Origin of the sequence: Paraburkholderia sp. GAS42, assembly GCF_050436565.1 — a bacterium.
Lineage (GTDB): Bacteria > Pseudomonadota > Gammaproteobacteria > Burkholderiales > Burkholderiaceae > Paraburkholderia.
This window is the reverse complement of sequence record NZ_JBNDML010000006.1, coordinates 173,015-230,685: the sequence shown is the minus strand read 5'-3', so window position 1 is coordinate 230,685 and position 57,671 is coordinate 173,015. Positions and strand designations below refer to the sequence as shown.

The window sequence follows — 57,671 nt, the reverse complement described above, 5'->3', positions numbered from 1 at the left end:
ATGGGGCGCGCGTATCTCGCCGTTCAGCCGCTCGACGTGCGCGCCGCGCTGCTGGTGGAGCTGAAGAAGGCTGCAGGGAAGGCAGGCGCCGCGCTGGTCGCGGACGCAGAGCGCGAGATCGAAACCTTCATGCAGGAGCGCTGCTGTTATTCGTTCCGCGACTGGCACGACGACGTGAACGCGGTGGCCGTGCCGTTTCGCGAACCGCGCGAAGGCCGCTGGCTGGTGCTGAGTTGCAGCGGGCCAGCTTCATCGATGGGAGAAGAGGTGTTTCGCGAAACGGTGGCGCCGCGTCTGAAGGCACTCGCACGCAGGCTCGGCGATACGGTCTGAGACTGCGCGTCACTCACCACCGCGCCATCGCAGAATCAGAAAATCACACCGCCCGATCGTGCGCCGCGAAGAGCGGACCCTGCACGAACCGCACGTCATATTGCTGCAGAAGGTCGAACTGGTTTTCGCCGGTGACGTGATCGAAGATCAGCGGAATCTTCAACCTTCCCGCATAACCGACGAGCGGCTTCACGGTCGCTTCCCGGAGCGCCGTGCCGGCATCCATCTTGATGAAGTCGAGCCGCGCCATGTCTGAAACCGTCAGTATCTGGCCGGCATTCTGCAGATTCCCCGCCACCTTGAAGCCGTAGCGCTGATAACTCTTCGTGAGGTAACCGAGGAAAGTCCGGTGCGCGACCGCAGCCGAAGGCAGTTCGATCACCACGCGCGCCGGGTTCAGACCAAACGAGATGAGCACGCTCGAAAAGTGCCTTCCGTGGTCGTACTTCACGCTCTTCAGGAGCCGTTCGTGCACACGCAGAAACAGCAGCCCGTGACGCTGCGCGCCAAAAAAATTGATCGCATGCAGCGCGCGCGACATGCGGTCAATCGCGACGAGTTCCTGGTCGTCGATGATGTCGTCGAACGGATCGAACGGCGCGCCATCGAGGCGCTGCGTGACCGCCTGAAAACCCAGCTCATCGCCGAAACGATCGACGCTTCCCGGCACCGTCGACAGCGACTGCGCGAGCGCATGCACGCTGATATCGAAGATCGGCTCGTAGCAGCTGCCGAGCGCAAGGCTATCGAGCCGGGCGATCGCGTGGTCGTGCTGATCGCCGGTTCCCATCGCGAGATGCTCACCGAGGAAGGGATGTTCGGCGGCGCGGGCGACAAGCTGCGTAATGGTCGGCGGAATCATGAGTTCGCGTGGGGGCCATGACGGCGGGGCCGCAACGGCTGGTCGATAGCGCGGCGCACGGCCGCATGCCCTGATGGTAGCAGCGTGCGCGGGCGCGGCATGAACAAAATGCGTATATCGATATTGCCCCGGCGATCTCTCGGCAAGGGTTTACGTCAATTTCACTATTCGTAATTAGTTTTACCATTCGTAAATTGCGAGATGAAACGCAGCGGCGGAGCGATGCACAGCGAGCCCGTCAGACCTGACGAAATCCGACAAACGGGTCAAACGGTTCGCTCTTTCACGCGGCAACGCGGCATGGCTGCGCCAGGCGTGGCCTGAGCATCAGGCCACTTCTCACGCATCAGGCATCAACGGAGAATCTGCATGAGCACATCCACGCGACACGAAATCGAGCCGGGCTATCAATCCGGCTTCGGCAATGAATTCGCCACCGAAGCGCTGCCCGGCGCGCTGCCGCAAGGCCGCAACTCGCCGCAGCGCGCGCCCTACGGCCTGTACACCGAGCAACTGTCGGGCACGGCGTTCACCGCGCCGCGCGGTCACAACCGGCGTTCGTGGCTGTACCGCATCCGCCCGGCCGCGGTGCATCAACCGTTCACGCCGGTGCCGTCGCACAGGCTGGTCGCGAACTTCGCCGAAGTGCCGCCGACGCCGCCCAACCAGCTTCGCTGGGACGCGCTGCCGATGTCGTCCGAGCCGACCGATTTCATCGACGGCTGGGTGACGATGGCCGGCAACGGTTCGGCAGAAAGCATGAACGGCTGCGCGATCCATCTGTACGCGGCGAACCGCTCGATGGAAGACCGCTACTTCTATACCGCCGATGGTGAACTGCTGATCGTGCCGCAGGAAGGACGTCTGCATCTTGCGACCGAACTGGGGCGCATCGATCTCGAACCGTTCGAGATCGCGGTGATCCCGCGCGGCGTGCGCTTTTCGGTGACGTTGCCCGACGGAAGGGCGCGCGGCTACATCTGCGAAAACTTCGGTGCGCAGATGCGTCTGCCGGATCTCGGCCCGATCGGCTCGAACGGCCTCGCGAATCCGCGTGACTTCCTGACGCCGCATGCCGCCTACGAGGACCGCGAAGGCGCGTTCGAACTCGTCGCCAAAATGAACGGTCATCTGTGGCGTGCGGACATCGGTCATTCGCCACTCGACGTGGTCGCGTGGCACGGCAACTACGCGCCGTACAAGTACGACCTGCGACGCTTCAACACGATCGGCTCGATCAGCTTCGACCATCCGGACCCGTCGATCTTTCTCGTGCTGCAGGCGCAAAGCGACACGCCGGGCGTCGATACGCTCGACTTCGTGATCTTCCCGCCGCGCTGGCTGGCTGCTGAAGACACGTTCCGGCCGCCCTGGTTTCACCGCAACGTCGCGAGCGAATTCATGGGTCTCGTGCACGGCGTCTACGACGCGAAGGCCGAAGGCTTCGTGCCGGGCGGCGCGAGCCTGCATAACTGCATGTCGGGGCACGGTCCCGATGCGGATACGTTCGAAAAGGCATCACACAGCGATACGTCCACACCGAAGAAAGTCGGCGACACGATGGCGTTCATGTTCGAAACCCGCACCCTGATCAAGCCGACACGTTTTGCGCTCGAAACCGCGCAACTGCAGGCGCACTACTTCGAGTGCTGGCAAGGTCTCAAGAAACACTTCAATCCGGAGCAACGATGAACGCATCGAGCGATCTCCAGGCGACACTCGATCCGTCGCGTAAAAGCTGGGTCGAACCGGCAAACCGCGCTGACTGCGACTTTTCGATCCAGAACCTCCCGTTTGGCATTTTCAGCGATGCGCGCAACGCAACGAGGCGCGTCGGGGTGGCGATTGGCGATTGTGTCGTCGATCTTTCCGCGCTTGAAAAGGCCGGCTTGCTGAAGCTGGCCGGAACGGGTGACGGCAACGGTGTGTTCGAACGCGGCTCGCTCAACGATTTCATCGCGCTCGGCCACGACGCATGGCGCAGCGTGCGTATCCAGTTGAGCACGCTGCTTGCACGCGATACGGCTACGCTCCGCGACAATGCCGCGCTGCGCGAGCGCGCGCTGATACCGCGCGCTAACGCCACGCTGCATCTGCCTGTCGAGATTCCTGGCTACACGGACTTTTACTCCTCGAAAGAGCACGCGACGAACGTCGGTTCGATGTTCCGCGACCCGAAGAACGCGCTGCTGCCGAACTGGTCGGAGATGCCGATCGGCTACAACGGACGGGCGTCGTCCGTGGTGGTGAGCGGCACGCCAGTACGGCGTCCGAACGGGCAACTGAAACTACCTGATGCGGAACGCCCGGTGTTCGGTGCGTGCCGCAAGCTGGATATCGAGCTGGAGACGGGCTTTGTCATTGGACGCGGCAATGCGCTGGGTGAGCCGGTCGCGTGTGAGGATGCCGAGGCGCACATCTTCGGCATGGTGCTGCTGAACGACTGGAGCGCGCGGGACATCCAGCAATGGGAATACGTGCCGCTCGGTCCGTTCAACGCGAAAACCTTCGCGACGACGATCTCACCGTGGATCGTCACCCTCGATGCGCTCGAACCGTTCCGCGTCGCTCACCCCAGGCAGGAACCGGAGCCGCTGGAGTATCTGCGGCACGCAGGCGAGCACGCGTTCGATATCGCGCTGGAGGTGAAGCTGCGTCCGCACAAGGCGCAGCAGGCGACCACGATTTCGCAGACCAACTTCAGACACATGTACTGGACGATGGCGCAGCAGCTCGCGCACCACACGGTGTCGGGATGCAACACGCGCGTCGGCGATCTGATGGGTTCGGGCACCATCAGCGGACCGACCGAAGATTCATTCGGCAGTTTGCTGGAACTGACCTGGAACGGGAAGAAGCCGCTGGAACTGAAAGAAGGCGGCGCGCGCGCGTTTATCGAAGACGGCGATGAGTTGACGCTAACAGGGTGGTGTCAGGGCGATGGATATCGGGTCGGGTTTGGATCGTGCGTCGGAGAGATCTTGCCGGCGCGATAAGGGGAGTCGTGATCCTGTGATCGCGTAATCGGGCATTGGCGGCGGGGTGGCGTCGGCGCTGTCGGAGACACGGGCACCTCAGGGCGCTTGATCCGGCTGCAGCGGTGCACGCTACGACGTCGCCTGCACGGCCACCCGCCGCTTTTCCCACAGCACCGCGCCCAGAAACGCGAGCGCGCTCGCCAGCAGCACGCCGACCATCGCGTCATTCCCGACGCCCTTCATGAGCGCGCCGGCAACCAGCGGCCCGCCGAAGCTCGCCGCGCTCCACGATGCGCCGACGAGCGAACTCGCCGACACCAGCGCCGCGCCGCGAAACCGCTCGCCGCATGCAACCAGCGAGAGGGTATATATCGCGCCGGCCGCCGCGCCGAGCACATACAGCAACGGCCAGCACAGCCACGGCGACGACACCGCCCACGGCAGCAACGGCAACAGCAGCACGACGACCACCGCACAGCCGATATGCACGCGCTCGCGACCCAGCCGGTCGGCGAGCCAGCCGATCGGAAACTGCATCGTCGTATCGCCGAGCAGCAGCGCTGATGCGAACAGCACGGCGACCTCGCTCGTCACGCCATGCGCCATGGCGAAGAGCGGCATCAGCGAAAGCGCGATCGTGTCGAACAGCGCGAAAAACCCGGTACCGATGACGAGCGCGGGCATCTGCGGCAGCACGTGTTTCCAGCTGTCGTGAGGTTCTTCATGACCACCGGTGTGCGGCGTGACACGAATCGTCGCGAGCATCGGCAATGCGGTCAGAAAGATCGCGCCACACAGCAGGAAGCGCCAGGCGCTCAGATGCGAAATCTGGCTCACCAGCACCGGCCCGGCCATCTGGAACAGTGTGAAGTTGGTCGCGTAGATGGCGATGACGCGGCCACGCGACGCATCGTCGGCGAGCTGGTTGACCCACGCTTCGCCGATCGTGAAGAGCAGCATCAGTGCCGCGCCGCACAGCACACGCAACACGGCCCAGGCGTAGAGGTTCGACGTGACCTGCATCAGCGCAGTCGCGACGGCGACGATCACCACCGTGCCGACAATCACCTGCCGAGCGCCGAAGCGCGCGGCGATCCAGCCAGCAAACGGGACGACGACGAGGCCGCCGCCGGCTTGCGTAGCCGTCAGCAGGCCGACGACATCGGTGCCGTAGCCAGCCTGCGTGAGTGCGAGAGCGGTAAGCGGGAGCGTGGCGCCGGTGCCGAGTCCGACCACGGCGACGCTCAGAATGAGCGCGAGAAAATCGCGCGTAAAGATAGCCTTCATCGGGCCGAATGCTACTACAGCTAAAACAGCGGTAACGCCGAAACGGCGCTCAGGCGGTGTGCGCGGGTGGCGCTCAGGTGTCACTCAAGCAGCGCTCAAGGCGCTCAAGCGACACTCAAGCGACACTCAAGCGGTGTTCAGGTGGCGCCTGGGTGAAGTTCAGGTGGCCTTTCAGGCGGCGCCGGCCGATCCCGGCAGCGAAACCCGTTGCCCCCGCCGTTCAAGCGACACGGACCACAACGTCAGCGCAAGGGCGCCGCTCGCCATCGCGACGCCGACCCACGGCAGCGACGTCATTGGCACACCCGCGCCGATCGCCATGCCGCCGAGCCACGCGCCCGTCGCGTTGCCGAGGTTGAACGCACCCTGGTTGAGCGTCGAAGCGAGATTCGGCGCGGCGCTCGCGCGATCGACGATCAGGATCTGCAGCGGCGGCACGATCGCAAACGCGAGCACGCCCCACACGAAAATCGTGATCATCGCGGGAATGGCCGCGTGCATCGTGCCGGCGAACACGGTCAGCACGACGCCGAGCGCGAGCAGAAACGCAATCAGCGAAGGCATCAGACGCCAGTCCGCGAGCTTGCCCCCCAGCGTGCTGCCGACGGTGAGCCCGAGCCCGAACAGCAGCAGCACGAGCGTGACGTTGTGTGGCGTGAAACCGGTGACGTCTTCGAGAATCGGCGTGATGTACGTGAACACCGAGAACAGGCTCGCCGAAGCCAGCACGCTGATGCCCATCACCATCAGAACCTGCGGATTCTTCAGCACGCTGAATTCGTGGACGAGGCTCGCCTTCTGCATCTCGATCTTCGCCGGCAGACAGACGGCGAGCGCAGCAGCCGCCAGGATGCCGATGCCCGTGACGGCCCAGAACGTGGCGCGCCAGCCGACGGCCTGGCCGAGCGCGGTGCCGAGCGGCACGCCGAGCACATTCGCCAGCGTCAAACCCGTGAACATCAGCGCGATCGCCTGCGCACGACGGTTCGGTGCAACCAGACCCGCCGCCACCACAGAGCCGATGCCGAAGAACGCGCCGTGACAGAACGCGGTGACAATGCGCGCAGCCATCAGGATGCCGTAGCCCGGCGCCACCGCGCACAGCAGGTTGCCGACGATAAACACGCCGATCAGGCTCATCAGCGCCTTTTTGCGCGGCATGTTCGCCACTGCGATGGCGACGATCGGCGCGCCGATCGTCACACCGAGCGCGTACGCCGACACGAGCATCCCCGCCGCCGGAATCGACACAGACAGATCGCGCGCGACGTCCGGCAGCAGACCCATGATGACGAACTCGGTGGTACCGATTCCAAAGGCGGCGATGGCAAGGGCGAGCAGAGGTAAAGGCATGATGGGGCGCTTCGGCGCGACAGGCACGGCGGGCGCGCGTTTTCGGGACGAAAGCGCGGGCGTCAGCCAGGGGAAAATCAGTAGGGGATTGTACCTAAGCTATTAATCGGCCGCTGTAGACCGGCTGGCCTGTTGTTTTTGCCGCAAAGGCGACGGCTGCGGCGCGCCGGCCGTGGCCGCGCGGATTTTCGGCGTGTGATATTCCGGCGGCTAGACGGTGTCGCCGTGTCGTCCGGCGCCGCCTGTGAAGCGTGCCGCGCCGGCGATGCCCTGTTCGAAGACGGCTGCGTAGCCGCCCGCGCCTTCGCGACGTAACGCTTCGGCGAGATCGTCGAGCGGGCTGTTGTCAAGCGCCGAGCGACGGTCGGCGAGCAGGGCGGCCTGCGGAAGCGCGGCCAGTTGCACGGCGAGCGACTCCGCCGTGGCGCGGGCCGTGCCGGTCGGCACGACGCGGTTCGCGAGGCCGAAGGCGAGCGCTTCGTGGGCGTCGACCGCGCGGCCGGTCAGGATCAGATCCAGCGCGCGCGACAGGCCGATCAGACGCGGCAGCCGGATCGTGCCGCCGTCGATCAGTGGAATGCCGACGCGCCGGCAGAACACGCCGAGCACCGCGTCTTCCTCGACGACGCGCAGATCGCACATCGCGGCCAGTTCCAGTCCGCCCGCGACGGCGTATCCTGAAATGGCGGCGATCACCGGTTTCGTGAACGCCATGCGCGTCGGGCCCATCGGGCCGGGACCGCTGCCGTCGGCGTGCAGTTCGTTGCGGCAGGCGTCGTCGGCGAGCGCGCTCAGGTCGGCGCCGGCGCAGAATGTGCCGCCGGCACCGAACAGGACGGCCACGCGCCATGCGGGATTCGTCTCGAAGCGCTGGAACGCGGCGCTGAGCGCGTCGGCGATCGGACGGTCGACGGCATTGCGGCGCGCCGGCCGGTCGAGCACGACCGTGGCGACCGCGCCGGCCGCCTCGATTCGCACATGTTCGCCGAAGGTTTCCGTAGTCATGTCGGTCTCCGGGGTCGGTTGGTCTGTCTGCCGGCAGAAAGAGGAAAGGCGGGGAAACGATGCGGTGTGACTATTCTCGTCGCGGCGGGCAGGGCAGCCGTGTGAGTGTCACGCCGTTTTCATATTCGCGTCGTAGCGTAAGCAGCTTTTTTAACGTGCCGGTTGCATGAGCGCCGGCGTATCGAGCCCGTACTGTCAGTGTCCATCTCATTGTCCGCATCGAATGCTGTTCCGTCGCCGTCCGAACCGTTCTGGATCGTCAAGCTGAATAACCATTCGCATTACCACCACGTGCGGCTGAAGCGCGTCTTCGCCGCCGACGGCGCGCGCCATCGGGTCGTGCTGGTCGACGCGCGACGGCTCATCACGTGTGCCGATCGCGACAATACCGACTACGTGCTGCGGCCCGTCAACGAATGGCACTCGGGCAAGGTGCGCGGTATCCGCGAATTCCTCGATCCGTCGAATGCGCGCGTTCCCGAGATGCCTTACGTGACGGTGAGCGCACGCCGAACACGCGGACTCGCGGGTTTGCTCGGCCTCGAAAAAGAAGGCGTGGTTGCGTTCCGTAACGGCCAGCATCGCGCGCGCTATCTGTTCGCGGCAGGCGCGCAGTGTTTTCCGGTCGAAGTGCACGAGCGCGAAGCGGCGTTGCTGCACCAGATGTGCGGCGCCTCCGACGAAGCCCGTGCCGCCCTCGAAGCCGCCACGCTCGAAGTCGCGACAGCCGCGGCTGCCGTCGCTGCTGCGGCGCAAACACGTTCCTAGGCAGGTTGCGCGCCCTGCACGACGTTGCGCGGCGCACCTTCGGCCCACGCCTTCGCATTGCCGAGCGTGGTGTGCGCGATTTCGTTCATCGCCTCCCGCGTGAAAAACGCCTGGTGCGCCGTGACGATCACATTCGGGAACATCAGAAGACGCGCGAGTACGTCGTCGAGCAGCGGCAGGTTCGAGTGATCCTCGAAGAAGAGGCCGCCTTCTTCCTCGTACACGTCCAGCCCGAGATGACCCAGCTGGCCGCTCTTCAGCGCGCCCACCAGCGCATTGCTTTCGACGAGACCACCGCGCCCCGTATTGATCAGCATCGAGCCGAACTTCATCTTCGCGAGCGCGCGTTCGTCGATCAGGTGATACGTCGACGGCAGGAGCGGGCAGTGCAGGCTGACGACATCCGATTCGCCGAGCAGCGTATCGATTGGCACATATTGCGCGCCGAGCGCGAGCAGGTCGTCGGCGGGCGTGCCGGGATCGTGCGCGAGCAGGCGCGTGCCGAAGCCCGCCATGATGCGTCCGAACACGCGGCCGATCATGCCGGTGCCGATCACGCCGACCGTCTTGTCATGCAGATCGAAACCGAGCAGCCCGTGCAGCGAGAAATCGCCTTCACGCGTACGCGCGACGGCGCGCGGCAGACGCCGGTTCAGCGCAAGAATCAGCCCGACCGCGTGTTCCGCGACCGCATACGGCGAGTAGGCGGGCACACGCACGACCGGAATGCCGAGCTTCGTGGCCGCGCCAAGATCGACGTGATTGAAACCCGCCGAGCGCAGCGCGATGAGCCTCGTGCCGCCTTCATGCAGCTTCTCGAGCACGGCGGCGTCCACCGTATCGTTGACGAACGGGCAGACGATCTCGTACCCCTTCGCGAGAATCGCCGTCTCGACGTCGAGGTGCGACGCCTGGAAATGCACGTCGAAGTCGAACGAGGGCTTCGCCTCGATGAATGTGTCGACGTCGTACTGACGGCTGCTGAAGAGGATCATGCGCATGGAATTCTCCCGATGCGGCGCGTGAGGCTCGCCGGAAACGGGGGCGCGCGGTTCGCCCCGTGGTCGACCCTGGCGGTCCATCCGCGGTCCACCTCCGCAGTCAGCCCGCGATCCACCTCCGCGGTCAGCCCGCGGTCCACTATACGCCCGGAATTTCGTGCAGATTCGCGAGCATCGAACCGGTGGGCGCGAGCATGGATTCGAGGTCGCGTGTCGCGACAGCGCTCCCGTTGCCGTCGGTACCTGCGTCAGCGGACTGGCCACGGCCGAAGTGTTCGAGCGTGTAGTCGATGAAGGCGCGTGTCTTCGCCGGCAGATGCTGGCGGCTCGGGTACACGATCGACACCTTCACCTCCGGATCGTCCACCGTGTAATCCGGCACGACACGACGCAGTGTGCCGGCCGCAAAGTCGTCGGCGACCAGTTGCGAAGGCAGGATCGCGAACCCCATGCCCGCGAGCGCCGCGAGGCGCACCATCAGCGCGCTGTTCACCGTGTAGGCCGGCTGCAACGTGACCTGCGCGGTGTGCCCGTTCGCGTCCGCGAAATGCCACGTCGGACTGCGCTGCTCGGACGGCAGCGAGACGAACGCGTGCTTTGCCAGTTCACCGGGCGTACGCGGTTCGCCGTGTTCGAGAAGCCAGGAGGGTGATGCGCACGTCACCAGCGTATGGGTGCCGATCGGCCGCTCGACGAGCTCCGTGCTCGTCACCATGAACGCGGTGACGATGCCGACGTCGTAGCCATCTTCCACCAGGTCGACGTGGCGCTCCGCGAGCGTCAAACGGATGCGCACGTTCGGATACAGCCTGCGATAACCGTTCAGCAGCGGCGTAAGCGAGAGCAGCGACAGCGCGCCCGAAGCGACGATCCGTAACGTGCCACCCGGTTCGCGCTCGGTATAGGCGACGGTGTTCTCGAGATGATCGAGGTCTTCCAGCAACCCGCGGCAGCCTTCCAGGTATCGGGTGCCCGCTTCGGTCAGGGAAAGGTTTCGCGTCGTGCGGTTGATGAGCCGGGTTTGCAGATGCGCTTCGAGCATCGCGACCGAACGCGTCACGAGCGCATTCGACACGTCGAGTTGCTGGGCGGCGCGGCGAAAACTCTGGGTGTCGGCAACTCTCACGAAAACACGCATGGCATGAATCTGGTTCATGGCATATAGCCTCGTATTGGCACGACAAAGCCGTGCGAAGTTAGCCGTATGGCGGGCCGAACGACGGGACGGTACGGTGTCCGCTGGTTTTCTGATTTACCGGTGCGGCAGAAATTTCATCGCTAAAAAATCATATTGACAGTTTCGGAGAATTACAATATTTAGTTAAAAACGCAACAACGTTTCGCATTGTTAAAGAGTCTATATGTTGCTATGCGGAAACAGAAAATGTTGCCCGTTTTCTGTAATCCGGAATGCATTAAAAACCGGCTTAATGCCGGACGGATAACGGTTTTCCCCGGTTGCCGGACAACTTTGCGAGGAAACGATGTCTGCCATTTCGCATAAGCAGCTTCCGCCTGGATCCAGAACGCGCGCCACGCCGTCATCATGGGCTGTACGCGTCATCAAAGTGCAATAAACGCCGAATCGAATGACGTTCGTCAAATTCCCGAACGGGAAATGTGACGGTCGTGCACAAGTCCGTTGAAAATCGTCTTTAAGCCCGTTTTGTTGCGGGATTGTTTCAGGTTTTTTGTTAAATAAACCCGTAAACCGGCGAACGACAACATGATCGGTGAATTGCTCAAGGCTCAACCTGAGATCGCGTTGTTCGCGAGTCTCGCGCTTGGATACTTCATCGGCTCGTTCAAGATCGGGCCGATTCAGCTGGGGGGCGTGTGCGGCACATTGATTGTGTCGTTGCTGCTTGGCCAGACGGGCGCACGCATCGCCCCGGATCTGAAAAATATTGCGTTTGCGTTATTCATTTTCGCGCTCGGTTTTACCGGCGGTCCACAGTTCTTCGCCAACATTGGGCGAGGCTGGCGGTACGGCATGTTGTCGATTATCGAAATCGTCTCGGTGGTGCTGCTCATCATGATCGCGGTGGCGCTGCTCGGGCTCGATCCGGGCACTGCGTCGGGATTGCTCGCCGGCGCGGCGACCGAATCCGCTGTGATCGGCACCGCTTCGGAAGCCATTGCAAAACTGGGTCTCGGCGACGCGGAAACGACTCGCCTTCAGGCCAACATCGTGACGGCGTACAGCGTCAGCTACCTTTTCGGCCTGGTCACCATCGTGCTCTTCACCAGCCAGTTCGCGCCGCTGTTGCTGCGCGTCAATCTGCGCGAAGAGGCCGAGCGCGTGTGGCGCAAGCTCGGCGGCGACGGCGCGCTCGACGAAGGCCAGCGGCTGGCTGCGCCCCCGCTCGTCGGGCGGGCGTTCAGCGTCGGCGCTGCGGCGGGCGTCACGGTCGGTGCGCTGGAGCGGCAGTATGGCGGCAACCTGACGGTCGAGCAGGTGGAGCGCGGCGGCGTCACGCTGCCCGTCGAACCGCAGTCGACGCTCGCGGCGGGCGATCTCGTGCTGGTGGTCGGCCGGCGCGAGGCGCTGGTCGAAGCGTCCGCCCACATCGGCGAGGAAGTCGCGGGCAAACAGATCGGCCCGGTGACGGGCGAGCGCGTGGACGTCGTGTTGACACTGCGTGAGGCGCATGGTCTGACAGTGGCGCAGGTGCGCGAGCGCGCCGGGCCGGAAGAAGGGCGCGGCGTTTATATCGCAGCGGTCACCCGGCTGGAGACGACAGTCCCGGCCTTGCCGAACACCGAACTGAATCGCGGCGACGTGCTGACGCTGGTCGGCACGAAGACGGACGTCGCCCGCGGTGCGAAGAAGCTCGGCTATGTCCTCGTTGCGACGCAGAAAACCGATTTCGTTTATCTGGGGCTTGGCGTGCTGGTCGGGATGGCGATCGGACATCTGGGCGGCCGGATCGGCGGCGTGTCGATCGCACTTGGCACCGGCGGTGGATGCCTGCTGTCCGGTCTGCTGTTTGGGTGGATCCGTTCGCACTATCCGCTGGTGGGCTCGCTGCCGTCGGCGGCCGCGCAGATTCTCAAGGACTTCGGCCTCGCGACGTTCATCGCCGCCGTCGGGTTGTCTGCCGGGCCGGACGCAATCCGCCTCGTGCATCAGTACGGACTCGCGCTGCCGGTCGCCGGCATTCTGATGGTGCTGATTCCCGGATTGCTGTCGTTATGGATCGGCCGCGCCTTCCTCAAACTCGAAACGCCGATGCTGCTTGGCGCCATCGCGGGCCAGCAGTGCAGCACGCCCGCGATCAGCGCGCTCGTCGGCGTGACCGGCAATTCGACGCCGGTCATCGGCTACACGATCACCTATGCGTTGTCGAACATCCTGCTGCCGCTGCTCGGCCCGCTTGTCGTGGGGCTGTCGGGCAAGTTCGGCTGACCACGCACGGTGCAGCGCAGCACGATACGACGCGAGAGCGGCAGCGTCACGCATCACGCATCACGGATAGCGCTTCACTTAAATCACAGGCGTCCGCAGGCGCCGGCAGCAGGGCAGACGCGGTGGCCGCCGCGCCCGCAGGGGACCAGACACGTCAGGCAGCAACGGCACGAACCAATGCGAGGGCACGATGGACTGGCTACATGACATCTTTCACAAGTCACCTGAGATCGCGTTATTCCTTTCACTGGCGGTTGGCTATCTGATCGGCCAGATCAACTTCGGCAAGTTTCAGCTGGGCGGGGTCGGCGGATCACTGCTGGCGGCGGTGGTGATCAGTCAGGCTGGGGTCACGATCGACAATGGCGTGAAATCGGTGATGTTCGCCGTGTTCATCTATGCGGTCGGCTATGACTCCGGTCCGCAGTTCTTCAATTCGCTCAATCGCAAGACGCTGCGTGAGATCGCGATGGCCGTGTTTCTTGCTGCGTCGGCGCTGATCACCGTGGTTGTGTGTGCAAAGATTTTCGGACTGAACAAGGGGATCGCGGCCGGCCTCGCGGGCGGCGCGCTGACGCAGTCGGCGATTATCGGCACCGCTGGCGATGCGATCGCGCGTCTCGGCTTGCCAGCCGACCAGGTTAAGTCGCTGCAATCGGATGTGGCGATTGCTTACGCGGTGACGTATGTGTTCGGCTCTCTGGGCGCGATCATCGTCTGCGTGAACATCCTGCCGAAGTTCATGGGGCAGAGCTTGCGCGACGCCGCAATCGAAGCAGAAAAAGCACTCGCAGGCGGCGCCGTCGCGCGGGGGCCGGGGCAACTCTCGGCGTTGCCGGAACTGGTCGGTCGCGCTTACCGCGTTGGGCAGGCGGCGGGCCGACAGGTCGCCGAACTCGAGTTGAGCCAGAACGACACGATCACGATCGAACGCATTCGACGCGCGGGCAAGGCGCTCGAACCGCGACCCGACATCGTGCTTCAGAAAGACGACGTCGTGCTGATTGTCGGACGCCGTGACGGCATGGTCGATGTCGCTCCGCTGATCGGCACCGAAGTCGCGGACACCGACGGCATGAGCCTCGTCATGCAGACGCGTCAGGGCGTGTTCACGCGCAAGGGCATGAATCACACGACGATCGCAGCCGTACGCACGACCGTCGATCGCGACATGCGTCACGGTGTGTTTATCGACGCTATCTCGCGCGCAGGTCAACCGTTACCGATCCTGCCGGAGACGCAGCTCGAACACGGCGACGTGATCACGTTCTACGGCTCGCCGAAGGACACCAAACGCGCCGTGAACGAAGCCGGTTACGAGTTGCCATACACCATCAAGACCGACTTCATCTACATGGGTGTCGGTCTGGTGCTGGGTCTGCTGATCGGTCTGATCGTCGTCAGGCTCGGGGGCATTCCGCTCACGCTCGGCTCGGGCGGCGGGTGTCTCCTTGCTGGCCTGCTGTTTGGCTGGATGCGCGGCAAGCATCCGATGTACGGCGTGATGCCTTCGGCCGCTTCGCGGTTGCTGCAGGACTTCGGGCTCGCTGCGTTCGTCGCGGTGGTCGGCCTGAACTCCGGGCTGCAGGCAGTGGTGACGGTCAAGCAGAGCGGCATGACGATCTTCCTGCTCGGTGTGTTCGTTACGTTGTTCCCGCTGCTGCTGACGATGCTCTTCGGGCGTTACGTGCTTCGCTATAACAACGCCGCGCTTCTGGCTGGCGCGCTGTCCGGGTCGCGCAGCGCGAATCCGGCATTTGGGGGCGTGCTCGACAAGGCGGAAAGCGCGGTGCCGACCGTACCGTTCGCGATCACGTATGCGATCGCGAACGTGATGTTGACGCTGCTCGGGCCGCTTGTCGTCGGGCTTGTCTAGCCGCTTTTCAAGGCAGTGATCTGAAGACTGATTCCGCGACGAACCTGAACGTGGATGCGATACACAGCGATACCCAGGTTCGTTATCCCTCTCGCGCCGGCGGCGCCCGGAACTGCGCGCAACATCGGCGTTTCACATCTGTTTCAACGGAGAACGCATCATGGCAAAGAGCAAAGGCGGCAATGGCGACAAGGCAGGTCTCGCCGCACTCAGCCCGTTCGAGCTGAAGGATGAACTGATCAAGGCCGCGGGCGGCGGCGCGGTCGAGCGCCCGGCCAACGCGTCCATGTTGAACGCGGGCCGCGGCAATCCGAACTTTCTCGCAACGATTCCGCGTCATGGTTTCTGGCAGCTCGGTCTCTTCGCGATGCGTGAATCGGAGCGTTCGTTTGCGTATATGCCGGAGGGCGTGGGCGGCTTTCCGAAGCGTGAGGGGCTGACCGAACGCTTCGAGCTTTTCATTCGCGAGAACCGTGGCGTGCCGGGTATTTCATTTCTCGCGGGCGCAGTGTCGTATGTACGCGATCAGCTGGGCCTGAGCGCGGGCGACTTCCTCTATGAAATGTGCGAGGGCATTCTCGCTTCGAACTATCCGGTGCCGGACCGGATGCTGAAGCTCTCGGAGATCATCGTCGGGCAGTATCTGCGACGCGAGATGATCGGCAAGCATCCGTTTGTCGGCGAGTTCGACGTTTTCGCGGTGGAAGGCGGCACCGCGGCGATGACGTACATCTTCAACACGATGCGCGAGAACCAGCTGATCAAGGCGGGCGACACGATTGCGCTCGGCATGCCGATCTTCACACCGTACATCGAGATTCCGCGGCTTAACGACTACCAGCTGAACGTCGTGAATCTCAACGCGACGGTGGAGAACAACTGGCAATACTCGAAGAAGGAACTCGACAAGCTGCGCGATCCGAAGGTGAAGGCGTTCTTCCTCGTGAACCCGAGCAATCCGCCTTCGGTGAGGATCAACGACGAGAGCCTCGAGTACATCGCGGAGATCGTCAAGGAGCGTCCTGACCTGATCCTGCTGACCGACGATGTGTACGGCACCTTCGCGGACAACTTTGTTTCGCTGTTTGCGCTCGCGCCGAAGAACACGATTCTGGTGTACTCGTATTCGAAGTATTTCGGCGCGACGGGCTGGCGGCTCGGCGCGATCGCGACGCATCGCGACAACGTGCTCGACAGGCTGCTTGGCGAGTTGCCGAAGGACGTGAGGAAGGAACTGCACCACCGGTATGAGTCGATCACGACGGAGCCGGACAAGCTGAAGTTCATCGATCGTCTGGTGGCCGACAGCCGGACGGTGGCGCTGAATCACACCGCGGGGCTGTCGACGCCGCAGCAGGTGCAGATGGTGCTGTTCTCGCTGTTCTCGCTGATGGATACGCCGGACGCGTACAAGAGTGCGTTGAAGCGGCTGATTCGCAACCGGAAGAAGGCGCTCTTCGAAGAGATCGGGATTTCGTTCCCGGACGACGATGAGAATCAGGTCGACTACTACACGATTCTTGATATGGAGTTTCTCGGCGAGCGGGCGTTCGGGAAGGAGTTTGTCGAATGGCTGTTCAAGAATACGGAACCGCAGGAACTGTTGTTCAGGCTGGCGCGCGATGCGCGGGTTGTGCTGTTGCCTGGGCTCGGGTTTGGGACCCAGCATCCTTCCGGGCGGGTTTCGCTTGCCAATCTGAATGAGTCTGACTATCGGGCGATCGGGCGGGCTATGCGGAAGCTTATCGAGGAGTATGTCGAGAGGTTTAATGCGGCGACGGGGAAGAAGCTGGATAAGGGCAGGGTTAAGTAGGGGGTTTGGTTTTGGTTTTGGTCTGGGTTTGTTGGTGGGTGCCTCGCGATTGAGGTTGTTTTTTGTGCGAGGCACCTGGCTGGGTCTTTGGCCTTTCCTTGTAATCATGTCGGTCTATTTGCGTTGCCCCTGTGCGGGGCAGCGCCTGCTTTTCTTTGTTCCTCAAGGGGAATTCGTTCGGGGCGTCCTTGCCGACCGGCGCTTCTTCCTGCGCGTCTTGAGCCTTTTGTTGGCCTTTCCTTGTATTCACGTCGGTCTATTGGCGTCGCCCCTGTGCGGGGCGGCACCTACTTTTCTTTGTCCTTGCCAAAGAAAAGTAGGCAAAAGAAAGGCGCCGAAATGTCGTCCATTCCGGGTTGTGTCGCTACCGGGGAATGGCACCCCATGAGATGTCGCCCTCGCACTTCACGCGGCATGGGTCCGCGCACGATCTGATCCCCCGCACAGTACTGCCCGTGACACAGGGCTCATTCACCCGGCTCCGCGCTTCGCGCGTCGCCGTTCGGTGTCGGCGCCGTTAGCGCGGCGTTCGTGCCGTCAGTTCCGCTGTACCACTTCCACTCTCAATGAAACTTGCGTCGCCAGGTTCTGGCGCCCAGGCATCCACACCAACACCGAGCCCAGCCATGCGCTCCGCGACGCGCGTAGCGCGGAGTGGGATGAATGACTGCCTTGTCACATGCGCGACTACTGCCATGGGACCAGATCGTGCGCGGGCCCATGCCGGGTGAAATGTGGGGGCGACACTTCATGGGGTGCCATTCCCCGGTGATGACGCACCCGGAAGCGAAGAGTTTTCGGCGCCTTTCTTTTGCCTACTTTTCTTTGGCAAGGACAAAGAAAAGTAGGTGCCGCCCCGCACAGGGGCGACGCCAATAGACCGACATGAATGCAAGGAAAGGCCAACAAACCCAGAACCACAAAAAAACGAGAACCACAAAAAACCCCGCAAGCCTCTTGCACAAACCCCCATATGGGTGAATGATCAAAACCCCGCTGCAGCATGCCCAAACCGGGAAGCAAAAGCAAAAAGCAAAAAGCCAGAAGACAGAATGTCGACATCAATCCCTTGCCCCGCAGTCGAATCTCTCGACGCCATCCTCCCTGAAGAACCCTTGCTGATGATGGGCGCGGGCCCCGTCCCGATCCCTGCTGCGGTGGCGAAGGCGAACACCATCGTGATCAACCATCTGGGCGCCACGATGGTGAAAGTGATCGGCCAGGTGAAAACAATGGCCCGCTACGTCTTCCAGACCAACTCAAAATGGGTCCTCGGCGTCGCAGGCCCGGGCTCGGCCGCGATGGAAATGGCAATCTCCAACCTCGCGTGGAACGGGACCCGCGTGCTCGCGATCAAGAACGGCTTCTTCAGCGAACGGATGGCGGAAATGGGTCGCCGCGTCGGCGCTCACGTCGCCCTGCTCGACGTGCCCGACGGCGAAGTCGCAACCCTCGAACAGGTCGCCGCAGCAATCCGTCGCGAGCGCCCCGAGATCGTCACGATCGTGCAGGGCGAAACGTCGAACACGGTGTGGAACCATCACCTGAAAGATATCGCGGCACTCGCGAAAGCGGCCGGCGCGCTCGTCATCGTCGACGCCGTCTGCACACTCAGCACGATGCCGCTTGAAATGGACGCGTGGGGTATCGATGCCGTTATCACCGGCGGTCAAAAAGGCCTGTCGTCGATCCCGGGCGTGTCGCTGATCGCGTTCTCAGATGCGGCGTGGGCACGCGTCAAAGGCCGCACGCAGCCGAACGCCCACTGGTGCCTCGACGCGTCGCTCGCCGAGAATTTCTGGCACAACGCCGGGTATCACTACACGGCGCCGGTGTCGGGCGTGCTCGCGCTGCATGAGGCGCTGCGGCTCGTCTGCGCGGAGACGCTGGAGAAGCGTTTTGCGCGTCACCTGAAGTGCTCGGTGGCGTTGCAGGAAGGTGTCACGTCGATGGGGCTGAAGCTCTATGCGCCGCCTGCGTGCCGTCTGAATTCGGTCGTTGGTATCGAAGTGCCGCAAGGCTTGAGCCCTGGCGACATCTGCGGTCACATCTCGCGGCAGCATCAGGTGGAAATCTCGGGCTCGTTCGGCTTGCCGATCGTGCGTATCGGCCAGATGGGCGAGCAGTGCCGCGAACATAACCTGTTCCGCACCGTGCATGCGCTGGGCCGCACGATGGTCGATCTCGGCGTCGCCGTGGATCTGCCGGCCGGCGTCGCCGCGCTTGAAAAGTCGTTGTCGGGCGGATCGCGAGGCGCAGCCCGCGCAGCGTGAATACAAAAAAGCCCGTGCCGAAATAATCAGCACAGGCTTTTTGGGCTGGCCCGCAACGCCCGACCCTACAACGCAGCCGGCGCGTTCGATATACGCGTGTGCCGCAGATACAGCATCGTCGAAAGCACAACAGCCGCCGCCGACGCCACCGCCGCGAACAGAAACACCGACGCATAACCGAACTCTCCGGCAATATAGCCCGCGAGCGGCCCGGTAATCCCCAGCGACAGATCCAGAAACACCGAATACGCCGACAGCGCCGCACCACGGCTCGCCGGCGGCACCAGCGCGACCGCTTCGACGCCGAGCGCCGGAAACACCAGCGCGAAACCGAAGCCGGTGAGCGCGGCACCCGCCAGCGCGAAATGCGGCTCAGGCGCGAGCCACAGCATCAGCAGCCCGACGCACTCGAACGCAAACGAAGCGATCGCAACGCGAAAGCCGCCGTACGTGCGAATCGTGTTGGCAAACAGAAGACGCGATCCGACGAACAGCGTGCCGAACACGGTCAGCGAAAGCGCCGCGTTCGGCCAGTGGCGCGCCGCATAGAAGAGTGTGATGAACGTGGCAATCGAACCAAAGCCGGCCGAGCCGAGCGCAAGCCCGATGCCATGCGGCAGCACGCGCGTGAACACGCTGCGATACGACATGCGTTCACCATGCACGACAGGCACCGGCGCGATCGGCCGGGCGAGATAGAAGCCGAGCGCCGCCAGCGCGAACACGACAAAGCCAAGCGCCTCGAACCCGACCGCATGGACAATCGCCACACCAAGCGGCGCGCCGATGGCGAGCGCTCCATACGTTGCGATGCCGTTCCAGGAAATCACCCGTGCGTTGTTCGCGGTACCGACGCGCCCGATGCCCCACAGGATCGCGCCCGTGCCACACAGGCTTTCGCCGAAGCCGAGCACGAGGCGGCTCATCACCAGCAGCACGAGGCTGATCACCGGCCAGCGTCCGCACAGCACGGCAGCGAGCAGCAGCACACCGCTCACGCCGCACCCAATCAACCCGATCGTGACGGTCTTCTTCGGCCCGAGCGTGTCGGCCGAGCGACCGGCGATCGGACGCGATGCGAGCGTCGCGAAGTACTGCACGCTGATCGCGAGACCCGCGAGTATCGCGCTGTAGCCGAGGTCGTCGTGGACGTAGCCCGGCAGCACGGCGAGCGGAATGCCGATCGTCAGGTAGCAAAGAAACGTGAAAAAGACGACCGGAATGATCTGGAGCGTGGTCGCAAATTCACTGCGAGATGAGGCGGAGTCGGCGGACATGGGGAAAACGAGACTTGAAAACGCCAGAAAGCCGTGATTTTCCCATGGAATGGGACGTTCTGCAGGATTCACTTAATATTTTTGCCCCTTAAAAAACAGTGCCGTATGAGATCGGACCCATCCAGGTAGCCAGTTTTCGCGCGCATTTCCTCAAACAATTTTTCCAGCATCTGATACGTAGACCACAAACACGGCATAAATTCGCAAAACATGCCATAACGGACAGATAAATATAAGCGTTCGCGGTAAAACCCGATGTGATTTATCGCCGCAACGATATGCCCCGCATGCGACCACCGCTATGGGTTGCGAATATTGATGATGTTAGTTTTCGAGACATCAACTGCATGACCGTCCCCACGGACGCAGAGAAACCGGGAAGAGACATGAGCCAGCCGATCCGCTTTTACCACCGCAATGCAATTCGCGAAGTCAGCGACGCGCCCATCACCCGCACTGTCCTGCAGTATCTGCGCGAGGACGCGCACTGCACGGGCACCAAGGAAGGCTGCGCCGAAGGCGACTGCGGCGCGTGTACGGTCGTGATCGGCGAGCGTGACGAAGCGGGCGGCGTCAACTTCAAGACGGTCAACGCGTGCATCCAGTTTCTGCCGACGCTCGACGGTAAGGCGCTTTTCACCGTCGAAGATCTGCGCCAGCCTGACGGCTCGCTGCATCCGGTGCAGCAGGCGATGGTCGACTGTCACGGTTCGCAGTGCGGTTTCTGCACGCCGGGCTTCGTGATGTCAATGTGGTCACTGTATGAGAAGCACGGTCACGAGCATTCCTGCGCGAACAGAACGGTGCCGTCGCGCACCGATATCAGCAACGCGCTGACGGGCAATCTCTGCCGCTGCACGGGCTACCGTCCGATCGTCGACGCCGCCGTGCGGATGTTCGACGCGCCGCCGCCGAAAGCGCCCGTCGATATCCCCGCGCTGGCCCGCACGCTTTCAACGATCGAACGCGCGGATACCTTCCATTACGAGCACGCCGGCCAGCAGTTCGACGCGCCGCGCACCGTCGAAGCGCTCGCGCAGATCAAGGCCGCGCAACCGGCGACGCGCATTCTCGCCGGCAGCACCGATATCGGCCTGTGGGTCACGAAGCAGATGCGCGATCTGGGTAACGTCGTCTACGTCGGGCAGATCGAGGCGCTGCAACACATCGAAACCTCCGCCGACTGGATCGAGATCGGTGCCGGCGTCACGGTCGAAAGCGCGTACGCCGAACTCGCGAAGCAGTATCCGGAGCTGACGGAAATGTGGCAACGCTTCGCGTCGCTGCCGATCCGCAACGCCGGCACGCTCGGCGGCAACATTGCGAACGGTTCGCCGATCGGTGATTCGATGCCCGGTCTTATCGCGTTGGGCGCGCGCGTCGTGCTGCGCGGCAATGACGTCGAACGCGAACTGCCGCTCGAAGACCTGTACCTCGCATATCAGAAGAAGGACATGGCGGAACATGAGTTCGTCGTCGGCCTGAAAGTGCCGACGCGCACCGGCAGGCGCAGCAACCTGCAATTCCGCACGTACAAGATTTCGAAGCGCTTCGATTCCGACATTTCGGCTGTTTGCGCCGCGTTCTCGTTTATCGCCGATGGCGAGACGATCCGCGAGCCGCGCGTCGCGTTCGGCGGCATGGCCGCGACGCCGAAGCGCGCAACGCATGCCGAAGCCGTTCTGAACGACGCCGTCTGGCACGAGGCCACGGCACAGGCTGCGATGCTTGCGCTCGGCAAGGACTACGCGCCGCTCTCCGACGTGCGCGCCACTGACGCGTACCGTCTCGAAGCGGCGAAGAACACGCTGTATCGCTTCTGGCTCGAAACGCGTCCGCACGATCCGCTGGCGAAAGAAGCGCTCGATGTGCGCGCAGTCGTTGCCGCAGGCGCGTAACGAACAGGATACGGAGAACATTCGAATGAACCAGCAAGCTGAACCGTTCCTGAAGGACGCCCAGGCGCGTGAAGACCTCGCCGATTTCACGCAGGTCCACGTCTCGCGTCCGCACGAATCCGCGCATCTGCATGTGAGCGGCCGCGCGACCTATACCGATGACATTCCGGTCGTCGCCGGCACGCTGCACGCCGCGCTCGGCCTGTCGGCGAAGGCGCACGCGAAGATTGTGTCGATGTCGTTCGACGCAGTGCGCGCGACGCCTGGCGTCGTCGCTGTTTTCACCGCCGGGGATATTCCGGGCACCAACGACTGCGGCCCGATCATCCACGACGATCCGGTGCTCGCGGACGGCGTCGTGCAATACGTCGGCCAGCCGATGTTCATCGTCGTCGCGACCTCGCATGAGACGGCGCGGCTCGCGGCGCGTCGCGCGCAGGTCGTCTACGAGGAGTTGCCCGCGATCCTGACGGCGCAGCAGGCGCGCGCCGCGCAGTCGTACGTGCTGCCGCCGATGAAGCTCGCACGCGGCGATGCCGGTGGGAAGATCGCGCGCGCATCGCATCGTGAAGCCGGCGAGATGACGCTCGGCGGCCAGGAGCAGTTCTATCTGGAAGGCCAGATCTCGTACGCGGTGCCGAAGGACGACGACGGCATGCACGTCTGGTGCTCGACGCAGCATCCGAGCGAAATGCAGCATATGGTCGCGCATCTGCTCGGCGTGCATTCGCACAATGTGCTGGTCGAATGCCGGCGGATGGGCGGCGGTTTTGGCGGCAAGGAATCGCAATCGGGTCTGTTCGCGTGCTGCGCGGCGCTCGCTGCATGGAAGCTGCTGTGCCCGGTCAAACTGCGTCCTGACCGCGACGACGACATGATGGTCACCGGCAAGCGTCACGACTTTCACTATACGTACGAAGTCGGCTACGACGACGCTGGCCTGATCGACGGCGTCTCGGTCGACATGACCTCGCGCTGCGGCTTCTCCGCCGACCTGTCCGGCCCGGTGATGACGCGCGCCGTCTGTCACTTCGATAACGCGTACTGGCTGCCGGACGTTTCGATTGCAGGGCAATGCGGCAAGACGAACACGCAGTCGAACACGGCGTTTCGCGGTTTCGGCGGACCCCAGGGCGCGTTCGCGATCGAATACATCATGGACGACGTCGCGCGTGCGACAGGTCTCGATTCGCTCGACGTGCGCCGCAGGAACCTTTACGGCAAGACTGAACACAACCTGACGCCGTACGGCCAGACTGTCGAAGACAACGTCATTCACGAACTGATCGACGAACTCGAAGCGACCAGCGACTACCGCGCGCGCCGCGAATCGATCCGCGAATTCAACGCGAAGAACACGATCCTGAAGAAGGGTCTTGCGCTCACGCCGGTGAAATTCGGCATCGCGTTCAACGTGACGCACTTCAACCAGGCCGGCGCACTCGTCCATATCTATACCGACGGTTCGGTGCTCGTGAACCACGGCGGCACGGAGATGGGGCAAGGGCTCAACACCAAGGTCGCGCAGGTCGTCGCGCATGAACTCGGCATTCCGTTCGAACGCGTGCGCGTCACCGCGACCGATACCAGCAAGGTGGCGAATACCTCGGCGACGGCCGCGTCGACCGGTTCCGACCTGAACGGCAAGGCCGCGCAGGACGCCGCGCGTCAGTTGCGCGAGCGCCTCGCCGCGTTCGCCGCCGGGAAATTCGGCGCGGGCGAAGTGAACGCCGCGAACGTGCGCTTCGCGAACGATAGCGTCGTGGTGGGCGATACGGTGGTGCCGTTCGAAGAGATCATCGCGAAGGCCTACGTTGCACGCGTGCAGTTGTGGTCAGATGGTTTCTACGCGACGCCGAAGCTCTACTGGGATCAGGCGAAGCTGCAAGGCCGGCCGTTCTATTACTACTCATACGGTGCGGCTGTGTCGGAGGTCGTGATCGATACGCTGACCGGCGAAATGCGCGTGCTGCGTGCGGACGCGCTGCATGACGTGGGCGCATCGCTGAATCCGGCTCTCGACGTCGGCCAGGTGGAAGGCGGGTTCATCCAGGGCATGGGCTGGCTCACCACCGAGGAACTGTGGTGGAACGCAGGCGGCAAGCTGATGACGCACGCGCCGTCCACGTACAAGATACCGACCGTGAATGACACGCCGCCGGACTTCCGCGTCAACCTGTTCAAGAACCGCAATGCGGAGGACAGCATCCATCGCTCGAAAGCGGTGGGCGAGCCTCCGCTGCTGCTGCCGTTCTCGGTGTTCTTCGCGATCCGCGATGCGGTGGCGAGCGTCGGCGACTACAAGGTCAATCCGCCGCTCAACGCGCCCGCGACCAGCGAAGAGATTCTCAAGGCCGTCAATGCAGTGCGCGCGGCCAGCGCGGATCGTCGCTGAACACGGAGCGATGAAGATGCTCACGACGAACGTTGATGCCTCGATTCAGCCTGGCCGCCGCGGCACGGCGGCGGTCCCGCGGCCGGCGCTGCCGCCGGTGCACATCGTGCTGTTCGGCGCGGGGCATGTCGGTCATGCGCTGGTTGCGCTGCTGGGCAGCCTGCCGTGCGTCGTCCAGTGGGTCGACGAGCGTGACGAACTCTTCCCCGACGAAGTCCCCGTCAACGTGCAGATCGAAGCCACCGACACGCCGGACGCGATCGTCGATCAGGCGCCCGCCGGCGCCTACTTCCTCGTGATGACGCACAACCACGCGCTCGATTTTTCGCTGGCGGCGCGCATCATGCGGCGACGCGACTTCGCCTACTTCGGGATGATCGGTTCGAAGACGAAGCGCGTGAAATTCGAGCGCCGGTTGATCGAGCGTGGCGTCGATCCGGAGCGGCTCGTCGAGATGACCTGCCCGATCGGGGTCCCGGGCATCGTCGACAAGGCGCCGCCGTCGATTGCGATCGCGGTGGCCGCGGAACTGTTCAAGGTGCGCGCGCAGCAGGCTGCTGTCACGTCGTGCGAACCTCGGCGCCTGCATCTGCCGCAATTAGAGAAAGCTTGAGCGGGGAGCCGTGCAACCCGGGTTTCCAGTTGCACGCTATCGACGCGACGCGACGCCGCCCGGCCCGGGCCGTACCCGGTCTGCGAATACCTCGCCCAGCAGTTGCGCTGAAAAACCGCGACGCCTGCAGGCCGACGCTGGCGCCAGACGATGCCGCGTCTAGCGCCCACCGACGCTCGCCACGACCGCCCGCGTCTTCTTCCCCCGCCCGGCCCCACGGGCCACCAGTTCCTCCGACACCTGCGCCATCAACCCGCGCAGCCAGCCGATATCGCTCGGCCGGTCTGGCTGCGGATGCCACATCTGATAGCACTTGATGCGCGGAAACGCGATCGGCGCCTCGACAACTGCCAGCGGCAGAATGTGCGCGTAGTGCATCGCGAAGCGACGCGTCGTCGTGAAGATCAGATCGGATTGCAGCAGCACCTGCGGCACGAGCCCGAAGTAGGGCAGCGTCGTGACAATGCGTCGTTGCGCGCCGGCCTTCGCGAGGCCGACATCGATCGCGCCGGCGTTGCCGCCGGTGTACGGCGTCGGCGCCAGATGCGCGGCGTCGAGATATGCGTCGCGCGTGAGCGGCGCCTGCGCGAGCGGATGATCGGCGCGCATCAGGCACACGACAGTGTCCGAAAACAGGTCGCTCCGTTCGAAACGTGCGTCAGGCTTTGCCCAGTTGCCGATCACGAGGTCGAGTTCACCGGCATCGAGTGCGGCAGTGTGATCGAGCGTCGGATACAGCGACTCGATTTCCAGACGGGCATGCGGCGCCGCCTCACGGAACTGCGCGATCACGGTCGGCATGAAGAAATCGTTCAGATAATCCGGCGCGGCGACGCGAAACGTACGACGCGAGCGCGCCGGATCAAAATCGCCATGCGGCGTCGCGACGAAGTCGACTTCGCGCAGCACACACTGCGCCGACGCCAGTAGCGATTCCCCATATTCGGTCGGCACCATGCCCGACTTGCCGCGCACGAGGATCGGGTCGTTCAGCGTTTCACGCAGCTTGCGCAACGCGGTGCTGATCGCCGGCTGGGTCTGGTTCAGGCGCAGCGCGGTCTGCGTGACGCTGCGCTCGACCAGCAGCGTACGCAGCACGCGAACGAGCCAGATATCGAGGGAGGCGGCGGTATCGTCCATGCGTCAGCAGGCGTATCGGGCTGTCAAAGGGGATTGAGATGACGCGTCAGGCAACCCGCTGCCGGACGGCAGCGCGGATTACCTCGCATAGTCCATAACCTTAGCCCTTTGCGGCGCGCCGGCTATAGCGTCCGCGGTATGGCCGGCATCAGGTCGCGCATGCGTGGGCGGACCCGCGCGCCGCCATGACGGGTAACGATCACTCGACATGGGCGCAACCCGCGCATGCCGACCGCGCAACGACCGCGTCATGCTCTCTGGTCGCGTCACACGGCCTGCGTCAACCCCGACGGCAACGAGCTGATCCGCTTCACTTCCTTCGAATCGAGCCAGTTCGGCGTGCGTGCACAGTACAGCACCATCGGCAGCGCGTCTTCGCCCCAGAACAGCTGCTTGTTCATCCAGAAGGTGGGCACGCCAAACACGCCGAGCGTCGTCGCTTCAGTCGTGTTGCGGCGCAGTCGCTCCTTCGTCTCCTCGAGTTCGATCATCGCCGGACCGTCCGGCAGCCCGACGCGTTCGCACAGCGCGGCGAAGCCTTCGTCCGTCGAAGGATCGCGGCCGTCGCGCCAGATGAAGCGGAAAATCTCGCGCACGCAGACCAGATCGGCCTGGGCGGCCGTCGCGAGGAGCAGCGCCTTGGTCGGATCGAACGGATGCACGGGCGGCATCCGGAACGGGATGCCGAGCTGTTCAGCCCTGAAGAGCGCGTGCCGATAGATGAAAGTGCGTTTCCCGGGCACCGTGCCCGGCGGGCGCTGACCCCAATGCTTATACAACTCGTTCAGCGAGACGGGCGTGAGCGCGAACGGCACATCCGGCCATTTCTCATGCTGTTCGAGCAGGAGATAGGTGAACGGCGAGACAAAGTCGTAAAACCATCGCGGTTGCGTGGTGTCGATAGCGTGCGTCATGTCTGTCTCCCTGTTTTGGGCGCCGTTCTGCGCGTCTGGCGGTTTCACTTTGATCTTACGCAAAGGCGGGCGCGCTTGCACCTCGTCCGCTTCGAATGTTTTTTTCAGCGGACGCCGAAAGTCGTGCTTCTGGTTTCCGTCCAGGCGATAAACGTTGTCTTGTGCCGCATCCGTCACGCAGTCTGTGTCGGCGCGGCGGGCGGCGGCGCGGTGGGGTCGTCATCGTCGTGGTGGTGCGGGTTGTCGTCCTGGCTGTCGTCCGGTTTGGCGTGCGCGTCGTCGCGGGCGGCGCTGTGCGCGGCGGCGGCGGGCTCTTCGCCGGGCGTCTCGTGCGGATGATCGAGCCGGCTGCGCACGAAGCCAATATGCTCGCGCAGCACATAGAACTGGTCCGCGTACGCGAGTGGCATCTTGAGTCCGTTCACCGCGTCTTCGATTGCATCGAGCCGCGCCATCAAGGCCTTTTTGTCCGTCGGCGACGTTTCGCCCATCGATTCCCGTTCGATCGCGATCAGCGTGCCGTACCAGCGGTAGATGCGCGACTTCACGCGCCACGCATAGAGCGACGGCACGAGCCGCAGGCCCGGAATCAGCACGACGATGATCGGCACCAGCAGCACGATCAGACGGTCGGCAAGGCTCGCGAGCCAGAACGGCAGCGAGCGGTACAGAAAGCTCTTGCCCGACTTGTAGTAACGGGCGGCGTCGTCGCTGATGGGGAAATCGTGCGCGAGCGGCGCAGGAAACTCGCCGGCGCGTTGCATGATGTTGGCCTTGCCGTGCACCTCGCGCGCGGCTTCGATCAGCAGATCGGAGAGCGCCGGATGCAGCGAGTCGCGTGCGACCAGTTCGGTGGTCGGCGCGACGGTGTGGATATCGAGCGCCGGCAGGTTGCGGCCAAGATCGAAGGAACCCATCGGGAACGTGATCGCCGTCAGATACGGGAAGCGCCGGGTGTAGGCGTCGGTCTGCGTGAAATCGAAGAACTGCACGTTGGGCGTGCGGTTCAGCTTCGCCATGGTGGGCGGTTGCGCGGAGTCGCCGGTGAGAAACGCCGCATCGACCTTGCCGTCGATCAGCGCCTGCGCGGCGTCGTCGCCGGAAAGCGGCAGCAGCTTCGTCGGACCACCCTGCACGATGCCGTTCGCCTTCAGCAGCGCGAGCGAGAGCTCACGCGTACCGCTACCTTCAGCGCCGACGGCGATCCGCAGGCCCTTGAATTCCGACAGCCGCCGGATGAAAGGCCCATGGTAGAAGATCGCGACCGGCACATAAGAGACGCTGCCCAGCGACATCAGACCTTTGATCGCCGAGGGCGGCGCGATGCCGTCCTGCACGAAGCCGACATCGACCTTCGAATTCGGATCGGCGAGGCGCTTCAGGTTATCGAGCGAGCCTTCCGACGACAGCACGGTCAGCGTGATGCGGTTGCGCGCCAGGATTTCCTTGTACTTTTGCGCGGCGTTCCAGAAGGAACTGCCTTCCGGGCCGGCGCTGATGGTGAGCGTGTTGGGCGGTGCGGGCTGGATCAGGCGCACGGCGAGGTAGATCGCGGCGGCGCTGATCAGCAGGATCGGGCCGAACGAGACGGCCAGGTCGCGCCACGAGATCGCGACGAAGCGGGCCACGAGGCGCGGAGCTTTACGGTCGGTGGGGCCGGGGCGGCCTCTGGAAAACTTCATCGGGTCGACGGGGCAGCAGGACGGTGAAAAAACGCGCCGCGCGATGCCGGCAGGCAGGCGGCGCACGCTCGCGCCGATGGTACATGAGATTGACGGCCCGACGACCGTCCGGGCAAGCTGGACGCCGGACAAACGCGTAACAAATCGTGAACTGGACGTGAAACACCGGTGAACCGGACCTGAGCCGGATGTCAACAAGGCGCGACCTGCGCGTACACAACACGCATCGCCCGTCTCGTTAAACCCTTTGCGCTTCTGGCCCGGCTAGATTAAATTGTGCGTCGCTGCCGCAAACCAGCGTATGCGTAGCGCGACCCGGCCGTTCAGAAGAGAACCGGGAGCGCCCGTCATCCTGCGGCAGGCCGGTGAACGCTCCGCCTGCGGTTCGCGTCGCCGTCGCCTCTCCTGCCTCTCGCACACCGTGTCGAAGCCAAAGTCGGCCGTCGCCTGCCGCGTCCATGGACGCTCTGCGACCTGGCCGCCGGTAGTCGTAACGAAGCCGCGGGTAGATGCGGTCCAAACTGAAGTAAAAAGGAGAAGTCATGAAATCGGTCGATTTTCTGAAGGCGCTGGGTGGAGTGGTGTGTGTCGTGGTGGCGTGCAATGCGTACGCGCAGTCGAGCGAAGCCATGGCGGCGAGCGGCACGATGGCCGCACCGTCCGCACAATCCGCGAAGAAGACGGATCGCTCGCTGGGCCTCGCCGTGCGCAAGGCGCTCAGCAAGAGCTCCGTCGATGTGTCGAGCATTGCCGTGCGTGCGCGCGGCGGCGTTGTGACGCTGACCGGCACGGTGCCGGACGCCGGCCAGATCGAGAAGGCCGGCACGATCGCGCAAGGCGTTGCCGGCGTGACGTCGGTGAGCAACAAGCTGTCGGTGGAGCAGCAGTAACCGGCGCGTGTCTGGCCGTGTCGGGGCGAAGGTCCTGATAGCGCCAGTCGCGAGCCTTCAGCGCTCACGCTTCGTTCAAGCAAACGAAGCATGAGCGCTGACCCGAACGGGCCCCGGTGAAAACCGGGGCCCGTTTTCATTGTGCGTCCAGTCCGGGTGCGAATGCGATCACGGTCAGTGGAGGAGCGGTGAACGGGCCGAAGAGCGTCTGCGCACGTACCGTGTCGCCTGATCCGCTTCGTGCGCCTGACAACAGAATGTCTTCTTTGCGGCGCATACTGTGGGATCTGGCTTCCGGAGAGGCGGGGAGAAGCGACATGGCTCATCAGGACGATAGCGACCTGCCGACCGGCGAACAGGCGGCGTTCGAACTCGCGTGCGAGCGGTACGGCTTTTCGACCCGACAGTTCGAGATCACGAACTTCGTCGACGACACGAGCGGCGTGCACGGCCGCTTCGTGACGGTGCGCCGCTATGGCGGCCGCGCGCAGTCGTATCACGCGGATAGCGTCGGTCAGTGGGTGAAGGAGTTCGAGGTCGACCTGACCTGCCGGTTCTTCAAATAACGCGTGGTGTGCCCGGACGGCCCGCTTCGGGCAGGCGGCCGGGGCCCGGCGCTTCAGCTCATCACCAGTTTCGCGCCGACGAGCGTGAGCGTAGCGGCCAGAAGGTTGCGCAGCAGCGCGTCCGGCGCGCGCGACGACAGATAGCTGCCCACGGCGATGCCCGGCAGCGATCCGACCAGCAGCGACAGCAGCAGCGACCAGTCGATCGAACCCAGCAGCCAGTGTCCGGCGCCCGCGAGGAGCGTCAGCGGCACCGCGTGGGCGATATCCGACCCGACGATGCGCTGGGTCGGCAGCGCCGGGTACAGCAGCAACAGCACCGTCACGCCGATCGCGCCCGCGCCCACGGAGGTCAGCGAGACCAGCGCGCCCAGAATCGCCCCCGTCAGCACGGTCAGCCAGAAGGTACGCACCGGCGCCTCCGGTCGCTCGCGGCGCGCGGCGAGGCGCGCCAGCTGCGGCCGGAACACGAGCGCCACGGCGGTGATAAGCAGCGCCGCACCGAGCACGACCTGAATCAGCGTGCTCGTGCGCGGGGTGTCCATCCCGTACCGGTGCAGCAGAATCAGCGTGATGGTCGCGGCGGGCACGCTGCCGGTGGCGAGGCGCAGCGTCACGCGCCAGTCGATCGAGCCTTTCAGACCGTGCACGAGCGTGCCGGTCGCCTTGGTCGCGGCGGCGTACAGCAGATCGGTGCCGACGGCGGTCGCGGGATGGATGCCGAACAGCAGCACAAGGAGCGGCGTCATCAGCGAGCCGCCGCCGACGCCCGTCAGCCCGACGAGAAAGCCGACACCGAGGCCGGACAGCGAATACAGCAGATTGATATGGGGTAGTGACATCGGGTCGTGGCTTCGCTGACCGTGGGCGGTCTGAAAAAAGGCGGATCGCTTCAAGGGCGTGCTTCGAGGGCGCGCTTAGAGGGCGAAAAACCGGGGTGGACACCCGCGAGCGGGCGCGGCGACAATCCACTATTGTCGCAAAACCGGCGGTCCCGCGTAATGGGCACGCGCGGAGCGTGCGTCATTGCCGGCCTGCCGGTGCAAATTCGTCTGGCAAAGCGGCTACGTAAGGTCCGCCAGAACCGTTGGCTTCCGACCTGTTTCCGGTCGATAAGTCAGTCGAATCGTCAGTCGATCAATCCGTTGATAAGTCAGTCGAAAAAATGAATCCCGGTGTCGGTTACGCGTTGCTTGCTTTTACGTTGTGGGGCCTGTTTCCGCTCTACTTCAAGTCGTTGCACCAGATTTCCGCGCTCGAAATGCTCGCGCACCGGATGGTCTGGTCGATGCTGTTCCTGTTCATCGTGCTGACCGTGCGGCTGCAATGGCGCTGGCTCGGCCCGGTGCTGCGCGACCGGCGTCTGCTCGCACGCTTCGCGGCGAGCGCCGTGCTGCTGTCGACCAACTGGGGCATCTATATCTGGGCCGTCAACGCCGGACATATCGTCGAGGCGAGTCTCGGCTACTTCATCAATCCGCTGATCAACGTGCTGTTCGGCCTCGCGTTTCTCGGTGAGCGCCTGCGTAGCGTGCAGTGGCTGGCGGTGGCGATCGCGACGGCGGGCGTGGTATGGCTCACGTGGGAAAACGGCCACTTGCCGTGGATCAGCCTTGCGCTCGCCGTGAGCTTCGCGGGCTACGGCCTGCTGCGCAAAACCGCGAAGCTCGGCGCGCTCGAAGGGCTCACGCTCGAAACCGTGCTGCTTTTTCCGGTCGCGGTGCTGTATCTCGCGCTGCTCGCCGCGCGCGGCGAGAATGCGTTTGTCAGCGCTTCGTGGGGCGTCGAGTTTCTGCTCGCGATGGCGGGGCCGATCACCGCGATTCCGCTGCTGCTGTTCGCGGCCGGCGCGCGACGCATTCCCTACTCGATGCTCGGCCTGATCCAGTACGTGACACCGACACTGCAACTGCTGATCGGCGTGGCGATCTATCGCGAGCCTTTCAGCGGTGCGCAGTTGATCGGCTATGGCGCGATCTGGATCGCGCTTGCGGTGTACTCGCTCGAAGGTGTGTGGCGCTCGAAGTTTTTGTCGCGGATGACGTAAAGCTGGCGCGGCCCCTTGCCTCACAGCGAATCCCGCGCGAAAGTGGATTTTTTGCATGCGCTGTCGAAATGCGGTTCGCTGGCGCGTCATTGCATCGAGCGGAAAATGCGCTCGCACTTCTTTGTGAGAGGACAGCCATGAACTTCACGATGCTGCTGTATGAAACGCCCGAGGGTTTCGCCCGTCGCACTGATCCGGACGCCGAAAAGCGCGAAGCCTACCATGCGGCCTGGCCGCGCTACGTGCAGGCGCTTAGCGAGGCCGGCGTGTTCGTCACGGGTGCCGGGCTGCAACCACCGGGCAATGCGACGACGGTGACAATCGGCGATCCGCGTCGCGTGCAGGACGGCCCATACGCCGACACCAAAGAGCAACTGGGCGGCTTTTTCATGATCGACGTGCCCAATCTCGATGCCGCGCTCGAATGGGCGGCCCGCATTCCGGCGGCGCCTGGCTGCGTGATCGAGGTACGGCCCAACATGGTGCCGGGCTAAGCGCTCCGCGCGCGAACCCGCACGAAAGGCTCACGCGATGAATGAACCGCATCGCACGGTCGAGCGGGTCGCGCGCGACTCCCGCAGCCGCCTGATTGCGTTTCTCGCGGCGCGCTCGCACGACGTGGCCGCCGCGGAAGACGCGCTCGCCGACGCGTTCCAGTCGGCGCTCGAAACCTGGCCGCGCGATGGCGTGCCGGAGCGGCCCGAAGCGTGGCTGCTGACGGCGGCGCGGCGTCGGCTGATCGACGCGTCGCGTCACCTGCGCGTGCAGGTGGCCGCGCTGCCGACGCTGCTCGCCGTCGCCGACGAAGCGCAGGAACTGGTCGCACACGATCTGCTGTTTCCCGACGAGCGGCTGAAGCTGCTCTTTATCTGCGCGCACCCGGCGATCGATGCCGCGGCGCGCACACCACTGATGTTGCAGGCCGTGCTCGGTCTTCCTGCCGCGCGCATCGCCTCTGCGTTTCTCGTTCAACCGGCGGCGATGGGGCAACGCTTAAGCCGCGTGAAGAACAAGATCCGCGATGCGGGCATCGCCTTCGATCTGCCGAAGCCAGCCGATCTGCCGGCACGTCTCCACGCCGTGCTCGAAGCAATCTACGCGGCTTACGGCAGCGGCTGGGATGATGTCGCGGGCGCCGATCCGCGTCGTCGCGGGCTGGCGACGGAAGCAACCGATCTCGGCCGTCTGCTGCTGCAACTCATGCCCGACGAACCCGAAGTGCAAGGCCTGCTCGCGCTGATGCTGTACTGCGAATCGCGGCGCGATGCGCGGCGTGGTGCTGCCGGCGAATACGTGCCGCTATCGGAACAGGACACGCAGCGCTGGTCGCAACCGATGATCGACGAAGCGGAAACATTGCTGATGGCAGCGAGCGGCGCGGGCCGCATCGGACGGTTTCAGCTGGAGGCAGCGATCCAGTCGGTGCATGCGCGTCGGTCTGCGGCCGGCCACACGGATTGGGAGGCAATCGCGCTTTTCTACGAAGGCCTTGTCCGCATTGCGCCGACGATCGGTGCGCTCACCGGACGCGCCGCGGCGGTTGGAGAGGCACGTGGCCCAGAAGCGGGGTGGGCGTTGCTCGAAGCGATTCCGGCAGAGGTCGTGGCGAGCTATCAACCGTATTGGGCACTCGCCGCGCATCTGCTGACGCGCATGCAGCGGATGCAGGAAGCGCAGGCCGCGCGTGACCGCGCTATCGGGCTATGCGAAGACTCAACCATGCGTGATTTTCTCGTGCGGCAGGGCGCATCGCCGCGATAACACATCGAAACGCCGCCGTTTTCGCTAACCGCCACGCGACATCCGCTGCTGCGCCCGACGGGCTTCTTCATCGGCGATATCGAGGAAATCGAGAATCAGCGGATTCGCCTCGTCCGCTCGCGAAAACCGATAGACGGTGAGCGTATCGAACCCGCCTATCGGCACGCAGCGCAGGCGCGCCGGCAGCGACGCGAACACATACGCCGCGCCCAGCATCACGCCCAGCCCCTGTTCGACGAGCGTCATGCCGACCTGTGCCTGCGTCGTCTCGTAGACAAAGTTCGGCGTAAAGCCGCTCGCCCGGCAATGTCCGACGACGGCGTCATACAGCGGCGCATTCACCTGGCGCGCGAACACGATCAGCCGCTCCGCAGCGAGATCGTCAATGCGCAGACGCGCCAGCCCGGCGAGCCGGTGATCGTCGCGCATCAGGATCGCCCAGCCCGCTTCGAGTAGAGGCGCCGAGCGAAGCGTACCGTCGACGGGCAGCGGTCCGATAGGCACACCGAAACCGACGTCGATCTGGTGCTTCGTCAACGCGTCGAGCTGTTGCGTTGCAGTCATTTCATTGCGCACGATTTTCACGTCCGGATATAGCGACTGCAGGCGGATCAGCGAAGGTGGAACGAACGGCAGGTTCGTATATTCGACGAGACCTATCGTTAACTGGAATGACGTGTGCTCCCCGGTGTCACGCGCAAGACGCAGTGATGCTTCGATCTGTGCGAAGGCTTTGTCGACCCCATCATGAAGTGCTTCACCGGCTGGTGTAAGCGACACTTGTCGCCGGTCTCGCGTGAAGAGCGGCACGCCGACGAGTTCTTCGAGCCGCGCGATCTGCTGGCTCAGCGCCGGCTGCGTGATGAACGCGAGTTCGGCGGCGCGGCCGAAATGCAGTTCCTTCGCAAGGAGCGAGAAATAGCGCAACTGGCGGAGTTCGATCGCCCTCATCGGGGCCTCGCTGATGGATGGTGAAGGGTGTCCGCGCAGGTTCTTCACGCGCGCGCTGGACGCTACATCTTACCGGGCCAACCCGCCCATTAGCCGCGCTTATCGAACGTGCGTCGATTTCGAATTGGGCATTGGGCCGCGTTGCGCACAGACTTCCTGCTGAAGCGCGGATCTCACCCGCCGTGCAACCTTCAAGGAGAATCGAAATGAAAACATGGTTTATCACGGGCGTCAGCAGCGGTTTCGGTCGCGCCATCGCCGATGCCGCGCTTGCGCGCGGCGACCGGGTCGCCGGCACCTTGCGCGACGAAGCGCAGCGCGCGCAGTTCGACCAGTTCGCGCCGGGCCGCTCGTTCGGCGTGCTGCTCGACGTGACCCGCCATGACGACGTAGAGCGGGCTGTGGCCTCTATCGAAGCAGACGTCGGCCCAATCGACGTACTCGTCAATAACGCGGGTTACGGTCACGAAGGCACAATCGAAGAAACGACACTCGACCAGTATCGCGCGCAGTTCGACGTCAACGTGTTCGGCGCGGTGTCGGTGATCCAGGCCGTGCTGCCGTTCATGCGCGCGCGTCGCAGCGGCCACATTATCAATATCACGTCGATGGGCGGCATCGTCACGTTTGCGGGTCTCGGCGTATATCACGGCAGCAAGTTCGCGCTGGAGGCGATCAGCGAGACGCTCGCGAAGGAAGTCGTGGGCCTCGGCATCCGGGTGACGGCGATTGAGCCGGGCGCCTTCCGTACCGACTGGGCAGGTCGTTCGATGACGCGCGGCGCGCAGACCGTCGCTGACTACGAAGCGCTCTTCGCGCCGTTGCGCGCCGCGCGCGCGGAACGCAGTGGCAAGCAGCCCGGTGATCCGGCGAAGGCGGCCGCAGCGATCCTGAAAATTGCCGACGAGGACACGCCACCCGTGCATTTGCCGCTCGGCACGGATGCGTTGTCGTTCATCCGGTGCAAGCTCGACGATCTGCGGAAGGAAATCGACGCGTGGGAAACGGTCAGTGCGGGTACGAACTTCGAATGAAGCTCGCGTGAAAACCGGGCGGCGTGACCGCCCGGCATCGCGATGAATTAACGCTTCTTTTGCGCTTCAGCGACGTGCGGCGCTACCTTGATCGGCGTTGAGCCAAACGGTGTGGAAGCGGGTGTGGCCTTCTTCGCCTGTTTGGGTTTTTTGACTTCGCGATTGCTGCGTAGTTGACCTTTTGCCATGACGCTACTCCCGTTGCGTTTATCGCTGACCAGATGGTTCGAGCGTCCCATGAGTGTGCGCTGATTCGGCCTTGCTGTCGCGCATCTTCCTAAAGACAAACCCTGATTGCTGCGATGAATTGCCCGCTGCTATCGTTTGCACGTCGTGTGGAAGCGCTTCCACTCCGCGCCCCGCAACGATCCGTACTAACGATTGCGCGCAGGAGAATCCGTGGCAAACAACGTATCTGCTCTTTCCGACGACGTGTTTTCGCCGCCGTCCGATTCCGCGCTCTGGCGCAGGGATTTTTTGCTGGGCGCGGCGACTGCCGCTTACCAGATCGAAGGCGCCGCGCAGGAAGACGGCCGGCTGCCATCGATCTGGGATACCTTCTCGGCGATCCCAGGCAAGGTGCTCGCCGGCGATACCGGCGCGGTAGCCTGCGACCATTACAACCGCTGGGAAAGCGACCTCGACATGCTGTCGGCGTTGAATCTCGACGCGTACCGTCTGTCGATTGCGTGGCCGCGCGTGATGGATGAAGCGGGCCGGCCGAACCAGAAGGGTCTCGATTTCTATAAGCGTCTGCTAGGCCGCCTCAAGGAGAAGGGCCTCAAGACGTTCGTCACGTTGTATCACTGGGACTTGCCGCAACATCTGGAAGATCGCGGCGGCTGGCTCAATCGCGATATCGTCTATCGCTTCGCGGATTATGCCGACCTGATGAGCCGTGAACTGGCCGGTCAGGTCGATGCATGGGCGACGCTGAATGAGCCGTGGTGCTCGGCGTTTCTTGGCTACGGCAACGGTCATCACGCACCGGGCCTGGCGAACAGCCGCTTCGCCACGCAGGCCATGCATCATCTGCTGCTCGCGCACGGCATGGCAATGCCGGTGCTGCGCACCAATGATCCCGCGTCGCAGAAGGGCATCGTTGCGAACATCGGTCGCGGCACAGCGAACGCCGACAGCCCGGCTGACCGTCGCGCCGCGCATCTGTTCGAGGTTCAGCACAACGCGTGGGTTCTCGATCCGCTCTTGAAGGGCGCGTATCCGGAAGATCTGTTCGAACTGTGGCCAGGCACTGATCCGCTCGTGCTTAAAGGCGACATGCAGACCATTTCCGCGCCGCTCGATTTCCTCGGCATCAACTATTATTTCCGCACGAACGTAAAGAGCGACGGCGCGCACGGCTTCACCGAAGTGCCGCTGGAAGGCGTAGAGCGTACGCAGATGGGCTGGGAAGTGTATCCGGATGGGCTGCGCGATCTGCTGATCCGCTTCAACGAAACATACGCCGCGTTGCCGCCGATTTACATTACGGAAAACGGCATGGCGTCGGACGATAAGGTGATCGATGGCCGCGTCGACGATCCGCAGCGTATTTCGTTTCTCAAGCGCCATCTTGCTGCAGTCGATCAGGCCATCAAGAAGGGCGTCGATATTCGCGGCTATTTCGTGTGGTCGCTGATGGATAACTTCGAGTGGGCCTTCGGCTATGAGCGACGCTTTGGCGTCGTGCATGTCGATTACGATACGCAGAAGCGCACCTTCAAGCACAGTGCCGAACTGATCGCAAAGTTTCTGAAAGAGCGCGCCGCGCGCGCCTGAGCCGGTTTTTTCTGGTTGTCCCTGTATCGGTCTGGAAACACGGGCGCAAAGCCCGGAGGAGACGGAATGAACAGTAGAAGAAAGCTACTCGCCGGCGTCATCGCGGCCATTGCGATAAGCGGTTTTGCAACGCAGGCTGCACAGGCCGCCGAGCCGCTCAAGGCCAACGTGATCCACTGGTGGACGTCGGGCGGCGAATCGGCCGCGATCCGGCAGTTCGCCGACGCCTATAACAAGGCTGGCGGACTATGGGTCGATAACGCGGTAGCGGGCGCCGACCAGGCGCGCTCGACGGCGATTAACCGCATCGTCGGTGGCGATCCACCGACCGCCGCACAGTTCAACACGTCGAAGCAGTTTCACGACCTGATCGATCAGGGCCTGCTGAACAACGTCGACGCTGTGGCTGCAAAGGAAAACTGGAATACGATCTTTCCGGAATCGATCCTGAACAGCATCAAGGTCAATGGGCATTTCTATGCGGCGCCCGTCGATATTCACATGCAGGACTGGTTCTTCTATTCGAAGCCCGCTTTCCAGAAAGCAGGCATCGCAGGCGAGCCTAAAACCTTTGACGAATTCCTGGGCGACCTCGACAAGCTCAAAGCGGCCGGCTTGATACCGCTCGCACTGGGCGGTCAGGCATGGCAGGAGAAGATCACGTTCGATGCTGTGCTCGCTGATGTGGGCGGCACCGATCTGTATCTGAAGGTCTATCGCGACCGTGACCCGAACGCGGTGAATTCCGCTGCGTTCAAGAACGTGCTTAACACGTTCAAGCGTTTGCACAATTACGTCGATCCGGGTTCGCCTGGCCGCAACTGGAACGACGCGACCGCGCTCGTGATTTCGGGCAAGGCCGGCGTGCAGATCATGGGCGACTGGGCGAAGGGTGAGTTCTCGGCAGCGAAGCAGGTGCCGGGTAAGGACTTCGGCTGCTTCCCGGGCTTTGGTCCGAAGTCGCCGTACATGGTGGCTGGCGACGTGTTCGTCTTCCCGAAGACCGACAACGCCACGACGATCAAGGCCCAGAACCTGCTCGCAACGGTCATGACCTCGCCGGAAGCGCAGGTCGCGTTCAGCGCGAAGAAGGGTTCGATTCCGATTCGTCCAGACATCGATCAGGCGTCGCTCGACGTCTGCGCGAAAGAGGGTATCGCGATCATGAAGGACAAGTCGCGACAGCTACCGAATCCGGAAATGCTGATTCCGCCTGATGTGCAAGGTGCGCTCATCGACGTGATCACCAACTTCTGGAACAAGAACCAGTCGGCCGACGACGCGCAAAAGGCATTTGCCAGCGCACTCAAGAGCTGACGGCCACTATGGTCGCCCATGCATTGCAATCCCGGCCGCAGCCCCGGTTGCGGCGCAGGCGGTTTCCGCTGGCCGCCTGGATCGCAATGATACCGATGGTAATGACGGTCGCGTTTGCGTACCTCGGCACGATGCTGTGGACCGCACGGGTTTCGCTGAGCAATTCGCGAACGTTTCCTTCGGGTGACTTCGCGGGCGTGACGCAGTACGTGCGGCTCTTTCACACCGACCGCTGGTTGCTGTCGTTACAGAACATCGTGATCTACGGCGCGTGCTTTATCGTCGCGTGCATGGTGATCGGTCTTCTGCTCGCGATCTTCATCGACCAGCGGGTCGTCGCGGAAGGCGCGCTGCGCACGGTGTTTCTGTATCCGTATGCGATGTCGTTTGTTGCGACCGGCCTCGTCTGGCAATGGATCCTGAATCCGCAGCTGGGCGTGCAGGAAGTCCTGCACAAGCTCGGCTTCACGCATGCGCGCTTCGACTGGATCGTCGATCAGGATTATGTGATCTATACGCTCGTCATCGCGACCGTGTGGCAGGCGTCCGGTCTTGTGATGGCATTGCTGCTGGCCGGGTTACGCGGCGTCGACGACGAGCTCTGGAAAGCCGCGCGTATTGACGGAATCCCGCGCTGGCGCGTCTATGCGAGCATCGTTGTGCCGATGCTCGGACCTTCGGTATCGACCGCGTTCGTGCTGTTGTTCGTGATGGTTCTGAAGCTTTACGACGCGGTCGTCGCGATGACGCAGGGCGGTCCGGGCACGGCTAGCGAAGTGCCCGCGAAATTCATCCTGGACTATCTGTTCGGACGCGCGAACATCGGGCTGGCCTCGGCGGCTTCGATCGTGCTGCTCACGACCGTACTCGCGATTCTCGCACCGTTCTTCTATATACGCAGTCGCGCCGCGTTGCGCAAGGACGTCTGATGAACGCGCCTCGTCCTGCTGTCCCCGCGCGTAAGCGGCGTTCAAATTTCACGCCGGCGCGCCTGGGTGTCTACGCGTTTCTGCTGACCGCTGCGCTGTTCTTTCTCCTGCCGCTCTACGTGATGTTCGTGACGTCGGTGAAGCCAATGTCCGAGATAAGGCTTGGCAATCTGTTTGCGTTGCCGGTTCATTTCACGCTGGAACCGTGGAGCACGGCATGGCAAGCCGCGTGTACGGGTCTTGATTGCAACGGCATTCAGGTGGGCTTCTGGAACTCGGTGCGCATCGTTGTGCCAAGCACCATTCTGTCGATTTTCATTGGCGCAGTGAACGGGTATGCGCTGTCGTTCTGGCGGCCGCGTGGCGCCGGTGCGCTGTTCGCGATCCTGCTGGTCGGCGCGTTCATTCCGGTGCAGGTGATGGTGTATCCGCTCGTGCGTGTGCTGGCGAGCGTGCATCTGTTCAGCTCGCTGCCCGGCATCGTCGTGATCCATACGATCTTTGGCATGCCGCTGATGACGCTCCTGTTCCGCAATTACTATGCGTCGATTCCGCTCGAACTGTTCAAGGCGGCGCGTATCGATGGCGGCGGCTTCTGGCGCATCTTCCTGCAACTGATGCTGCCGATGTCGGTGCCGATCATCGTCGTCGCGATCATCATGCAGGTCACCGGCATCTGGAACGACTTCATTCTCGGTCTCGTTTTCGCGGGCACGAAGAATCTGCCGATGACGGTACAGTTGAACAACATCATCAATACAACGACCGGCGAGCGTCTCTACAACGTCAACATGGCAGCGACGATTCTCACGTCGATGGTGCCGCTTGCGATCTACTTTATTTCCGGCCGCTGGTTTGTTCGCGGTATTGCTTCCGGTGCAGTCAAGGGCTAACGCATGTCCAACGTATCGAATGTGTCGATCCGCAACCTCAAGATCCAGCTGGGTGCGAACACCGTGATCGAAGCGCTCGATCTCGAAGTCGAGCCAGGCGAATTTCTTGTTCTGCTCGGACCGTCGGGTTGCGGGAAGTCCACGCTACTGCACAGCATCGCCGGCCTGATCGACGTCACCCGTGGCACTATCGAAATCGGCGGACAGGACATGACATGGGCCGATCCGAAAGATCGCCGCATCGCGCTCGTGTTCCAGTCTTACGCGCTGTATCCAACGATGAACGTCGAGCGAAATCTCTCGTTCGCGTTGCGCATCAATGGCACGTCGAAGGACGAGATCGAGCGGCGCGTCGGGCGCGCCGCTGACATGCTGCAACTGGGGCCGCTGCTCAAGCGCCGCCCGGCACAGCTTTCGGGCGGGCAGCGTCAGCGCGTCGCGATTGGTCGTGCGATCGTGCGCGAAGCGGACGTGTTTCTGTTCGATGAACCGCTTTCAAACCTCGACGCAAAGCTGCGCACGGAATTGCGTCGCGAGCTGAAGCATCTGCACAGGCAACTGGGTGCGACGATGATCTACGTGACGCACGATCAGGTCGAAGCGATGACGCTCGCGACGCGCATGGCCGTGATGCGCGGCGGCGTCATTCAGCAGATCGGTACGCCCGCGCAGATCTACGCGAAGCCGGACAACCTGTTTGTCGCGACGTTTCTCGGTTCGCCGCCAATGAACCTGTTAAACGGCAAACTGGAGCGTCGCGAAGACGGCGTGTGGTTCCGTCATCCGCATTTCGAGCTGGACGTGTCGCGCTATCCGTTCAAGGCGATGCCCGATGTGAACCCGTCGTGCGTGCTCGGCATTCGCCCGGAAGACGTGAAGGTTGGCGCAGGCGCGAGGCATCAGGCGACCGTATCGCTGATCGAGCCGATGGGCAATCATCGGGTGATCTGGTTCGACTATCATGACACCCAGATCGCTTCGATCGCGCAGGACAAGACATCATTCGCGGTGGACGAGGCCGCGAGCTTTTCGCTCGACGGTGAGCATATTTCGCTGTTTGACGAGGCTGACGGTTCGCGTCTATAGCGGGAACGTAACCACGTATCGACCAACGGAGCACGCGTGGCAACTTTGAAAGACGTCGCGGCACTAGCCGGGGTCGGTATGTCGACGGCATCAAGGGCAATTTCCGGCAAAGGCCCGGTTTCGGCCGAGGCGCTCGCACGCGTGCAGGCCGCAATCGAACAGCTTAACTTCCGGCCTTCATCGATTGGCCGCGCGATGGCGACGCAATCGCTCGGCATGATCGGCCTCTTCGTGCCGACGTTTTTCGGCTCGTACTACGGCACGATTCTCAAGCAGACCGACACCGAACTGCGCGCAGTGCGACGACACGTCGTGGTCGCGACCGGTTGCGGCGAATCATCGCCGCGCGAGCGTGCGATCGAAGCGGTGCAGTTCCTGATTGCCCGCGACTGTGATGGCGTGGTGGCCATCAGTCACGACCTGCATGATGAAGACATCGTGAGACTGCACAAGATGCATCCGCGGATCGTGTTTCTCAACCGCGTATTCGGTGATTTTCCGGAGGCATCGTTCTGCGCCGATCATCACCTTGGCGGGGCGCTTGCGGCACGCACGCTGGTTGAATATGGACATCGCGACATCGCTGTGATTTCCGGGCCGTTTTCGGCGTCGGACAATCAGGCGCGGATCGAAGGGTTCTTCGATGAACTCGCGCGGCACGGCATCAAGCGTTCTTCGGTCGCGCTGGTTGAATCGGACTTCTCGCTGGAGGGCGGTTATGCGGGTGTGCAGACGCTGCTCGAATCGAGGCGCCGTTTCACCGCGCTCTTTTGCGCCAACGACACGATGGCGGTCAGCTCGCTTGCGCGTCTTCAGCAGGCGGGCATTTCAGTGCCACACGACGTATCGGTGATTGGCTATGACGATGACTATTCGGCTGCCTATACGGCGCCGGGGCTCACATCAGTGCATATTCCAACCGGGGAGCTCACGCAGAACGCCGTGCGCTGGCTCGTCAACCAATGCTATGGCACGTCGTGGGAGATCTTCCGCGATTTCCCGGTGACGGTGACGATGCGCGCTTCGGTAGCAACGCCACGGCGAAAATAAGATCGACCGTTGTGGGCGCAACCCCAACGGTTCTTCGCTGTAACTGACGAGCGGGTTTTCACACTCGACTGTCTTCTTTAGCAACACATTCTGTCTGCGCTGTCCTCTGCTGCAACACCTGTGTGTCTCCTGACCCTGGCGCTTCAAACACCACACTGCACGCAGCGCGTGAGTCTCCGGCGTTGTGCCGTACGCAGCATCAATGGCACGCGATTTGCCTTGAACGGTGCGCAGCCTGGTCTGCGATTACCGGACGATGGAGCCGCGGCAAGGCATCGCGTCGACAACCAAACAGGAGACACGCATGAAAACACGTTTCGCTTCGACGACGCGGCCCACGGCGCTTGCAATGGGTGTCGCGGTCGCGGTCACGCTGGCACTCGGATCAGCCGTAGCTGCTGACGACTATCCATCGGTCACCTATCAGCGGCTGACCGATGCTCAAGGCGACCCCGGCTGGCTCACTTACTACCGCACATACAACGGTCAGGCGCATTCGCCGCTCAAACAGGTCGATACGACCAACGTCAGGAATCTGAAGCAGGTCTGGAGCTACAAGTTTCCCGCTGAGCTTCAGCAGGGATTCGAAGCGACGCCGATCGTCAATGGACACTATCTTTTCGTGACCACGCCGAAGGATAACGTCTACGCGTTCGATGCGGAGACCGGCAAGCAGCTCTGGAAATATGAGCCGAAGCTCGGCGCTGAATCGTTCAAGACTGCGTGTTGCGACGTGATAAACCGTGGCGTTGCGCTATACGGAAAGAACGTCTACGTGGCGATGCTGAGCGGTGAAGTCGCCGCGCTCGACGCGCAGACTGGCGCCGTCGTATGGAAGAAGCAGATGTTTGAGCCGGGCATGGGCTACGCATTTTCGCTCGCACCACTTGCACTCGATGGCGCGCTGGTGGTCGGCAGCGCGGGCGGCGAATACGGTGCACGCGGGTTTATCGCTGCGCTCAATCCTGATGACGGCAACCTGCTGTGGAAGCGCTTTACCGTCCCTGCCGCGAGCGAAAAGTATGGCGATACGTGGCCCAAGGGCATGCAGGAGCACGGCGGAGCACCCGCCTGGCTGACGGGTACGTATGACGCAGCATCGCGAACGCTTTACTGGGGTGTGGGCAATCCCGGTCCGTGGCTTGCGGACCTTCGTCCGGGCGACAACCTCTATTCCGATTCACTGCTCGCGCTCGATCCGAAGTCAGGCGATCTCAAGTGGCACTACCAGTACACGCGTCATGACACCTGGGACTATGACGGCGTGAACACCCCGGTCCTCGCGAAGATCAAGTATCAGGACAAGGACTATGACGCGATCATTCACGCAGACCGCAATGGCTTCTTCCACGCAATCGACCGCACGAACGGCAAGCTGATCTATGCAAAGCCGTTTGTGACTGCAACATCGGTCACGGGTTATACGGCCGAAGGCGCACCGATTCAGGACGACACGAAGTATCCGAAGGCAGGTACGACCATCGAAACCTGCCCGAGCTTCCTGGGCGGCAAGAACTGGTGGTCGGTTTCATACGATCCAGAAAAACATCTTGCAATCGTGCCCGCGTTGCACGCCTGCATGTCGCTGTCGGGCAAGTCGGTGAACTACATGGAAGGCTTGCCGTATCTGGGTGAGGGTTTTGAGATCAAACCGGAACCGGGCAGTAAAGGATACGGCGAATTGCAGGCGATCGACGTGAACACGGGCAAAAAGGTCTGGAGCCACTGGACGAAGCTGCCATGGAATGGCGGCGTGGCGACGACAGCCGGCGGCCTTGCGTTTAGCGGCTCGCTCGACGGTCACCTTTATGCCTTCGACGAAAACACCGGTAAGGTGCTCTGGCAAAGTCCGAAGCTCGCGAGCGGCATCGTTGCGCAACCTTCGGTGTTTGAAATCGATGGCAAGGAATATGTTGCGATTCTCGCAGGCTACGGCGGCGCCAATCCGATCTGGGGCGGACCGATGGCCAAGGCCGCAGAAAAGGTACCGCGCGGCGGCACGCTCTATGTTTTCGCGCTCAATCAAGGTTGATGCTCATGAACAGTCGACTTAAATCCATAGGCGCCGCGAGCCTTGTCATGGCCGGTGTCTCGCTCGGACCGGGTAGCGCGATCGCAGACGTGCGCGTCTGCACGTTTCCCGGCAGCCCATCGACCACGCTCGATCAGTCCGTCGCGCGCGAAGCGTTCAGAACGGCGGGCATTGCAGCTTCGTTCGCGAAGGGCGGTTTCGACAGCAGCGATGATGACGGCGTTTCCATCCACGAACTCGACAAGGCTTTAAAGCGCAGTTGCGATGTGATTGCCGGGTTCCCCCAGTCAACGGTCGCAAACGGATCCGACAGCAAGCTGCTTTTCTCGCGCGGCTATCTGCGCTCGGGATACGTCAGCGTGACGAAGAAGGATGCCGCTCCTCCGTCAACAGGAGCGGATGACGTTGTGGCTGCGACGTATGCCAGTCCGGCGCAGCTGATTGCCGTGCAGCAGCGGGACGTCACGCTTGATCTGGAGAATACGGCAGCGTTGACCGTCGACGCAGTCGCGACGGGTCATGCGCGGCGAGCGATCGTCTGGTATCCGGCGGTGGTGGCTTATGCAATCGCTCATCCGCAGCAGCAGTTCGACGTCAGCGGAACGACGTCGCCCTATGCCGACTGGCGTCTCGTGTTCGCATTTGGCGCGAACAGTGCATCGATGCGTCAGCGGATCGATGTTGCGCTCGGCAGGATGGCGTCTGATGGAAGGCTTGCGTCGCTTACGCATAAATGGACGTTGCCGGATTCGGCTTTGGCCGCCAGAAAGTCGTCGGCGACATTTGCGTTTCGCGATGGTCCGGCACGCACGACCGTTGGGTGGCGACAGGCCGCGCTTGCTGCAACGGAGACATCAGGCGGTGGCTTTCTCAAGGTCGATGCGACCGTCGCTGAGGGTCCGCCTTCATTCGATCGCGCCCAGGTCGCGCATGGCAAGAGTCTCTACTCAGGCTCATGCGCTAAATGCCATGGTGCTGATCTGCAAGGCGTGAATGCGCCGGCGTTACGCGGTCCCGCGTTTGCACCCGCCGCGAATGCACATTTGACGATAGGCGGCGTGTACGCCTATATGGCGTCCAACATGCCGGCCGATCGTCCTGGAAAGATGAAGCCGCAGGACTACGCGGACATCATGTCGTTCCTGTTGTACTCAAACGGCTATCAGGCAGGTAACGCAAAGCTGACCGCCGACGATGCACGCGCATCGGCGACACCGCTTAACGCCGGCGCTTCGCGATAGACGCACAGTGTAGAAAGCAAAGTTGTGGGGCGCGTCCTGCATTTCCTTAAGCGGAGAAGCAGGACGCGCTTTTTTGCATGTCATTCGATCCAGCCGCGCTGGCGTGCCTGATCGATAAAACGATAGATATCGGCAGCGAGATCGGACGTGCTGAAAAGCGCTTCGAGTTCATCGATGATCTCGTCGAGTTCACGTGTACCGTCACAACGCACGAGAATTTCGCCGGCGCTCGGATTAAGTTCTATCGCGCCTTTCAGCGAGAGCAACGCCCAGCCACGGGTCGCTGTTTCCCGTTGCACATGGAAGAGGGGCCGCAAACGCGGTCGGGGATTCATGCTGGTTTCTACGTTCGGCGAGCTCATGCGTCGTGCGGCTTTTGAAGGGTGTCGAACGTTGCTGTGGACGCCGCCGCAACCGTCAGGAATCGATAACGGGGCGGCAGCGCATTCATCGTCACATCAGCGGGTCGCGATATACAGGGTGATTTCGAAACCGAAACGAAGGTCGGTATAGGCGGGTGTCGTCCACTGCATGGTTGTCTCCAGGGTGAGGTTGTGTATGAAGCAAACCGCGTCTTGAGATGCGGTCGCGTACAGCAATGCAAGCTCCATGCCGATGCATCCGTGTGTGAACAGGCGCAGACGTACTGTTGCATCGTGGCACAGGGGTGTTAGAAAACTGAACAGTGGCGGAACAGTCTGGACTGGACGTCAGGTGTGGTTGATGCGCGCGCATGGTGGCTGTGTGATAGCGCGTCAGTCAGCAGGGCAGGGTTTGCCCTCATCTATAGCTGAAACTGTCGGAAGCTTGCGGTAAATCGTATTGCGTGAGATGCCAAGTGCGCGCGCGGCGGCGGACACATTGCCGCCATGTTTCGCAAGCGTGGACGCAATCGCAGACGCGGCGACATCCTGCAGGCTTGCACCCTGAAGTGCGCCGACATCGCAAAGAGCGGTAACGGGCGGCGTGGTCGCACCCAGATCGTCAAAGAAATCATCGGGCAGATGTTCGCGGCGGATCACGCCATCCTCATCGACCATGGCGGCCGCGGTGCGTAGCAGATTGCCCAGTTGCCGGAAATTCCCCGGCCATGCGCATTGTTCGAACATCGTCATGACTTCGTTATCGACGCTAAGGGGCCCGTCGCTGCCATGCGGCGACTCACATTGAAGCATCTTCTGAATCACGCATGAGAGGTCGGTTCGCTCGCGCAGCGGTGGCAGCTTGACTACGAGTCCATTGAGGCGGTAGTAAAGATCTTCCCGGAAGCGGTTCTGCGCAATCATTTTGCGCAGATCGCGATGGGTTGCGCAAACCAGCGCGATATCAACGGGAATCGCCTTGACGGAGCCGAGCGGATTGACGAGCCGTTCCTGCAACACGCGCAGCAGGCGCACTTGCAGCGGGTAAGGCATGTCTCCGATTTCGTCGAGGAACAGCGTGCCGCCGTTGGCTTGCAGCAGCTTGCCGGCCGAGCCCTTGCGCCGCGCGCCGGTAAAGGCGCCCTCCTCATAACCGAACAGTTCCGATTCGATCAGCGATTCAGGAATCGATGCGCAATTCACCGCAACGAATGGACGCGCGTGCCGGGGCGAATCGTTGTGAATCGCCTGCGCGAGCAGCTCCTTGCCGGTGCCGGTTTCGCCGGTGATCAGAATGGGAATGTCCTTGCCGGTCACCTTCCGCACCTTGGCGATGACCGAGGCCACCTGGGGATCGCCCGTGTCGAGACAGCTCAACCGTGAAAGGGGAACGGGCCGTGCGGGCGCCTGCTGCACGTTCCCGCGCGGCGTGGACTGAGCGTCGGCATGCGTCGAAGAGGGCACGTTCCCGCCTGTCAGCGACGGACGCCTTAACTCCACGTTCGCGCACACCACGGTGCCGTTATGCAGGTCGAGCGAAAGATGCTGCCCGTGGCTTGCGGATGAACGATCGATGAGTTGCGCGCCTGTGACGCCAAAGAGCGAAGACAACGTATGCGCGCGCAACGCATTGAGTGGCAGGCCTAGCTGGAACTGCGCGCTGCGGTTAGCGGACAGAAAGCGTCCGTCGCATGTGAACGCAGCGATGCCCTCCATCAACGTGCCGAGGAATTCAGGGCGTCCGTGGAAGGCGATCCGCAAGGTCTCACGGAATGTATTCGTGAACAGATGATTTTCGATCATCTGCACGGACATCCTCGCGAGCGCCATCGTATGTTGATGGTAGCTGCGATGATCGCCCGTGACGTCGAGCACGCCGATCAGATCGCCATACGGATCGAGAATCGGCACGCTGGAGCACGTCAGGAAGCGGTTGGCCGCCAGATAATGCTGATCGCCGTGAACTACGGTGGGGGTGCGTTCGGCGATCGCCGTGCCGATCGCATTCGTCCCCTGTCTGTCTTCGGCCCAGTTTGCGCCGGGGCGCAGTGCGACCTTTTCCGCGCGCCGCAGGAAATCGTCGTCGCCGACAGAGTGGAGAATCAGCCCGTCGGAGTCCGTCAGCACGATCATGCTTTGCGTGTTGACGATCTGCTCGTGCAGCGTCTCCATCACGGGCGTCGCGTGCGCGCACAGGATGCGGCTCTGCTCGAGCTTCAATGCGAGTTCGGCCGCAGACAGCACGTCGTAGTCCGGACGCATCAGCGCGCTTAAGCCAAAGGTTTCGGAGCGTGCATGCGACTTTTGTATGGAAGGCGTAAGCCAGGCCGTCTCGCGGGACGCTAAAGGTGCCGCGCCGTGACAGATGTCATCGCGCATTGTCTCCTCCTGTCTGATGTGGGCCCGGTCGTATTGTCGAACCGTGGACCCGCTATCAAGCAAATCCTGCGCCAGAGTGAAACGTTGCGCTTTGGAGCATGTTTCGCCTAAAGCGGCTGAGCTGGATGCGGGGCATCGTCGAACCCGCCCCACACCGACTGATCGAAGTTCACCATTGATCCCGTCATCAGACCCGACTCCGCGCTCGCGAGGAACGCAACCGCACGTGCGGCTTCCGCAGGGTCGATGAGCCGGCCGAATGGTTGCGCGGCATTGGCCTGAACGAGCCAGTCGTCAGATGCGCCGTGATAGGTGCGCTGAATCTGGTCTTCGCCATCTGACGACATCCAGCCGAGATTCAAACCATTCACGCGGATGCGATTGCGCAATAGCGCGTAAGCGGTATTCTGCGTGAGCGTGGCGAGCGCACCTTTGGATGCGCAATACGCCGCGATAAACGGTTGCCCGGCCATGGCCGACATCGAGCAGATATTGACGATGGTGCCTTCCGTCTTTTCGCGGCGCATGAGCTTGACCGCTTCCTGCATCAGAAAAAACGGCGCGCGCACGTTAGTCGCGAAGATGCTGTCGAAGCGATCGGGGCTTGTGTCGAGTATCGTGCCGCGATCCGTCATTGCTGCGGCATTGACGAGCACATCGACGCGGCCAAAGTGTCTGTCTGCGGCTGCAATCACCGCGCGACAGTCTTCAACGCGTGACAGATCGGCCTGCACGAAGCGCACTTCCGCGCTGCCCGCCTTGTTGAGTTCTGCGGCCCTTGCTTCACCTTTTTCCTTCGAACGTCCGCAGATCACCACGCCTCTAGCACCACGCTCCACAAACAGTGCCGCGATTGCCGCACCGAGCCCTTGTGTGCCACCGGTGACGACGGTCACCTTTGCATCGAACTGTCCCATGTGATTCTTCTCGCTGAAGGGTTGATCAAAGCAGGTCGGTCACTTCCTCGATCGACGTCTGCGCGACAGGCCGGTCGAGCACGACTTCACCGCGCGCCATCGCGACGATGCGATCACACGAATGAAACACGTGCTGCAGGTTGTGACTGATGAACACGCCAGTAATACCTTGCTCCGACAAACCGCGCACGAATCCAATGACCTTCCCGGTCTCCTTGACCGAGAGATGATTCGTCGGCTCGTCAAGGATCAGCAGCTTCGACTTGAAGTGCATCGCACGCGCGATCGCAACGCCCTGACGCTGTCCGCCCGACAGTTCGCCAAGCAGGGCTTCCGCCGAACGCAGATGCAGATCGACATCCGCGATCGCCTTGACCGCGTCGGTGCGCATGCGCGCGTGATTCATTGGACCGATACCGAACAGCGAGAAGAGCAGCGGCTCGCGTCCAATGAACAGATTGCGCGCGATGGAAAGATTCGGCACCAGCGAGTTGTGTTGATGAATCGTTTCGATGCCAAGTTGCATCGCCGCCTTGGGCGATTTGATCCGCACGGGCTGACCCTGAAACAGGATCTCGCCTTCATCCGGCCGATGCACGCCCGAAAGAATCTTGATGAGCGTCGATTTGCCCGCGCCATTATCACCAAGCAGGCCGACGACCTCACCACGCTTGAACTCCAGGCTGACGCCCTTGAGCGCATGCACGCCGGAATACCATTTGTGCATATTGCGCACCGCCATGAGCGGCGCCGGGACGCCATCGATATCGACGCTTTCGTCCGGATACGAAAGCAGCTCCGCGGGGTGCGATGAGAGTGTGTTCATAGCTGCACCTTGAGATGTCGTGCCGTGCGGCGCATCCATGCGTTGGCGACCACGGCGAAGATGGTCAGGCTGCCGACTGCGAACTTGAACCAGTTCGCGTCGACCTGGGTCAGCACGAGGCCGTTGTCGATCACGCGGATCAACAGCGCACCGACTACCGCACCCAGTACGTTGCCGATGCCGCCAGAAAGGGCAGTGCCACCGATCACCGCCGCAGCGACCGCCTGCAGTTCGAGTCCGTCGCCGATCGAGGGCAATGCAGCGCCCAGGCGTAGCACCTGGATCAAGCCGGCGAAGCCCGCAAGCACCGCGCACAGCACGAACGAAAACAGCTTGACGCGCCGCGCGGGCACACCGCTCGAAATGGACGCTTCAAGAAAGCCGCCCGTTGCCTTCATCCAGTTGCCGAGGTTGGTGGCAGAGAGCAGTACGGCCGCAGCCGCACCGATCCCGATGAACCAGAGGAATGAAGCGCGAAACAGACCCTCCGGTCCGATGAAACTCACGAACAGGTGCGTGGGCATCTGCTCGATCGGCAGGTTCGGCGGAAAGCCGCCCGATAGCACGACGGTCAGCGATCTCACGATGAACAGCATGCCGAGCGTCGTGATGAAGCTTGGTATGTTGAACACGAGCGTGATCAGCCCGTTCATCAGGCCGATTGCGGCGGCCACCACAAGTCCGATCAAAAACGCCGGCCAGAACGGCACGCCGGCGTTGACGAGCAATGTGATCGACATTGGCGTAAGCGCGAACACCGAGCCCACCGACAGATCGAATTCGCCGCAGATCATCAACAACGTGACACCGATCGCAACGAGTCCGACTTCCGGCAACACGCCCAGAATGCCGCGCACATTCTCGGCGCTCAGGAACACCATCTGCGAACGGAGCTGGAACAGCGCGATCAGCAGGGCAAGCAGGACGATGCCCGCAAGTTCGGGCTTCTGCAGGTAGATCTTGAGCAGCTTCTTCATCGCAGTCTCCTAGCGCAGGCCCTTTTGCGACAGCGCGATCACCGAGTCAGCCTGAGCGGGCATCACAAGCGAATCACCGGTGTTGATATCGGCGGGCGCAAGACCAAACGACTTCGCGAGATACACCTGCATCACGGGCATGAAGCCCTGCGTGTACGGCTGCTGATCGACTTCCGCCTGGATGTAACCCGCCTTCATCATCTGCAGCACCTGCGGCACGATGTCAAAGCCTGCGAGCAGCACCTTGCCCGGCGGCACGCCGCGATCCTTTAGCGTCTGCGCGACGGCAGCATGGAAGAAGCCCATGTCAAAGTACGCAGTCGTATCCGGGTGCGCGGTGAGGTAAGCGCCGACGCGTTCGCCGGTCACCGACAGATCGGTGCCCGAGTCGAGGCGGTCGATCACGATCTTGCGATTGGGGTTGGCGCGCTTCCAGTCGTCGAGGCCCTGCATCACGCCTTTCGCGCGCTGCTCAGCCCAGTTCTGTCCCGGTGCGCTCACGCCGACTAGCACGCGGATCGGGCCTTCCTTAGGAAACTGTCGTGTGAGTTGTTGCGCAAGGCTGCGTCCTGCGGGCACGAAGTTCTGTCCGATGAAGGCCTGACGTTTTGCAGCGCCCGATGCGCCGCCGCTCTGGTCGACGTTGTAGGCGATCACCATCACGTTCTTCGAGCGCGCGTCGTTGATCATCGAAGTCAACGCCTTGTCGTCGACGATCGTCGTCAGGATTGCATCGGGCTTGCGGGCGAGGGCGGCCTGGAAGTTCGAGCTTTGCTGCTCGATCGAGCCGTCTGTCTGTGTAAAGACCATCTGGCAATGCGCCTGAACGCGTACGCAGGCGTCGTCGAAGCCTTTTTTCACGGCTTGCCAGAAAGCGTTGGTCGCGGCGCCGTGGGTCAGCATCACGATGTTGAGCGGTTCGGCGCTCCTTGCCGCGCCCGCTGAAAACAGCGAGCACGCAATGCATGCGGCGATCGCGAGCCGGGTTGCCCTGGGCCGCGTACGTACGAAGTGGGTTTTCGGGTTCATCTTTGTCTCCTGATATGTCCTGTTGCCTGGGCTGGGACTGTAGGTGTTTCATGTGCCCGGCTTGATGCGCCGGTGCGGTGATGCGATGATCGTGTCATCGTCGCTTTCTATTTCTGTCGTTCATCCCGGGGCCAGCCGTATGTCCAGCCGCGTGTCCAATACCACCCGCCGCAAGACGAGCATGGCCGACATCGCGAAGGCGGCGGGCGTCAGCGAGGCAACCGTCGATCGCGTGTTGAACGGTCGCGGTGGCGTGTCGCGTGAGAAGGAAATGGGCGTGCTCGAATGGGCGCGCAAGCTGAAGATCGATCGTGCGCTCGACTCGGTGTCGGTACGCTGGCTGCGCATCGCGATTCTTTTGCAGCAACCGGTCGCGCAGTATTACGTGTCGCTCAAGCAGGGCTTCGAAGTTGCGCAGAAGGCCTTCGAAGCGCAGCGCGTGATCTGCGCCGTGACGTACTTCGATAGTCTCGAACCAGCGCGCGTGGTGGAGACGATCCGGCGCACGACGCAGAAAGCCGATGCGCTCGTGATCGTCGCGTACGAGCATCCGGACATCACCGCTGCGTTGCGGCACGTTAGCCGCACGATCCCCGTCGTCACGCTTGCAAGCGATCTGCCGGGCACCGGGCGGCTCGCCTATGTCGGTATCGACAACCGCTGCGCAGGACGCGTGGCAGGCGAACTGATGGGGCGCTTTCTCGGCGATGCGGGCGGTAAGGTGCTCGTGTTGACGGGCATGCATGATTTCCTCGGCCATGAAGAACGCGAAAGCGGCTTTCGTTCGGTGTTGCGGCGCCGGTTTCCAAACTGCGACATCGTCGAAACGGTAGAGAGCCGTGAGCAGTCGGTTGTCACCGAGCGCCTGACTCGCGACGCCTTCCGGCGCTATCCCGACCTGCGCGGGATCTACAACATTTCGGTCGGTGACGAAGGCGTCGGCGCGGCATTGCTCGCGCTCGACCGCGTCCGTTCGACGGTATTCGTCGGCCACGAACTCAACGAAACCTCGCGGCGCCTGCTGATCGAAGGCACGCTCGACGCTGTTCTCGACCAGAACCCGGCGGGCGAAGCGATGCGTTCGATCGAAATCGTTCTGCGGCACTATCACCGTGACCCGGGCGTCGCGCTGCCTCAACAGATTCCGGTGACCGTGCTGTTACGTGAAAATCTGCCGCCAGGCGATTAGCGGCTAACGACCAGACTTTCGTCTTCCAGAACGACTTCATTCCATAGGTCGCGTATCCAGTCGCGCATCAGCAGCGACTCGGCCCAGCGGTCGGTCGTATCGTTGCCGTCGCGGCCGATGATTGCGTAAGGCTTCGGTCCGAGTTCGCAGGTGAACGTGAGCGAATCGTCGGGACCGGCACGGCGTCGCCATGACGTAAAGCCGTAGCGCCACCAGTCGAGAAACAGGTCGACCCACATCCGGTGCGGCTCGAACGAGATTTCGATCTGCACCTGTTCGCGGCTCGCGACGCGCCCATGAAATGCCCACGAATGATCGAGGATGCGATGCATCATCGCGTGATTTTCGTCGGAGACGGGCCATGCGAATTCGCGCCCGACGAGGTAATGCGAGATGTCGCCGAGCAGCTTCATGTCAGGACGCGCATCGAGCAGATCGAGCGTGAAGTGCAGATCGGTCGTCATGCGGTCGCGGTGCGTTTCGATATACACCGGAAAATCCACCTGTTCCGCAAGACGCGTCCAGCCGTCAATCAGCTTCAGACATTCGTCGATCCGACGCGGCCGGACATCGGGTTGCAGATCGATGTGATGTACGCCGAACTCTGTTGCAAGCTCAAGCACGGGCTGAAGATCGTCGACCGTGCGCGGAAAACATTGTGCTTCCGCATGCATGCCCGTGGCGGCAAGCAGCTCCGCAAGACGACGCGCTTCATCACGCGATGCATACCCGGCGCTGACCCCATCGAAGCCTGCCTGCGCGATCATCGCGATGTTCGTTTCCAGCGAGCGCTCATGACCATCGGTCTGACGGCGCTCCATCGCCCACATTGACTGATAGATTTCGAGGCGCTGTGTCATAGAGCCTCCGCGGTCAGCAGCGGTTTGAGCTTGACGTGGCGATCGGCAAGCAGCGCGGGTTCGATAACCGTACGCCGTGCGATCAGTGCCTGCGCCACGCGCACGTCCTTTGCAATTTCGCTCGCGTTGCCAACGCCGCTTGCACCCACCAGCACGCCATCGCGGTCGAGGGCGAAGAATATACGGGACGTGGTGCCTGTTCCGCGCACAGCCGTCGTTACCGCGAAGGCGGGCATGCCGGCGATCTGGATCGTCATGTCGTACTGATCGGACCAGAACCACGGTACTTCGGAATACGTCTCGCCGCGGTCAAGCATGTTCCGCGCGACGATACGCGCGTGATCTTCCGCATTCTTCCAGCATTCGAGGCGGATACGCCGCCGAAACAGCCGATGCGGAAACGAGCAGACGTCACCTGCCGCGAAGATGTGCGGGTCGTTGGTGCGCAGCGTATCGTCGACGGCAATGCCATCGGCGACGTCGATACCCGCGGCTTCCGCGAGTTCGGTGCGTGGTTTCACACCGATGCCGGCAATCACGCAATCGCACGCGAGCAGGGTGCCGTCGGAGAGTTTGACGCCACTCGCGCGCCGCTCGCCGACAATCCGGTCGACCTGCACGGCAAAGCGGATATCGACACCCATCTGCCGGTGACGCTCCACCAGATACGCCGCGACGACTTCCGGCACGGCGCGCATCAGGGCGCGCGAGGCTGCTTCGATCACGACGACTTCGCAGCCACGCGTGATGGCCGTTGCTGCTATTTCCAGCCCGATAAAGCCTGCACCGACGATGGCGATCTTTCGACCTGGCTGTAATTCGTCGGCGATCAGCGCGGCATCGGCGACGGTGCGCAGGTAATGCACGCCAGCAAGCGTGGCGCCAGGCACCGTCAGCTTGCGTGGCTCGGCGCCGGTTGCGATCAGCAGCCGGTGATACTGAACCGCGAGGCCGTCCTTAAGCACGACCTGCCGCGCGGCACGATCGATGTGCTGGACGCATGCGTCGATACGCAGATCGATGCGTTGGTCGCGATAGAACGCTTCATCATAGAGCGCGCATTGCGCCGTGGTTTTCTGTCCAAGCAGCACGGCCTTGGAAAGCGGCGGGCGGTCATACGGCGCGACGCTTTCGTTGCCAAGCAGCGTGATTTCGCCGTCCCAGCCGTTATCGCGTAACGCGTGGGCGGCGCGCGCGCCGCTCTGGCCCGCGCCGACGATCACCATCGCGGGGCGGTTTTTCATGATCCGTCCTGCGGGGGAACGCCAAGCAGCACTTCGCCATTTTCGACGCGCACCGGATACGTTTTCAGATGCACGCATACGGGTGGGCTTTTGGGCTTGCCGGTCGGAATGTCGAAACGCCCTTGATGCAGCGGACATTCAATCTCGCGGTTCACCACAAAGCCATCGGCAAGGTGCGCGCGTTCGTGCGTACACCAGCCATCAGACGCGAAGAACCCTTCGTCGATGCGATACACCGCGTAGCTCGCGCCCGCATGATCGAAGCGGATCACGTCCTCTTCATCGATATCGTCAGTCGCGCAGGCCACAACCCACTTCAAGTCGTTCGTTTCGACGGTCACGAGAATCTCCGTTTGTCTGGCGTGTGTTCAGGCGTTGGGCTGCGCAGTGAAGCCGCCGTTTGGCGCGCGCTTGACGGGTAACGCTCGCTCGATCACATGCTGCGGATCGGAGCGCTGTTTCCATAACGCCGGCAGCATCTCGCGATACGTCGCGTAAAGGCCCGGATACGCGGGCGGCAACTGATCCTTGATGGCTTCATGCAGACGCGGCAGTGCGTGAAACGGAACCATCGGCAGAAGATGGTGTTCAAGGTGGTAATTCATGTTCAGGTAGAGAAAGCGGAACACCGGATTGATATACACAGTGCGCGTGTTCAGCCGGTGGTCCTTGACGTTGACCGCGAGTCCGGCGTGTTGCGTGAGACCCAGCAGTTGATGCAGCCAGCCGCCGTAAAAGCGCGGTGTCCAGACGAACATCAGTGGCAGGAAACTGCGCATCGCAATCGCAAGCGCAATCGTGAAGATGACGACCGCAAGATAGATGCGGCACGACCAGATCATCTTTGGCTTTTCACTGGCGGGCAGGAACGCATCGGTAGCCGCATCGACGCGACCGAATGCGTGCCTGACGGTCTTGCCGATTTCGATAGTGCATCCCATGAGACCAAGGAAGTCGATGACGATCGGCCACACCTTCGTCGGACGCGCGACCTGGATCTCGGGGTCGCGTGTCTGGAAGTACGTGTGCGTGTGATGCCGCGCATGGCTCCAGCGCCACCAGTAGCCTTCGCGAATCGTCATGAACGACGACAGGTGATAGAAGACGTCATTGGCCCAGCGCGTCTTGAACGGCGTGCCGTGCGCGAGTTCATGCCAGCGCGCGTCGCTCGACGAGTAGATCGTGCCGTAGACGAAGAACGCCGGCACGGCCCACCACGTTCCCCATGTCATCGCGGCCACCGCACCCGATGCGACCAGCAGCACGAGCCACAGGCCGAAGTTGCGCCACCCTTCGATATCGCTGCGCTTCATCAATTCCTTGAGTACCGCGCGCGGAATGGCGGGCTGATACCACTGCTGGCCGATGGCATCGTCGAAGGCCTTGTCGGTGAGGCCGGGCGCAGGTGCGCCGCTGTCGACACCGGAAGTCGAGG

At 62.7% G+C, this 57,671-nt stretch carries 50 protein-coding genes (2 of these 50 running past the window's edge); 26 read left to right on the top strand and 24 right to left on the bottom strand.

The window, feature by feature from the left end; genetic code table 11:
• Positions 1 to 333 carry the final stretch of an IclR family transcriptional regulator gene (locus P3T16_RS11980; RefSeq protein WP_429255285.1) on the top strand. The gene continues 453 nt to the left of window position 1, outside the view, so only the last 333 of its 786 coding nucleotides appear in the window; the start codon falls outside the window, past its left edge; it ends in the stop codon at positions 331 to 333.
• A 43-nt stretch (positions 334 to 376) separates the two neighbouring features.
• On the opposite strand, the gene P3T16_RS11975 is transcribed toward P3T16_RS11980, so the two are convergent.
• On the bottom strand, positions 377 to 1,195 hold the full coding sequence (locus tag P3T16_RS11975) for an EAL domain-containing protein (protein ID WP_429342455.1): 819 nt from the start codon (positions 1,193 to 1,195) through the stop codon (positions 377 to 379).
• Positions 1,196 to 1,564: 369 nt separating this feature from the next.
• Between P3T16_RS11975 and hmgA the strand changes: the two genes are divergently transcribed.
• Positions 1,565 to 2,887 carry a homogentisate 1,2-dioxygenase gene (hmgA, locus tag P3T16_RS11970; RefSeq protein WP_429342454.1) on the top strand — a complete coding sequence of 441 codons (1,323 nt, stop codon included), beginning with the start codon at positions 1,565 to 1,567 and terminating at the stop codon, positions 2,885 to 2,887.
• A complete protein-coding gene (gene fahA, locus P3T16_RS11965) occupies positions 2,884 to 4,191 on the top strand; it encodes a fumarylacetoacetase (RefSeq protein ID WP_429342453.1) in 1,308 nt (435 codons plus the stop codon). Before hmgA ends, fahA begins: the two co-directional genes overlap by 4 nt.
• A 111-nt stretch (positions 4,192 to 4,302) precedes the next feature.
• On the opposite strand, the gene P3T16_RS11960 is transcribed toward fahA, so the two are convergent.
• The 3 genes from P3T16_RS11960 to P3T16_RS11950 all read right to left on the bottom strand — a co-directional run bounded on the left by P3T16_RS11960 (position 4,303) and on the right by P3T16_RS11950 (position 7,818).
• Positions 4,303 to 5,460, bottom strand: a complete 1,158-nt coding sequence (locus P3T16_RS11960) for an MFS transporter (protein WP_429342452.1) — start codon at positions 5,458 to 5,460, stop codon at positions 4,303 to 4,305.
• 171 nt (positions 5,461 to 5,631) lie between these two features.
• Positions 5,632 to 6,813, bottom strand: a complete 1,182-nt coding sequence (locus tag P3T16_RS11955) for an MFS transporter (protein WP_429342451.1) — start codon at positions 6,811 to 6,813, stop codon at positions 5,632 to 5,634.
• Between the two features lie 210 nt (positions 6,814 to 7,023).
• Positions 7,024 to 7,818 carry a crotonase/enoyl-CoA hydratase family protein gene (locus P3T16_RS11950; RefSeq protein WP_429342450.1) on the bottom strand — a complete coding sequence of 265 codons (795 nt, stop codon included), beginning with the start codon at positions 7,816 to 7,818 and terminating at the stop codon, positions 7,024 to 7,026.
• A gap of 192 nt (positions 7,819 to 8,010) precedes the next feature.
• On the opposite strand from P3T16_RS11950, the gene P3T16_RS11945 reads away from it, so the two are divergent.
• Complete coding sequence (locus P3T16_RS11945) at positions 8,011 to 8,586, top strand: plasmid fertility inhibition factor family protein (protein WP_429342528.1); 576 nt, start codon at positions 8,011 to 8,013, stop codon at positions 8,584 to 8,586.
• Here the strand turns inward: P3T16_RS11945 and P3T16_RS11940 are convergent.
• Together P3T16_RS11940 and P3T16_RS11935 are read right to left on the bottom strand one after the other, a co-directional pair.
• Positions 8,583 to 9,587: a 2-hydroxyacid dehydrogenase gene (locus P3T16_RS11940; protein ID WP_429342449.1), complete on the bottom strand. Its 1,005-nt coding sequence runs from the start codon at positions 9,585 to 9,587 to the stop codon at positions 8,583 to 8,585. The two genes, P3T16_RS11945 and P3T16_RS11940, sit on opposite strands and share 4 nt — an antisense overlap.
• A 139-nt stretch (positions 9,588 to 9,726) precedes the next feature.
• A complete protein-coding gene (locus tag P3T16_RS11935) occupies positions 9,727 to 10,743 on the bottom strand; it encodes a LysR family transcriptional regulator (protein ID WP_429342448.1) in 1,017 nt (338 codons plus the stop codon).
• A gap of 570 nt (positions 10,744 to 11,313) precedes the next feature.
• On the opposite strand from P3T16_RS11935, the gene aspT (P3T16_RS11930) reads away from it, so the two are divergent.
• From aspT (P3T16_RS11930) to P3T16_RS11915, 4 genes are all read left to right on the top strand, one after another.
• Positions 11,314 to 12,996, top strand: a complete 1,683-nt coding sequence (aspT, locus tag P3T16_RS11930; RefSeq protein ID WP_429342447.1) for an aspartate-alanine antiporter — start codon at positions 11,314 to 11,316, stop codon at positions 12,994 to 12,996.
• A gap of 190 nt (positions 12,997 to 13,186) precedes the next feature.
• A complete protein-coding gene (gene aspT, locus P3T16_RS11925; protein WP_429255275.1) occupies positions 13,187 to 14,872 on the top strand; it encodes an aspartate-alanine antiporter in 1,686 nt (561 codons plus the stop codon).
• 160 nt (positions 14,873 to 15,032) lie between these two features.
• Positions 15,033 to 16,685, top strand: a complete 1,653-nt coding sequence (locus P3T16_RS11920) for a bifunctional aspartate transaminase/aspartate 4-decarboxylase (RefSeq protein ID WP_429255274.1) — start codon at positions 15,033 to 15,035, stop codon at positions 16,683 to 16,685.
• 1,052 nt (positions 16,686 to 17,737) lie between these two features.
• Positions 17,738 to 18,958, top strand: a complete 1,221-nt coding sequence (locus tag P3T16_RS11915) for a pyridoxal-phosphate-dependent aminotransferase family protein (protein ID WP_429342446.1) — start codon at positions 17,738 to 17,740, stop codon at positions 18,956 to 18,958.
• A gap of 65 nt (positions 18,959 to 19,023) precedes the next feature.
• Here P3T16_RS11915 and P3T16_RS11910 read toward each other — a convergent pair whose 3' ends face one another.
• Entirely contained in the window at positions 19,024 to 20,235 is a 1,212-nt protein-coding gene (locus P3T16_RS11910) for an MFS transporter (RefSeq protein ID WP_429342445.1), read from the bottom strand.
• A 386-nt stretch (positions 20,236 to 20,621) separates the two neighbouring features.
• Here P3T16_RS11910 and xdhA point away from each other — a divergent pair, with 386 nt between their 5' ends.
• Genes xdhA through xdhC form a run of 3 tightly spaced genes read left to right on the top strand, consistent with a single transcriptional unit; the run spans position 20,622 to position 25,141 of the window.
• On the top strand, positions 20,622 to 22,133 hold the full coding sequence (xdhA, locus tag P3T16_RS11905) for a xanthine dehydrogenase small subunit (protein ID WP_429342444.1): 1,512 nt from the start codon (positions 20,622 to 20,624) through the stop codon (positions 22,131 to 22,133).
• Between the two features lie 25 nt (positions 22,134 to 22,158).
• Positions 22,159 to 24,528 (top strand): xanthine dehydrogenase molybdopterin binding subunit, encoded by a 2,370-nt coding sequence (gene xdhB / locus P3T16_RS11900; RefSeq protein WP_429255270.1) that lies wholly within the window; start codon positions 22,159 to 22,161, stop codon positions 24,526 to 24,528.
• 16 nt (positions 24,529 to 24,544) lie between these two features.
• Entirely contained in the window at positions 24,545 to 25,141 is a 597-nt protein-coding gene (gene xdhC, locus P3T16_RS11895) for a xanthine dehydrogenase accessory protein XdhC (protein ID WP_429342443.1), read from the top strand.
• A gap of 159 nt (positions 25,142 to 25,300) precedes the next feature.
• Here the strand turns inward: xdhC and P3T16_RS11890 are convergent, their stop codons facing one another.
• The 3 genes from P3T16_RS11890 to P3T16_RS11880 form a co-directional block, all read right to left on the bottom strand.
• Positions 25,301 to 26,281 (bottom strand): LysR substrate-binding domain-containing protein, encoded by a 981-nt coding sequence (locus P3T16_RS11890; protein ID WP_429255268.1) that lies wholly within the window; start codon positions 26,279 to 26,281, stop codon positions 25,301 to 25,303.
• 266 nt (positions 26,282 to 26,547) lie between these two features.
• Positions 26,548 to 27,195: a 2-hydroxychromene-2-carboxylate isomerase gene (locus tag P3T16_RS11885; RefSeq protein ID WP_429342442.1), complete on the bottom strand. Its 648-nt coding sequence runs from the start codon at positions 27,193 to 27,195 to the stop codon at positions 26,548 to 26,550.
• 173 nt (positions 27,196 to 27,368) lie between these two features.
• Positions 27,369 to 28,877, bottom strand: coding sequence for a TAXI family TRAP transporter solute-binding subunit (locus P3T16_RS11880; protein ID WP_429342441.1), 1,509 nt, complete (start codon positions 28,875 to 28,877; stop codon positions 27,369 to 27,371).
• A 542-nt stretch (positions 28,878 to 29,419) separates the two neighbouring features.
• On the opposite strand from P3T16_RS11880, the gene P3T16_RS11875 reads away from it, so the two are divergent.
• Positions 29,420 to 29,767, top strand: coding sequence for a BON domain-containing protein (locus P3T16_RS11875; RefSeq protein WP_429342440.1), 348 nt, complete (start codon positions 29,420 to 29,422; stop codon positions 29,765 to 29,767).
• Positions 29,768 to 30,084: 317 nt separating this feature from the next.
• Entirely contained in the window at positions 30,085 to 30,333 is a 249-nt protein-coding gene (locus tag P3T16_RS11870; protein WP_429342439.1) for a hypothetical protein, read from the top strand.
• A gap of 53 nt (positions 30,334 to 30,386) precedes the next feature.
• Here the strand turns inward: P3T16_RS11870 and P3T16_RS11865 are convergent, their stop codons facing one another.
• A complete protein-coding gene (locus P3T16_RS11865; protein WP_429255263.1) occupies positions 30,387 to 31,175 on the bottom strand; it encodes a sulfite exporter TauE/SafE family protein in 789 nt (262 codons plus the stop codon).
• 323 nt (positions 31,176 to 31,498) lie between these two features.
• Here P3T16_RS11865 and rarD point away from each other — a divergent pair, with 323 nt between their 5' ends.
• From rarD to P3T16_RS11850, 3 genes are all read left to right on the top strand, one after another.
• Entirely contained in the window at positions 31,499 to 32,380 is an 882-nt protein-coding gene (gene rarD, locus P3T16_RS11860; RefSeq protein WP_429342438.1) for an EamA family transporter RarD, read from the top strand.
• A 137-nt stretch (positions 32,381 to 32,517) separates the two neighbouring features.
• A complete protein-coding gene (locus P3T16_RS11855; RefSeq protein WP_429255261.1) occupies positions 32,518 to 32,874 on the top strand; it encodes a YciI family protein in 357 nt (118 codons plus the stop codon).
• Positions 32,875 to 32,911: 37 nt separating this feature from the next.
• Complete coding sequence (locus P3T16_RS11850) at positions 32,912 to 34,141, top strand: RNA polymerase sigma factor (RefSeq protein ID WP_429342437.1); 1,230 nt, start codon at positions 32,912 to 32,914, stop codon at positions 34,139 to 34,141.
• Between the two features lie 24 nt (positions 34,142 to 34,165).
• On the opposite strand, the gene P3T16_RS11845 is transcribed toward P3T16_RS11850, so the two are convergent.
• A complete protein-coding gene (locus tag P3T16_RS11845; RefSeq protein ID WP_429342436.1) occupies positions 34,166 to 35,092 on the bottom strand; it encodes a LysR substrate-binding domain-containing protein in 927 nt (308 codons plus the stop codon).
• A 206-nt stretch (positions 35,093 to 35,298) separates the two neighbouring features.
• On the opposite strand from P3T16_RS11845, the gene P3T16_RS11840 reads away from it, so the two are divergent.
• Positions 35,299 to 36,126 (top strand): oxidoreductase, encoded by an 828-nt coding sequence (locus tag P3T16_RS11840; protein WP_429342435.1) that lies wholly within the window; start codon positions 35,299 to 35,301, stop codon positions 36,124 to 36,126.
• A gap of 47 nt (positions 36,127 to 36,173) precedes the next feature.
• Here P3T16_RS11840 and P3T16_RS11835 read toward each other — a convergent pair whose 3' ends face one another.
• Entirely contained in the window at positions 36,174 to 36,314 is a 141-nt protein-coding gene (locus P3T16_RS11835) for a hypothetical protein (protein ID WP_228874496.1), read from the bottom strand.
• 211 nt (positions 36,315 to 36,525) lie between these two features.
• On the opposite strand from P3T16_RS11835, the gene P3T16_RS11830 reads away from it, so the two are divergent.
• From P3T16_RS11830 to P3T16_RS11795, 8 genes are all read left to right on the top strand, one after another.
• Positions 36,526 to 37,905, top strand: coding sequence for a GH1 family beta-glucosidase (locus tag P3T16_RS11830; RefSeq protein ID WP_429342434.1), 1,380 nt, complete (start codon positions 36,526 to 36,528; stop codon positions 37,903 to 37,905).
• A gap of 66 nt (positions 37,906 to 37,971) precedes the next feature.
• Positions 37,972 to 39,222, top strand: coding sequence for an ABC transporter substrate-binding protein (locus tag P3T16_RS11825; RefSeq protein WP_429342433.1), 1,251 nt, complete (start codon positions 37,972 to 37,974; stop codon positions 39,220 to 39,222).
• Positions 39,223 to 39,230: 8 nt separating this feature from the next.
• Positions 39,231 to 40,151 (top strand): carbohydrate ABC transporter permease, encoded by a 921-nt coding sequence (locus tag P3T16_RS11820; RefSeq protein WP_429342432.1) that lies wholly within the window; start codon positions 39,231 to 39,233, stop codon positions 40,149 to 40,151.
• Positions 40,151 to 41,044, top strand: coding sequence for a carbohydrate ABC transporter permease (locus tag P3T16_RS11815; RefSeq protein WP_429342431.1), 894 nt, complete (start codon positions 40,151 to 40,153; stop codon positions 41,042 to 41,044). The genes P3T16_RS11820 and P3T16_RS11815 overlap by 1 nt, the downstream gene beginning before the upstream one ends.
• A 3-nt stretch (positions 41,045 to 41,047) precedes the next feature.
• Positions 41,048 to 42,130 (top strand): ABC transporter ATP-binding protein, encoded by a 1,083-nt coding sequence (locus tag P3T16_RS11810; RefSeq protein WP_429342430.1) that lies wholly within the window; start codon positions 41,048 to 41,050, stop codon positions 42,128 to 42,130.
• Positions 42,131 to 42,166: 36 nt separating this feature from the next.
• Entirely contained in the window at positions 42,167 to 43,180 is a 1,014-nt protein-coding gene (locus tag P3T16_RS11805; RefSeq protein WP_429342429.1) for a LacI family DNA-binding transcriptional regulator, read from the top strand.
• A 304-nt stretch (positions 43,181 to 43,484) separates the two neighbouring features.
• A complete protein-coding gene (locus P3T16_RS11800) occupies positions 43,485 to 45,212 on the top strand; it encodes a methanol/ethanol family PQQ-dependent dehydrogenase (protein WP_429342428.1) in 1,728 nt (575 codons plus the stop codon).
• Between the two features lie 5 nt (positions 45,213 to 45,217).
• Complete coding sequence (locus P3T16_RS11795; RefSeq protein WP_429342427.1) at positions 45,218 to 46,453, top strand: c-type cytochrome; 1,236 nt, start codon at positions 45,218 to 45,220, stop codon at positions 46,451 to 46,453.
• A gap of 80 nt (positions 46,454 to 46,533) precedes the next feature.
• Here the strand turns inward: P3T16_RS11795 and pqqD are convergent, their stop codons facing one another.
• From pqqD to P3T16_RS11760, 7 genes are all read right to left on the bottom strand, one after another.
• Positions 46,534 to 46,815 carry a pyrroloquinoline quinone biosynthesis peptide chaperone PqqD gene (gene pqqD, locus P3T16_RS11790; protein WP_429342426.1) on the bottom strand — a complete coding sequence of 94 codons (282 nt, stop codon included), beginning with the start codon at positions 46,813 to 46,815 and terminating at the stop codon, positions 46,534 to 46,536.
• Between the two features lie 96 nt (positions 46,816 to 46,911).
• Entirely contained in the window at positions 46,912 to 46,986 is a 75-nt protein-coding gene (gene pqqA / locus P3T16_RS11785) for a pyrroloquinoline quinone precursor peptide PqqA (RefSeq protein WP_429255564.1), read from the bottom strand.
• A gap of 222 nt (positions 46,987 to 47,208) precedes the next feature.
• Complete coding sequence (locus P3T16_RS11780) at positions 47,209 to 49,194, bottom strand: sigma-54-dependent Fis family transcriptional regulator (protein WP_429342425.1); 1,986 nt, start codon at positions 49,192 to 49,194, stop codon at positions 47,209 to 47,211.
• Positions 49,195 to 49,301: 107 nt separating this feature from the next.
• Entirely contained in the window at positions 49,302 to 50,111 is an 810-nt protein-coding gene (locus P3T16_RS11775) for an SDR family oxidoreductase (protein ID WP_429255245.1), read from the bottom strand.
• 25 nt (positions 50,112 to 50,136) lie between these two features.
• On the bottom strand, positions 50,137 to 50,937 hold the full coding sequence (locus P3T16_RS11770) for an ATP-binding cassette domain-containing protein (protein ID WP_429342424.1): 801 nt from the start codon (positions 50,935 to 50,937) through the stop codon (positions 50,137 to 50,139).
• Positions 50,934 to 51,914 (bottom strand): ABC transporter permease, encoded by a 981-nt coding sequence (locus tag P3T16_RS11765; protein ID WP_429342423.1) that lies wholly within the window; start codon positions 51,912 to 51,914, stop codon positions 50,934 to 50,936. Before P3T16_RS11765 ends, P3T16_RS11770 begins: the two co-directional genes overlap by 4 nt.
• 9 nt (positions 51,915 to 51,923) lie before the next feature.
• A complete protein-coding gene (locus P3T16_RS11760; protein WP_429342422.1) occupies positions 51,924 to 52,943 on the bottom strand; it encodes a sugar ABC transporter substrate-binding protein in 1,020 nt (339 codons plus the stop codon).
• Between the two features lie 139 nt (positions 52,944 to 53,082).
• Between P3T16_RS11760 and P3T16_RS11755 the strand changes: the two genes are divergently transcribed.
• The gene (locus tag P3T16_RS11755) at positions 53,083 to 54,132 is read left to right on the top strand and encodes a LacI family DNA-binding transcriptional regulator (protein WP_429342421.1); all 1,050 of its coding nucleotides are present in this window, start codon (positions 53,083 to 53,085) and stop codon (positions 54,130 to 54,132) included.
• Here the strand turns inward: P3T16_RS11755 and P3T16_RS11750 are convergent.
• The 4 genes in view from P3T16_RS11750 to P3T16_RS11735 are tightly spaced (at most 27 nt apart) and all read right to left on the bottom strand, a layout consistent with a single transcriptional unit that may run on beyond the window.
• A complete protein-coding gene (locus P3T16_RS11750) occupies positions 54,129 to 54,992 on the bottom strand; it encodes a sugar phosphate isomerase/epimerase family protein (RefSeq protein ID WP_429342420.1) in 864 nt (287 codons plus the stop codon). The two genes, P3T16_RS11755 and P3T16_RS11750, sit on opposite strands and share 4 nt — an antisense overlap.
• On the bottom strand, positions 54,989 to 56,236 hold the full coding sequence (locus tag P3T16_RS11745) for an NAD(P)/FAD-dependent oxidoreductase (protein WP_429342419.1): 1,248 nt from the start codon (positions 56,234 to 56,236) through the stop codon (positions 54,989 to 54,991). The genes P3T16_RS11750 and P3T16_RS11745 overlap by 4 nt, the downstream gene beginning before the upstream one ends.
• Positions 56,233 to 56,577 (bottom strand): non-heme iron oxygenase ferredoxin subunit, encoded by a 345-nt coding sequence (locus P3T16_RS11740; RefSeq protein ID WP_429255238.1) that lies wholly within the window; start codon positions 56,575 to 56,577, stop codon positions 56,233 to 56,235. The genes P3T16_RS11745 and P3T16_RS11740 overlap by 4 nt, the downstream gene beginning before the upstream one ends.
• A 27-nt stretch (positions 56,578 to 56,604) precedes the next feature.
• Positions 56,605 to 57,671: the 3' portion of a fatty acid desaturase gene (locus tag P3T16_RS11735; protein WP_429342418.1), read on the bottom strand. Its footprint extends 4 nt past the window's final position; only the last 1,067 of its 1,071 coding nucleotides appear in the window; the start codon falls outside the window, past its right edge; its stop codon occupies positions 56,605 to 56,607.

Coding starts and splice junctions, on each gene's coding strand:
- P3T16_RS11870 (WP_429342439.1), top strand. CDS start 30,085: ATGGCTCATCAGGACGATAGCGACCTGCCGACCGGCGAACAGGCGGCG.
- P3T16_RS11950 (WP_429342450.1), bottom strand. CDS start 7,818: ATGACTACGGAAACCTTCGGCGAACATGTGCGAATCGAGGCGGCCGGC.
- P3T16_RS11875 (WP_429342440.1), top strand. CDS start 29,420: ATGAAATCGGTCGATTTTCTGAAGGCGCTGGGTGGAGTGGTGTGTGTC.
- hmgA (WP_429342454.1), top strand. CDS start 1,565: ATGAGCACATCCACGCGACACGAAATCGAGCCGGGCTATCAATCCGGC.
- P3T16_RS11890 (WP_429255268.1), bottom strand. CDS start 26,281: ATGGACGATACCGCCGCCTCCCTCGATATCTGGCTCGTTCGCGTGCTG.
- P3T16_RS11960 (WP_429342452.1), bottom strand. CDS start 5,460: ATGAAGGCTATCTTTACGCGCGATTTTCTCGCGCTCATTCTGAGCGTC.
- pqqD (WP_429342426.1), bottom strand. CDS start 46,815: ATGAGCTCGCCGAACGTAGAAACCAGCATGAATCCCCGACCGCGTTTG.
- P3T16_RS11815 (WP_429342431.1), top strand. CDS start 40,151: ATGAACGCGCCTCGTCCTGCTGTCCCCGCGCGTAAGCGGCGTTCAAAT.
- aspT (WP_429342447.1), top strand. CDS start 11,314: ATGATCGGTGAATTGCTCAAGGCTCAACCTGAGATCGCGTTGTTCGCG.
- P3T16_RS11845 (WP_429342436.1), bottom strand. CDS start 35,092: ATGAGGGCGATCGAACTCCGCCAGTTGCGCTATTTCTCGCTCCTTGCG.
- P3T16_RS11745 (WP_429342419.1), bottom strand. CDS start 56,236: ATGAAAAACCGCCCCGCGATGGTGATCGTCGGCGCGGGCCAGAGCGGC.
- rarD (WP_429342438.1), top strand. CDS start 31,499: ATGAATCCCGGTGTCGGTTACGCGTTGCTTGCTTTTACGTTGTGGGGC.
- P3T16_RS11920 (WP_429255274.1), top strand. CDS start 15,033: ATGGCAAAGAGCAAAGGCGGCAATGGCGACAAGGCAGGTCTCGCCGCA.
- xdhA (WP_429342444.1), top strand. CDS start 20,622: ATGAGCCAGCCGATCCGCTTTTACCACCGCAATGCAATTCGCGAAGTC.
- P3T16_RS11940 (WP_429342449.1), bottom strand. CDS start 9,587: ATGCGCATGATCCTCTTCAGCAGCCGTCAGTACGACGTCGACACATTC.
- P3T16_RS11880 (WP_429342441.1), bottom strand. CDS start 28,877: ATGAAGTTTTCCAGAGGCCGCCCCGGCCCCACCGACCGTAAAGCTCCG.
- P3T16_RS11750 (WP_429342420.1), bottom strand. CDS start 54,992: ATGACACAGCGCCTCGAAATCTATCAGTCAATGTGGGCGATGGAGCGC.
- P3T16_RS11780 (WP_429342425.1), bottom strand. CDS start 49,194: ATGCGCGATGACATCTGTCACGGCGCGGCACCTTTAGCGTCCCGCGAG.
- P3T16_RS11795 (WP_429342427.1), top strand. CDS start 45,218: ATGAACAGTCGACTTAAATCCATAGGCGCCGCGAGCCTTGTCATGGCC.
- P3T16_RS11840 (WP_429342435.1), top strand. CDS start 35,299: ATGAAAACATGGTTTATCACGGGCGTCAGCAGCGGTTTCGGTCGCGCC.
- P3T16_RS11975 (WP_429342455.1), bottom strand. CDS start 1,195: ATGATTCCGCCGACCATTACGCAGCTTGTCGCCCGCGCCGCCGAACAT.
- P3T16_RS11760 (WP_429342422.1), bottom strand. CDS start 52,943: ATGAACCCGAAAACCCACTTCGTACGTACGCGGCCCAGGGCAACCCGG.
- P3T16_RS11775 (WP_429255245.1), bottom strand. CDS start 50,111: ATGGGACAGTTCGATGCAAAGGTGACCGTCGTCACCGGTGGCACACAA.
- P3T16_RS11865 (WP_429255263.1), bottom strand. CDS start 31,175: ATGTCACTACCCCATATCAATCTGCTGTATTCGCTGTCCGGCCTCGGT.
- P3T16_RS11935 (WP_429342448.1), bottom strand. CDS start 10,743: ATGAACCAGATTCATGCCATGCGTGTTTTCGTGAGAGTTGCCGACACC.
- fahA (WP_429342453.1), top strand. CDS start 2,884: ATGAACGCATCGAGCGATCTCCAGGCGACACTCGATCCGTCGCGTAAA.
- P3T16_RS11770 (WP_429342424.1), bottom strand. CDS start 50,937: ATGAACACACTCTCATCGCACCCCGCGGAGCTGCTTTCGTATCCGGAC.
- P3T16_RS11850 (WP_429342437.1), top strand. CDS start 32,912: ATGAATGAACCGCATCGCACGGTCGAGCGGGTCGCGCGCGACTCCCGC.
- P3T16_RS11765 (WP_429342423.1), bottom strand. CDS start 51,914: ATGAAGAAGCTGCTCAAGATCTACCTGCAGAAGCCCGAACTTGCGGGC.
- P3T16_RS11810 (WP_429342430.1), top strand. CDS start 41,048: ATGTCCAACGTATCGAATGTGTCGATCCGCAACCTCAAGATCCAGCTG.
- P3T16_RS11885 (WP_429342442.1), bottom strand. CDS start 27,195: ATGACGCACGCTATCGACACCACGCAACCGCGATGGTTTTACGACTTT.
- P3T16_RS11820 (WP_429342432.1), top strand. CDS start 39,231: ATGGTCGCCCATGCATTGCAATCCCGGCCGCAGCCCCGGTTGCGGCGC.
- P3T16_RS11835 (WP_228874496.1), bottom strand. CDS start 36,314: ATGGCAAAAGGTCAACTACGCAGCAATCGCGAAGTCAAAAAACCCAAA.
- aspT (WP_429255275.1), top strand. CDS start 13,187: ATGGACTGGCTACATGACATCTTTCACAAGTCACCTGAGATCGCGTTA.
- P3T16_RS11855 (WP_429255261.1), top strand. CDS start 32,518: ATGAACTTCACGATGCTGCTGTATGAAACGCCCGAGGGTTTCGCCCGT.
- P3T16_RS11955 (WP_429342451.1), bottom strand. CDS start 6,813: ATGCCTTTACCTCTGCTCGCCCTTGCCATCGCCGCCTTTGGAATCGGT.
- P3T16_RS11825 (WP_429342433.1), top strand. CDS start 37,972: ATGAACAGTAGAAGAAAGCTACTCGCCGGCGTCATCGCGGCCATTGCG.
- P3T16_RS11800 (WP_429342428.1), top strand. CDS start 43,485: ATGAAAACACGTTTCGCTTCGACGACGCGGCCCACGGCGCTTGCAATG.
- P3T16_RS11755 (WP_429342421.1), top strand. CDS start 53,083: ATGTCCAGCCGCGTGTCCAATACCACCCGCCGCAAGACGAGCATGGCC.
- P3T16_RS11910 (WP_429342445.1), bottom strand. CDS start 20,235: ATGTCCGCCGACTCCGCCTCATCTCGCAGTGAATTTGCGACCACGCTC.
- xdhB (WP_429255270.1), top strand. CDS start 22,159: ATGAACCAGCAAGCTGAACCGTTCCTGAAGGACGCCCAGGCGCGTGAA.
- P3T16_RS11915 (WP_429342446.1), top strand. CDS start 17,738: ATGTCGACATCAATCCCTTGCCCCGCAGTCGAATCTCTCGACGCCATC.
- xdhC (WP_429342443.1), top strand. CDS start 24,545: ATGCTCACGACGAACGTTGATGCCTCGATTCAGCCTGGCCGCCGCGGC.